Annotated in this window: 54 protein-coding genes and 1 riboswitch (1 of these 55 running past the window's edge); of the genes, 29 read left to right on the top strand and 25 right to left on the bottom strand. The window is 68.7% G+C overall.

The window, feature by feature from the left end; genetic code table 11:
- Both ACFVJ3_RS35385 and ACFVJ3_RS35380 read left to right on the top strand, forming a co-directional pair.
- On the top strand, positions 1-932 hold the 3' portion of the coding sequence (locus ACFVJ3_RS35385) for a zinc-binding dehydrogenase (protein ID WP_378456495.1). 112 nt of this gene lie to the left of the window's left edge; 932 of the gene's 1,044 nt are visible here — the last part of the coding sequence; its start codon lies beyond the left edge, outside the window; the stop codon is at positions 930-932.
- Between the two features lie 60 nt (positions 933-992).
- A complete protein-coding gene (locus ACFVJ3_RS35380; RefSeq protein ID WP_005255234.1) occupies positions 993-1,418 on the top strand; it encodes a VOC family protein in 426 nt (141 codons plus the stop codon).
- 7 nt (positions 1,419-1,425) lie between these two features.
- On the opposite strand, the gene ACFVJ3_RS35375 is transcribed toward ACFVJ3_RS35380, so the two are convergent.
- Positions 1,426-2,463 carry an AraC family transcriptional regulator gene (locus ACFVJ3_RS35375; RefSeq protein WP_378456494.1) on the bottom strand — a complete coding sequence of 346 codons (1,038 nt, stop codon included), beginning with the start codon at positions 2,461-2,463 and terminating at the stop codon, positions 1,426-1,428.
- Positions 2,460-3,647, bottom strand: coding sequence for a pyridoxal phosphate-dependent aminotransferase (locus ACFVJ3_RS35370; protein ID WP_378456493.1), 1,188 nt, complete (start codon positions 3,645-3,647; stop codon positions 2,460-2,462). Before ACFVJ3_RS35370 ends, ACFVJ3_RS35375 begins: the two co-directional genes overlap by 4 nt.
- 120 nt (positions 3,648-3,767) lie before the next feature.
- Between ACFVJ3_RS35370 and ACFVJ3_RS35365 the strand changes: the two genes are divergently transcribed.
- Entirely contained in the window at positions 3,768-4,367 is a 600-nt protein-coding gene (locus tag ACFVJ3_RS35365; RefSeq protein ID WP_378456492.1) for a carboxymuconolactone decarboxylase family protein, read from the top strand.
- On the opposite strand, the gene ACFVJ3_RS35360 is transcribed toward ACFVJ3_RS35365, so the two are convergent.
- Complete coding sequence (locus tag ACFVJ3_RS35360; RefSeq protein ID WP_378456491.1) at positions 4,342-5,262, bottom strand: sigma-70 family RNA polymerase sigma factor; 921 nt, start codon at positions 5,260-5,262, stop codon at positions 4,342-4,344. The genes ACFVJ3_RS35365 and ACFVJ3_RS35360 overlap by 26 nt on opposite strands.
- 278 nt (positions 5,263-5,540) lie before the next feature.
- Here ACFVJ3_RS35360 and ACFVJ3_RS35355 point away from each other — a divergent pair, with 278 nt between their 5' ends.
- The 8 genes from ACFVJ3_RS35355 (at position 5,541) to ACFVJ3_RS35320 (ending at position 13,666) form a co-directional block, all read left to right on the top strand.
- Positions 5,541-6,611 (top strand): ABC transporter substrate-binding protein, encoded by a 1,071-nt coding sequence (locus tag ACFVJ3_RS35355; RefSeq protein ID WP_378456490.1) that lies wholly within the window; start codon positions 5,541-5,543, stop codon positions 6,609-6,611.
- Between the two features lie 38 nt (positions 6,612-6,649).
- On the top strand, positions 6,650-7,738 hold the full coding sequence (locus tag ACFVJ3_RS35350) for an ABC transporter substrate-binding protein (protein ID WP_378456489.1): 1,089 nt from the start codon (positions 6,650-6,652) through the stop codon (positions 7,736-7,738).
- Positions 7,735-8,571, top strand: coding sequence for an ABC transporter ATP-binding protein (locus ACFVJ3_RS35345; protein WP_378456488.1), 837 nt, complete (start codon positions 7,735-7,737; stop codon positions 8,569-8,571). Before ACFVJ3_RS35350 ends, ACFVJ3_RS35345 begins: the two co-directional genes overlap by 4 nt.
- Complete coding sequence (locus ACFVJ3_RS35340; RefSeq protein ID WP_378456487.1) at positions 8,564-9,439, top strand: ABC transporter permease; 876 nt, start codon at positions 8,564-8,566, stop codon at positions 9,437-9,439. The genes ACFVJ3_RS35345 and ACFVJ3_RS35340 overlap by 8 nt, the downstream gene beginning before the upstream one ends.
- A 26-nt stretch (positions 9,440-9,465) precedes the next feature.
- On the top strand, positions 9,466-10,812 hold the full coding sequence (locus tag ACFVJ3_RS35335) for an LLM class flavin-dependent oxidoreductase (RefSeq protein ID WP_378456486.1): 1,347 nt from the start codon (positions 9,466-9,468) through the stop codon (positions 10,810-10,812).
- Positions 10,809-12,035, top strand: a complete 1,227-nt coding sequence (locus tag ACFVJ3_RS35330) for an MFS transporter (RefSeq protein WP_378456485.1) — start codon at positions 10,809-10,811, stop codon at positions 12,033-12,035. Before ACFVJ3_RS35335 ends, ACFVJ3_RS35330 begins: the two co-directional genes overlap by 4 nt.
- A gap of 13 nt (positions 12,036-12,048) precedes the next feature.
- Positions 12,049-13,038 carry an LLM class F420-dependent oxidoreductase gene (locus tag ACFVJ3_RS35325; RefSeq protein WP_378456484.1) on the top strand — a complete coding sequence of 330 codons (990 nt, stop codon included), beginning with the start codon at positions 12,049-12,051 and terminating at the stop codon, positions 13,036-13,038.
- Between the two features lie 64 nt (positions 13,039-13,102).
- The gene (locus tag ACFVJ3_RS35320) at positions 13,103-13,666 is read left to right on the top strand and encodes a GNAT family N-acetyltransferase (protein WP_378456483.1); all 564 of its coding nucleotides are present in this window, start codon (positions 13,103-13,105) and stop codon (positions 13,664-13,666) included.
- A 7-nt stretch (positions 13,667-13,673) separates the two neighbouring features.
- Here the strand turns inward: ACFVJ3_RS35320 and ACFVJ3_RS35315 are convergent, their stop codons facing one another.
- Together ACFVJ3_RS35315 and ACFVJ3_RS35310 are read right to left on the bottom strand one after the other, a co-directional pair.
- On the bottom strand, positions 13,674-14,342 hold the full coding sequence (locus ACFVJ3_RS35315; protein ID WP_378456482.1) for a DUF3239 domain-containing protein: 669 nt from the start codon (positions 14,340-14,342) through the stop codon (positions 13,674-13,676).
- A gap of 31 nt (positions 14,343-14,373) precedes the next feature.
- Positions 14,374-16,053 (bottom strand): DNA repair helicase XPB, encoded by a 1,680-nt coding sequence (locus ACFVJ3_RS35310; RefSeq protein WP_378456481.1) that lies wholly within the window; start codon positions 16,051-16,053, stop codon positions 14,374-14,376.
- 174 nt (positions 16,054-16,227) lie between these two features.
- Between ACFVJ3_RS35310 and ACFVJ3_RS35305 the strand changes: the two genes are divergently transcribed.
- The 7 genes from ACFVJ3_RS35305 (at position 16,228) to ACFVJ3_RS35275 (ending at position 26,407) form a co-directional block, all read left to right on the top strand.
- Positions 16,228-16,989: a hypothetical protein gene (locus ACFVJ3_RS35305; protein WP_378456480.1), complete on the top strand. Its 762-nt coding sequence runs from the start codon at positions 16,228-16,230 to the stop codon at positions 16,987-16,989.
- Positions 16,990-17,136: 147 nt separating this feature from the next.
- The gene (locus ACFVJ3_RS35300; RefSeq protein ID WP_378456479.1) at positions 17,137-18,348 is read left to right on the top strand and encodes an ROK family protein; all 1,212 of its coding nucleotides are present in this window, start codon (positions 17,137-17,139) and stop codon (positions 18,346-18,348) included.
- 292 nt (positions 18,349-18,640) lie between these two features.
- Positions 18,641-19,708: an ABC transporter substrate-binding protein gene (locus ACFVJ3_RS35295; RefSeq protein WP_378456478.1), complete on the top strand. Its 1,068-nt coding sequence runs from the start codon at positions 18,641-18,643 to the stop codon at positions 19,706-19,708.
- Positions 19,705-20,568, top strand: coding sequence for an ABC transporter permease (locus ACFVJ3_RS35290; RefSeq protein ID WP_378456477.1), 864 nt, complete (start codon positions 19,705-19,707; stop codon positions 20,566-20,568). The genes ACFVJ3_RS35295 and ACFVJ3_RS35290 overlap by 4 nt, the downstream gene beginning before the upstream one ends.
- Entirely contained in the window at positions 20,544-21,278 is a 735-nt protein-coding gene (locus ACFVJ3_RS35285) for an ABC transporter ATP-binding protein (protein ID WP_378456476.1), read from the top strand. The genes ACFVJ3_RS35290 and ACFVJ3_RS35285 overlap by 25 nt, the downstream gene beginning before the upstream one ends.
- A 12-nt stretch (positions 21,279-21,290) precedes the next feature.
- Positions 21,291-22,652, top strand: coding sequence for an LLM class flavin-dependent oxidoreductase (locus tag ACFVJ3_RS35280; RefSeq protein WP_378456475.1), 1,362 nt, complete (start codon positions 21,291-21,293; stop codon positions 22,650-22,652).
- Positions 22,649-26,407 (top strand): ABC transporter ATP-binding protein, encoded by a 3,759-nt coding sequence (locus tag ACFVJ3_RS35275; RefSeq protein WP_378456474.1) that lies wholly within the window; start codon positions 22,649-22,651, stop codon positions 26,405-26,407. Before ACFVJ3_RS35280 ends, ACFVJ3_RS35275 begins: the two co-directional genes overlap by 4 nt.
- 10 nt (positions 26,408-26,417) lie before the next feature.
- On the opposite strand, the gene ACFVJ3_RS35270 is transcribed toward ACFVJ3_RS35275, so the two are convergent.
- The 3 genes from ACFVJ3_RS35270 to ACFVJ3_RS35260 form a co-directional block, all read right to left on the bottom strand.
- Positions 26,418-26,819 (bottom strand): VOC family protein, encoded by a 402-nt coding sequence (locus ACFVJ3_RS35270; RefSeq protein WP_378456473.1) that lies wholly within the window; start codon positions 26,817-26,819, stop codon positions 26,418-26,420.
- A 34-nt stretch (positions 26,820-26,853) separates the two neighbouring features.
- A complete protein-coding gene (locus ACFVJ3_RS35265) occupies positions 26,854-27,837 on the bottom strand; it encodes an alpha/beta hydrolase (protein ID WP_378456472.1) in 984 nt (327 codons plus the stop codon).
- Positions 27,838-27,983: 146 nt separating this feature from the next.
- Positions 27,984-30,302: a helicase-associated domain-containing protein gene (locus ACFVJ3_RS35260; protein WP_378456471.1), complete on the bottom strand. Its 2,319-nt coding sequence runs from the start codon at positions 30,300-30,302 to the stop codon at positions 27,984-27,986.
- A 60-nt stretch (positions 30,303-30,362) separates the two neighbouring features.
- Here ACFVJ3_RS35260 and ACFVJ3_RS35255 point away from each other — a divergent pair, with 60 nt between their 5' ends.
- The gene (locus ACFVJ3_RS35255) at positions 30,363-30,551 is read left to right on the top strand and encodes a hypothetical protein (RefSeq protein ID WP_378456470.1); all 189 of its coding nucleotides are present in this window, start codon (positions 30,363-30,365) and stop codon (positions 30,549-30,551) included.
- A gap of 65 nt (positions 30,552-30,616) precedes the next feature.
- Here the strand turns inward: ACFVJ3_RS35255 and ACFVJ3_RS35250 are convergent, their stop codons facing one another.
- The 3 genes from ACFVJ3_RS35250 to ACFVJ3_RS35240 form a co-directional block, all read right to left on the bottom strand.
- Positions 30,617-31,198 carry a transglycosylase family protein gene (locus ACFVJ3_RS35250; RefSeq protein WP_378456469.1) on the bottom strand — a complete coding sequence of 194 codons (582 nt, stop codon included), beginning with the start codon at positions 31,196-31,198 and terminating at the stop codon, positions 30,617-30,619.
- An 8-nt stretch (positions 31,199-31,206) separates the two neighbouring features.
- Positions 31,207-31,420: riboswitch (cyclic di-AMP (ydaO/yuaA leader) on the bottom strand.
- Positions 31,421-31,654: 234 nt separating this feature from the next.
- A complete protein-coding gene (locus ACFVJ3_RS35245) occupies positions 31,655-32,032 on the bottom strand; it encodes a YccF domain-containing protein (RefSeq protein ID WP_378456468.1) in 378 nt (125 codons plus the stop codon).
- Between the two features lie 30 nt (positions 32,033-32,062).
- Entirely contained in the window at positions 32,063-32,302 is a 240-nt protein-coding gene (locus ACFVJ3_RS35240; protein ID WP_378456467.1) for a hypothetical protein, read from the bottom strand.
- Between the two features lie 153 nt (positions 32,303-32,455).
- On the opposite strand from ACFVJ3_RS35240, the gene ACFVJ3_RS35235 reads away from it, so the two are divergent.
- Positions 32,456-32,866 (top strand): cold-shock protein, encoded by a 411-nt coding sequence (locus ACFVJ3_RS35235; protein ID WP_005255275.1) that lies wholly within the window; start codon positions 32,456-32,458, stop codon positions 32,864-32,866.
- A gap of 60 nt (positions 32,867-32,926) precedes the next feature.
- On the opposite strand, the gene ACFVJ3_RS35230 is transcribed toward ACFVJ3_RS35235, so the two are convergent.
- The 3 genes from ACFVJ3_RS35230 to ACFVJ3_RS35220 all read right to left on the bottom strand — a co-directional run bounded on the left by ACFVJ3_RS35230 (position 32,927) and on the right by ACFVJ3_RS35220 (position 35,949).
- Positions 32,927-33,412, bottom strand: coding sequence for a DUF2771 domain-containing protein (locus ACFVJ3_RS35230; RefSeq protein WP_378456466.1), 486 nt, complete (start codon positions 33,410-33,412; stop codon positions 32,927-32,929).
- 6 nt (positions 33,413-33,418) lie between these two features.
- On the bottom strand, positions 33,419-35,083 hold the full coding sequence (locus ACFVJ3_RS35225) for an MFS transporter (RefSeq protein ID WP_378456465.1): 1,665 nt from the start codon (positions 35,081-35,083) through the stop codon (positions 33,419-33,421).
- Positions 35,084-35,154: 71 nt separating this feature from the next.
- Positions 35,155-35,949, bottom strand: a complete 795-nt coding sequence (locus ACFVJ3_RS35220; protein WP_378456464.1) for a glutaminyl-peptide cyclotransferase — start codon at positions 35,947-35,949, stop codon at positions 35,155-35,157.
- Between the two features lie 38 nt (positions 35,950-35,987).
- Here ACFVJ3_RS35220 and ACFVJ3_RS35215 point away from each other — a divergent pair, with 38 nt between their 5' ends.
- The 3 genes from ACFVJ3_RS35215 (at position 35,988) to ACFVJ3_RS35205 (ending at position 40,115) form a co-directional block, all read left to right on the top strand.
- Positions 35,988-36,833 (top strand): DUF3027 domain-containing protein, encoded by an 846-nt coding sequence (locus ACFVJ3_RS35215; protein WP_378456463.1) that lies wholly within the window; start codon positions 35,988-35,990, stop codon positions 36,831-36,833.
- A 176-nt stretch (positions 36,834-37,009) separates the two neighbouring features.
- Complete coding sequence (locus tag ACFVJ3_RS35210; protein WP_378456462.1) at positions 37,010-39,577, top strand: ATP-binding protein; 2,568 nt, start codon at positions 37,010-37,012, stop codon at positions 39,575-39,577.
- Positions 39,567-40,115 (top strand): phosphatase PAP2 family protein, encoded by a 549-nt coding sequence (locus ACFVJ3_RS35205; RefSeq protein ID WP_378456461.1) that lies wholly within the window; start codon positions 39,567-39,569, stop codon positions 40,113-40,115. The genes ACFVJ3_RS35210 and ACFVJ3_RS35205 overlap by 11 nt, the downstream gene beginning before the upstream one ends.
- A gap of 19 nt (positions 40,116-40,134) precedes the next feature.
- On the opposite strand, the gene ACFVJ3_RS35200 is transcribed toward ACFVJ3_RS35205, so the two are convergent.
- Positions 40,135-40,383 carry a DUF2530 domain-containing protein gene (locus tag ACFVJ3_RS35200; protein WP_009478020.1) on the bottom strand — a complete coding sequence of 83 codons (249 nt, stop codon included), beginning with the start codon at positions 40,381-40,383 and terminating at the stop codon, positions 40,135-40,137.
- Positions 40,384-40,459: 76 nt separating this feature from the next.
- On the opposite strand from ACFVJ3_RS35200, the gene ACFVJ3_RS35195 reads away from it, so the two are divergent.
- From ACFVJ3_RS35195 to ACFVJ3_RS35185, 3 genes are all read left to right on the top strand, one after another.
- Positions 40,460-41,914, top strand: coding sequence for an NCS2 family permease (locus tag ACFVJ3_RS35195; protein WP_378456460.1), 1,455 nt, complete (start codon positions 40,460-40,462; stop codon positions 41,912-41,914).
- Positions 41,915-41,947: 33 nt separating this feature from the next.
- Positions 41,948-42,379, top strand: coding sequence for a MarR family winged helix-turn-helix transcriptional regulator (locus ACFVJ3_RS35190; RefSeq protein ID WP_378456459.1), 432 nt, complete (start codon positions 41,948-41,950; stop codon positions 42,377-42,379).
- A 174-nt stretch (positions 42,380-42,553) separates the two neighbouring features.
- Positions 42,554-43,882: an MFS transporter gene (locus ACFVJ3_RS35185; protein WP_378456514.1), complete on the top strand. Its 1,329-nt coding sequence runs from the start codon at positions 42,554-42,556 to the stop codon at positions 43,880-43,882.
- Between the two features lie 16 nt (positions 43,883-43,898).
- Here ACFVJ3_RS35185 and ACFVJ3_RS35180 read toward each other — a convergent pair whose 3' ends face one another.
- The 6 genes from ACFVJ3_RS35180 to ACFVJ3_RS35155 form a co-directional block, all read right to left on the bottom strand.
- Complete coding sequence (locus ACFVJ3_RS35180; protein ID WP_378456458.1) at positions 43,899-44,753, bottom strand: FAD binding domain-containing protein; 855 nt, start codon at positions 44,751-44,753, stop codon at positions 43,899-43,901.
- A complete protein-coding gene (locus ACFVJ3_RS35175) occupies positions 44,750-47,125 on the bottom strand; it encodes a xanthine dehydrogenase family protein molybdopterin-binding subunit (RefSeq protein WP_378456457.1) in 2,376 nt (791 codons plus the stop codon). The genes ACFVJ3_RS35180 and ACFVJ3_RS35175 overlap by 4 nt, the downstream gene beginning before the upstream one ends.
- Positions 47,122-47,652, bottom strand: coding sequence for a (2Fe-2S)-binding protein (locus ACFVJ3_RS35170; RefSeq protein WP_378456456.1), 531 nt, complete (start codon positions 47,650-47,652; stop codon positions 47,122-47,124). Before ACFVJ3_RS35170 ends, ACFVJ3_RS35175 begins: the two co-directional genes overlap by 4 nt.
- A 96-nt stretch (positions 47,653-47,748) precedes the next feature.
- Positions 47,749-48,864: a VWA domain-containing protein gene (locus ACFVJ3_RS35165; protein ID WP_378456455.1), complete on the bottom strand. Its 1,116-nt coding sequence runs from the start codon at positions 48,862-48,864 to the stop codon at positions 47,749-47,751.
- 5 nt (positions 48,865-48,869) lie between these two features.
- Complete coding sequence (locus ACFVJ3_RS35160; RefSeq protein WP_378456454.1) at positions 48,870-49,763, bottom strand: AAA family ATPase; 894 nt, start codon at positions 49,761-49,763, stop codon at positions 48,870-48,872.
- A gap of 61 nt (positions 49,764-49,824) precedes the next feature.
- On the bottom strand, positions 49,825-50,664 hold the full coding sequence (locus ACFVJ3_RS35155; RefSeq protein WP_378456453.1) for an SDR family NAD(P)-dependent oxidoreductase: 840 nt from the start codon (positions 50,662-50,664) through the stop codon (positions 49,825-49,827).
- Between the two features lie 70 nt (positions 50,665-50,734).
- Between ACFVJ3_RS35155 and ACFVJ3_RS35150 the strand changes: the two genes are divergently transcribed.
- On the top strand, positions 50,735-51,541 hold the full coding sequence (locus ACFVJ3_RS35150) for a TrmH family RNA methyltransferase (protein WP_378456452.1): 807 nt from the start codon (positions 50,735-50,737) through the stop codon (positions 51,539-51,541).
- A 2-nt stretch (positions 51,542-51,543) separates the two neighbouring features.
- Positions 51,544-51,834, top strand: coding sequence for a DUF2537 domain-containing protein (locus ACFVJ3_RS35145; protein WP_378456451.1), 291 nt, complete (start codon positions 51,544-51,546; stop codon positions 51,832-51,834).
- Between the two features lie 15 nt (positions 51,835-51,849).
- Here ACFVJ3_RS35145 and ACFVJ3_RS35140 read toward each other — a convergent pair whose 3' ends face one another.
- The gene (locus ACFVJ3_RS35140) at positions 51,850-52,623 is read right to left on the bottom strand and encodes a DUF6928 family protein (protein ID WP_378456450.1); all 774 of its coding nucleotides are present in this window, start codon (positions 52,621-52,623) and stop codon (positions 51,850-51,852) included.
- A gap of 72 nt (positions 52,624-52,695) precedes the next feature.
- The gene (gene sepH, locus ACFVJ3_RS35135) at positions 52,696-53,553 is read right to left on the bottom strand and encodes a septation protein SepH (protein ID WP_378456449.1); all 858 of its coding nucleotides are present in this window, start codon (positions 53,551-53,553) and stop codon (positions 52,696-52,698) included.
- A 237-nt stretch (positions 53,554-53,790) separates the two neighbouring features.
- Here sepH and ACFVJ3_RS35130 point away from each other — a divergent pair, with 237 nt between their 5' ends.
- Entirely contained in the window at positions 53,791-54,276 is a 486-nt protein-coding gene (locus ACFVJ3_RS35130) for a nucleoside deaminase (protein ID WP_378456448.1), read from the top strand.
- Between the two features lie 63 nt (positions 54,277-54,339).
- On the opposite strand, the gene serC is transcribed toward ACFVJ3_RS35130, so the two are convergent.
- Both serC and ACFVJ3_RS35120 read right to left on the bottom strand, forming a co-directional pair.
- Positions 54,340-55,461 carry a phosphoserine transaminase gene (serC, locus tag ACFVJ3_RS35125; RefSeq protein WP_378456447.1) on the bottom strand — a complete coding sequence of 374 codons (1,122 nt, stop codon included), beginning with the start codon at positions 55,459-55,461 and terminating at the stop codon, positions 54,340-54,342.
- Between the two features lie 41 nt (positions 55,462-55,502).
- Positions 55,503-55,991: citrate/2-methylcitrate synthase (locus tag ACFVJ3_RS35120; protein ID WP_378456446.1), on the bottom strand; the 489-nt coding region annotated here is incomplete at its 5' end.

Below are 55,991 nucleotides of genomic sequence, written 5' to 3'. Positions count from 1 at the left end.
TCTGCGGCATCTGCCATTCCGACCTGAGTCTGATCGACGGCACGTTCCCCGCACTGCTGCCCGAGGTGACCCAGGGGCACGAGGCGTCGGGCACCATCGCGAAACTCGGTGCCGGAGTGACCGGCTGGTCCGAGGGCGACCGCGTCGTTCCGTCCGCGGGCAGGCCCTGCTTCGCGTGCCGCAACTGCCGCCGCGGGGATCTCACGAACTGCCTGAACATCCAGCTGATGGCATTCGCCTACGACGGCGCGTGGGCCGAGTACACGGTGGCCCAGGCCGGGGGACTGACCCGCATCCCGGACAACGTTCCGTTCGAGCAGGCAGCCATCCTCGCCGACGCGGTGTCGACGCCGTTCGGTGCGGTCGTGCGCACCGGCAAGGTGGTGGTCGGGGAGACCGTCGGGGTGTGGGGCGTGGGCGGAGTCGGCACCCACATCGTGCAGCTGGCCCGTCTGGTCGGCGCCGTCCCGGTGATCGCGTTCGACATCAATCCTGCTGTGCGGGAACGCGCCCTGGAACTCGGTGCGGATTACGCGTTCGACTCCCGGGACGAGAACCTGAAGGAGAAGGTCGCCGAGGCGACGGGCGGACGGATGCTGGACGTCGCGTTCGACGCGGCCGGACTGAAGGTGACGTTCGAGCAGGCACTCGACTGCCTGACGGTCGGTGGCCGACTCGTCGCGGTCGGGCTGAGCGCGCAAGAGGCGTCGGTGGGCACCACCGCACAGTTCGGTCTGTCGCAGAAGCAGGTGCTCGGGCATCTCGGCTACAAGAACGTCGACATCGAAACCCTCGCCGAACTGGTGTCGCGTGGCCGCCTCGACCTGTCGCGGTCGATCAGCGAGATCATCCCGCTCGAGGACGTCGCGAAGGGTATCGAGAAGCTCGCGAACCACGAGGGAGATCCCATCCGGATCCTCGTCAAACCCTGACACCGGTGTCCCGGGATCGGCTCGCCGGGACCTGTCGGTGCCCCGCTGTACCGTCGGGCCATGGGATATGAATTTCAAGTCACGGTGGACTCGGAGAACCCGCATACCCTGGCCAAATGGTGGGCGCAGACACTCGGCTGGGAGGTGGAGCCGAGCAACGAGGAGTTCATCCGCGGGCTCGTCCAGGCCGGCCATGCGCAGGAGTCCGACACCATGGAGTTCGAGGGTGTCCTGGTCTGGCGGGAGGGCCAGGCCATCCGCGATCCGGAACACCCGGAGCGCCCGCGCGTGCTGTTCCAGTTGGTTCCCGAACGGAAGACGGTGAAGAACCGGCTCCATCTGGACATCAGGGTCGGGGACGCCCGCTACGAGGTGGCCGAGAAGCTGGAGCAGTCCGGCGCCACCGTGCTCCACCGAGGCCGCCAGGGACCGAGCGAATGGGTCACGATGGCAGACCCCGAGGGCAACGAGTTCTGCGTCAGCTGACGCACTGTCACGCTCCGCGGTAGGAGCTCGGGGTGCTGCCGGTCCAGCGTTTGAAGGCGCGACGGAACGCGCTGGGCTCGGAGAAGCCGAGCCGCGCCGACAGGTCCTCGACGGTCTCGCCGCGCCGGAGCCCGGCGACGGCGGCGTCGCGGAGCACTTCCTCCCGCAGCTGATTCAGCGACGTCCCCTCCTGCCGGAGCAGGCGGCGCAGGTGGGGGACGCTGATCGACAGCATCTCCGCGATGTCCTCGGCCGTCGACGTACGTCCTTTCATGCCGTGCTCGAGGACCCGGCGCACCTGTGACGACGCCGTGCTGTCGTAGTCACGCTCCGACATCAGCAGCGTCGGTGACTCCCGGAGATAGTCCTCGAGCGTCTCCTCGGTCTGGATGATGGGCGCCCGCATCACGGAGTTGTCGAATTCGATTGCGGGAATATCGGAATCGAATGTCACGGGGACACCGAAGATGTGATCGTAGTTCTCGGCGAGCTGCGGCAGCGGCGCCGGATACGGCAGTTCCACCGCCAGCAACCGGACTCTCTTGCCCACGAGCCACGCTGCGAAACGATGAAGCAGGATCAGCAGGAAGTCCGTGACGACCCGCGTCACCTCGACGGATACCTGCACTTTCTCGGTGGACCGTTCGGCCGCGGCCGAACGGATGTCGATGGTCATCCGGGTTCCGCCGTTGACACCGGGACCGATGTGCAGGGCGGGCAGTGACGGCAGGGCGCGCAGGATGTCGGCCATCCGCTCGAGGGCGGCGGACAGATCCGCGGTGTGGATCAGGGCGAGGCAGACGAGCCGAAACGTGCCGCGAGGGACCGGGGCCGGCCCGAGTCCGAACAATTCGTCGCCCGTGATCTGCCAGACCGTCTGGGTGAACGCGGTGACCTGGGTCGGCGTCAACCGGGCCAGCGGATCCGCGAGCGACGCCGTCGTGATTCCCGCCGCCGACAGCGCGGGGGAGAGGTCGACCCCACTGCGCGACGACAGTTCGAGCGCCCGCCGCACGAAGTCGGCGGGAATGGTGCGGGCAGTCACGATCCGGGCTCCGCGAGGGTCCGGAGCCGCCGCGCAGCCTCCTCGAGCACGTGATCCTGTTTGCAGAACGCGAACCGCACCAGCGGGTTCCACGGCTGCGGATGGTCGGTGAACACGCTGACCGGCACCGCGGCCACGCCGATGCGCTCCGGGAGCCTGCGGCAGAAGTCGATGCCGTCGCGTTCGCCGATCGCGGTGATGTCGGCGCACAGGTAGTACGTGCCGCCGCCCGAATGGACCTCCAGACCGGACGCGACGAGCGCGTCGTACAGCACGTCCCGCTTGGCCTGGAGACTGTCCCGCAGTTCCTTCACCCACTGCTGCTCGTGGCTCAGCGCATGCGCCACCGCGGGCTGGAACGGTCCGCCGCCGACGAAGGACATGTATTGCTTCGCGGTCCGGACGGCGTCGATCAGTTCCGCCGGACCACACGCCCACCCGATCTTCCACCCGGTGACGTTGAACGTCTTGGCGGCGCTCGACACCGAGACGGTCCGTTCGTACATTCCCGGCAGAGTGGCCAGGGCGGTGTGCGTCCGGCCGTCGAAGACCAGATGCTCGTACACCTCGTCGCTGAGAACCAGCAGGTCGTGCTCGCAGGCCAGCTCCGCGACGGCGGCGATCTCCTCCGGGGTGAAGACGGTGCCGGTCGGATTGTGCGGGGTGTTGATCACCAGCATCCGGGTCTTCGGTGTGATCGCGGCCCGCAGAGCGTCGAGGTCGACGACGAAGTCCTGGCCGGAGCGGGCGAGCGGCACGCTGCGTCGCACCGCCCCCGCCAGCGCGACCGACGCCGCGTAGGAGTCGTAGTACGGCTCGATCAGCACCACTTCCTCACCCGGTTCGACCAGCCCCAGAATGGCGGCGCTGATGGCCTCGGTAGCGCCGACGGTGACCAGGACCTCCGAGTCGGGGTCGTGGTCGAGCCCGTACCGGGCCAGCCGGTCGGCCGCGACAGCATGTCGGAGCACCGGCATGCCGGGGCCGGGTGGGTACTGGTTGAGCCCGTCCGCGATGGCTCGGCGCGCGGTGTCGAGCATGGACGCGGGACCGTCGGTGTCGGGGAAACCCTGACCGAGGTTGATGGCGTCGTGGCTCACGGCGAGCGCCGTCATCTCGGCAAAGATGGTGGACGCGAACGGCTGCAAGCGCTGGACGGTGCGGTTGCGCGGCGTTGCGGGCATTACTGCAGCGTAGTCGGTGTGACGGCGAGGGTTGCACACGGCCGCGTCACGTTCTGCAGGGCTGTCTCGTCTTCTCTGTAGACGGCGCGCGACGGGCGCCCGGTGACGATGGAGGACGCAATGCCCCGCATTCCCGCAGTGGCCCCGGCGGACGCGAGCCCGCTGGTGAAGGTCGCCTACAAATATGCTGCCCACAAGTTCGACGAGGTGCCCGAGCCGTTCACCGTGCTCGCCCATCACCGCAAGCTGTTCGTCGCCTCGGCCCGGCACGAGATGGCGGTGCAGAAGGCGTCGACCGTGCTTCCCGCGAATGTGCGGGAGATCGCCGTCTACCGCGTGGCGTGGACGATCGGCTGCTCGTGGTGCGTGGACTTCGGCACGATGCTGCAACGCCTCGACGGCCTCGACGTGGAGCGGCTCGCGCACATCGCCGATTACGCCGACTCGCCCGCCTACAGCGAGGACGAGCGCGCGGCCATCGCATACGCCGACGCGATGACGGCGACGCCCACCACGGTCACCGACGAACAGGTGGCAGACCTCGAGCGCCGGTTCGGCCGGGCCGGTGTCGTCGAACTGTCCTATCAGATCGGCATCGAGAACATGCGCGCCCGGATGTACTCGGCGCTGGGCATCACCGAGCAGGGTTTCGGCACCGATTCGTGCCGGGTGCCGTGGGCCGACGACGCCGCGGTCACGAAGGAAGGTCCGGCAGTCTGATCCCGCCGAACTTCTCCGGATTGGCGATGTCGTACGCCGCGTAGACGAGTCCGTCCCGGACGGTGAACCCACCCACTCGCGGCGGCGAGCTGCGGTGGGCGTCGTCGCCGGTGAGTCCGGTGCTGAAGAAGCCCAGCTGGCCGTTGACCAGGACCGGCTGCATGACGGTGAACACCTCCGGCCCGTACCGCTTTATGAGGCCGAGGAAGAAGCGGGCGAACTTGTCCGCGCCGTGGATGACGTTGACGGCGGTGCTCGTGGTGCCGTTGGCGTCGCCGATGACGAGGGCGTCCGGGTGCAGCGCCGCGATCACCGCGTCGAGGTCGCCGGCGGCGAGTGCCTCGAGCAGTCGCTGTACGGCGAGCGCATGCTCCTCGTCGGGAACGGCGGGTGTGGTTGCGGCAGCGGCCTTGCGGGCCCGCGACGCGAGCTGACGCGCCGCGGGCGTCTCGATTCCGAGAATCCCGGCCACCTCGTCGAACGGCACCCCGAAACCGTCGTGCAGCACGAACGCGACCCGTTGCGCAGGGGTGAGCGTGTCGAGCACGATCAGCGCGGCGAGGCGGTTGTCCTCGTCCCGGACGACCGCTTCCAGCGGGTCCGGCTCGGCCGACGGCGACAGTGCGGTGACGACGGGCTCCGGAAGCCATTGGCCGACATACTGTTCCCTCCGCACCGCCGCCGACCGCAACCGGTCGAGGCAGATCCGCCCGACGACCGTGGTCAGCCAGGGCCCGAGGTCGCGGATGGTCGCGGCGTTCGCGTCGTCGAGTCGAAGCCACGACTCCTGCACGGCGTCCTCCGCGTCGCTGACGCTTCCCGTCAGCCGATACGCGACGGAGAGCAGATGCGGCCGGTGGGACTCGAATTCGTCTACCAGCGTCGCAGTGGGCATGCCGATATCCTACGTGCGGTCCAGACATAAAATCCGCGGTGCGCGTAACCGTTGACCCTGGTGGCGGGTCCGGACGTATGGTGTGGCGACCACACCACGTCCAGGGAGTCTGCCATGTTCCAGTGTTTCGGCTGTCGTAGCTGACCTGGCTTTTTCGCACCCCTTTTCTTCTGCACGTCCTGCTCACCTGCCCTGCGACTGCCGGGCGGGTTCGGGAGTGCGCTCGCACGACCCGCCGCTTCGTCGTGTGCGGGCATCACACACTAGGAAGACCTTCGATGATTCGTCCACGTTTCGCGCGGACTCTGGCCGCCGCGGCCGCCCTTCTCACGTTCACCAGCCTTGCTGTCGCGTGCTCCAGTTCGGAGACGACCACGACGGCCGACGGGAAGACGGTACTTCGCTACGAGGGGAGCACGGGCCAGGTCTCGTTCTCGGAACTCGCGGCCGACCTGGGCTACTACCAGAAGGTCGAACTGAACTGGATCGGCGACACCACCAGTGGCCCGCAGAGCATTCAGAACGCGGCCACGGGCCAGACCGACTTCGGTGGGGCGTTCAACGGTGCGGTGCTGAAGCTGGCGGCGGCCGACTCGCCGATCACGTCCGTCATCGGCTACTACGGCTCCGACAAGGAGACGTTCAACGGGTACTACGTGCTCGACGGAAGCCCGATCACGTCGGCACGTGACCTGATCGGCAAGAAGGTCGGCATGAACACGCTCGGCGCACACCACGAGTTCCTCGTGCGTGAGTGGCTGGCGCGGGAAGGCCTGACCCCGGACGAGATCAAGCAGGTTGAGCTGACCGTCGTGCCGCCGGTGAACACCGAACAGGCGCTGCGGCAGGGGCAGATCGACGTCGGCACGCTCGGAAGCGTGTTCCGCGACAAGGCGGTCGAACGCGGCGGCATCCGCCCGCTCTTCACCGACGAGTCCATCTTCGGTTCCTTCACCTACGGTTCGCTGATCTTCCGCGACGACTTCATCGCGAAGAACAAGGATGCCGTCGCAGACTTCGTGCAGGGCACGGCTCGCGCCATCCGCTGGACCCAGACCACGCCCCGCGCCGACGTGATCGCGAAGTTCAAGGACATCATCACCAAGCGCGGCCGCAACGAGACGACCGATCTCGTCGACTACTGGAAGACGCCGGGTGTCGCCGGCCCCGGCGGCGTGATCACCGACAAGGAGATCCAGACCTGGATCGACTGGCTCGTGCGCAACGGGGAACTCGAGGACGGCAAGCTCACGCCGGCCGATGTCTACACCAACGAATACAACCCGTATGCCAACGGCACGTACCCCGCCGACAGCGGCCCCGACGGACAAGCGCTGGCCGCCAAGTGAACTCCACCCCAGGTCCCCACGAGAAGAAAGTGATGTCGATGTCCCACTCCCGGTTCCGACGCGGCGCCGTGCGCGCACTCGCGGCGACCGCAGCACTGTTCACGTTGGCCTCGGGAGTGGCGGGGTGTGCCGGCTCGTCGGATACCGCCACCACCGAGGACGGGAAGACGGTCCTGCGCTACCAGGGGTGGGCCGGTGACGTGGGATTCCACGAACTCGCCGAGGACCTGGGGTATTACGACAAGATCAAGCTCGAATGGGTCGGCGACACCACCAGCGGCCCGCAGGACATCCAGTCGGCGGCCACCGGTGACATCGAGTTCGGCTCGGCATTCAACGGAGCCGTCGTCAAGCTCAATGCTGCCGGAGCACCGATCACGTCGGTGCTGAGTTCCTACGGTGCGGATGCCGGCGAGTACACGGGATACTTCGTGCTGGACGGCAGCCCCATCCGCTCGGCGCGCGACCTGATCGGCAAGAAGGTCGGGATGAACACGCTCGGCGCGCACCACGAGTTCCTGGTCCGGGAGTGGCTCGCCGAGCAGGGGCTGACCCAGGACGAGATCAAGCAGGTGGAGCTGACCGTGGTTCCGCCGGTCAACAACGAAACGGCTCTCCGCGAAGGCCAGATCGACGTGGCCGCCATCAACGGCATCTTCCGCGAAACAGCCCAGGAGCGCGGAGGTATCCGGCCACTGTTCACCGACCGGGACCTGTTCGGCGCGTTCAGCTACGGCACCTACGTGGTGCATGACGACTTCCTGGCTAAGAACAAGGACGCCGTCGCGGACTTCGTGCAGGGCACGGCCAGGGCCATCCGATGGACCCAGGTGACACCGCGCGAGGAGGTCGTCGCACGGTTCAAAACCATCATCGACAAGCGTGGTCGCAACGAGAGCGACGAGGCGATCGACTACTGGCGCAGCTCCGGAATTCCCGTCGCCGGGGCCGTGATCCAGGAAAAGGAGCTGCAGACCTGGATCGACTGGCTCGTCCGCAACGGTGAGCTCGACGAGGGAAAGTTGACCGCAACCGACCTCTACACCAACGAATTCAACCCGTACGCCAACGGCACGTTCCAGCCCGAGAGCGGGCCCGACGGAGAAGTACTGGAAGGACAGAAATGAGCACCACCGCCTCGAACCCCGATCGGGTTCAGACGCCCAAGCTCCGCCTCGAACACGTCACCAAACAGTTCGACGTGCGAGGGTCCAAGGACAAGTTCACCGCGATCGAGGACATCGACATCGATCTCGCGGACGGTGAATTCCTCGTCCTCGTCGGGCCGAGTGGTTGCGGGAAGTCCACGCTGCTCGACCTGCTCGGCGGACTCAGCACCCCCACGTCGGGCCGGATCCTGCTCGACGGCAAGCCGGTGACCGGGCCCGGTCTCGACCGCGGAATCGTCTTCCAGCAGTACGCACTCCTGCCGTGGCGGACGGCCCGGCACAACATCGAGTTCGGGCTCGAGGCCAAGGGACTGCCCAAGAAGGAACGGCGCGAACTCTCCGAGCACTACCTCGAGCTCGTCGGCCTGACGGGCTTCGGTGACCGGTACCCGCACGAGTTGTCGGGCGGCATGAAGCAGCGCGTCGCGATCGCCCGCAGCCTCGCGTTCGATCCCGAGGTCCTGCTGATGGACGAGCCGTTCGCGGCGCTCGACGCGCAGACCCGTGAGTCCCTGCAGGACGAACTGCTGCGCATCTGGAAGGCCACCGGCAAGACCATCCTGTTCATCACGCACGGCATCGACGAGGCCATCTACCTCGGGCAGCGGGTCGCCGTCCTGACGTCACGGCCCGGCCGGGTGAAGACGTTCGTGGACATCGACATCGACCGCAGCGGCGAGGACGTCCGGTCCAACGAGCAGTTCCGGCACTACCGCCACCGCATCTGGACGCTGCTGCACGGCGAAGTGGAGCGTGCACAGGTAATCGAGAAGGAGGAAGCACATGTCTAGCGCACTCGCGTCACCGGAAGCTCCCGTCGCAATCGATCCACCCGGGACCTCGGCTCCGTCGCCCGCTTCCACCCCGCCGGAGCCGGGTGCCCTCCAGCGGGCCGGCGCGGTGCTGCGTCCGATCGCCTGGCGGATCCTCAAACCGTCCGTCGCGATCGTCGCCTTCCTGGCACTGTGGGAGATCGCTCCCCGGGTCGGTCTCGTCGACGAGGTGTTCCTGCCCCCGTTCAGCACGGTGGTCGAGGCGTTCTTCGATCTGGTCAAGAGCGGTGAGCTGTGGCAGCACGTGTCCGCCAGCCTCTCCCGCGCCCTGATCGGCTTCTTCGTGGCGGTCGTGATCGCGATTCCGCTGGGTATCGCGATCGCCTGGTACCGCCCGGTGTCGGATTTCCTGAACCCGATCCTGGAGCTGTTCCGCAACACGGCGGCGCTGGCGTTGCTCCCCGTGTTCATCCTGATCCTCGGCATCGGTGAGGAGTCCAAGATCGCCCTGGTGATCTACGCGTGCACCTTCCCGATCCTGCTGAACACGATCTCCGGTGTGCGCACCGTCGACCCGTTGCTGATCAAGTCGGCGTCCTCTCTGGGACTGTCACCCGTGCGCCTGTTCCAGAAGGTCGTGCTGCCCGCCGCCGTTCCCACCATCTTCACCGGCATCCGCATGGCGGCGGCGTCGTCGATCCTCGTGCTGATCGCCGCCGAGATGGTCGGAGCGAAGGCCGGGCTCGGCTACCTGATCACCGCGTCCCAGTTCAACTTCCAGATCCCCAACATGTATGCGGGCATCGTCGCCATCTCGGTTCTCGGGCTGTCGCTCAACGCCGTCCTCGTACTGATCGAACGCAGGCTGTCCCGCTGGCGGGTCTAGTCACTTACCGGGAAAGAAAATTCCACATGTCACAGGATTCCCAGCAGTTCCACCTCAACGCGTTCCTCATGGGCGTGGGACATCACGAGGCGGCGTGGCGGCATCCCCGCACCGAGGCGCACCGCGTACTGGACGTCGCGCACTTCCAGGAACTCGGCCGGATCGCGGAGCGGGGCAAGCTCGATTCGGTGTTCTTCGCCGACGGCCTCGCCGTCGGACCGCGGATCGCGCACAACACCCAGGCGATCTTCGAACCCGTCACGCTGCTGTCGGCGATCGCCGTCGCCACCGAACGCGTCGGCCTGATCGCCACGGCGTCGACGAGCTACTCCGACCCGTACAACCTGGCGCGCAAGTTCACCTCGCTCGATCACATCAGTAGTGGCCGGGCGGGGTGGAACATCGTGACCTCGGCCGGCGCGGACGAGGCGGCGAACTTCGGCGTCGACGGCATCCCCGCGCACAGCGGACGGTACGAACGCGCAGAGGAATTCGTCGACGTCACACTCGCCCTGTGGGACAGCTGGGAAGACGGGGCGGTAGTGCTCGACCCGGAGACCGGCGCGTTCGCCGACCCCGGAAAGGTCCACACGATCGACCACGACGGACCGCGGTTCCGGGTCAAGGGTCCGCTCAACTCGCCGCGGTCCGCCCAGGGGCGGCCGCTGCTGGTGCAGGCCGGGTCGTCCGAGAGCGGCAAGGAGTTCGCGGCGCGGTACGCCGAGGCCGTGTTCACCGCACAACGCACCCTGGAGCAGGGGCAGGAATTCTACCGCGACATCAAGGCGCGTGTGGTCAAGCACGGCCGGAATGCCGGCGACCTGAAGGTGCTGCCCGGCATCGTGCCGTTCATCGCGGACACCGAGGAGGAGGCGAAGGCTCTCGAGCAGTCGTTCACCGACCTGATCTCGCCCGAGTACTCGCTGCGGCAGCTGTCCAACATGCTCGGTGTCGACCTCACGAAGCATTCCCTCGACGCCCCGCTTCCGCCGCTTCCGCCGCTGGACGAGATCCAGGGCAACAAGAGCCGCTACCAGCTGGTGAAGGATCTCGCGGCGGACGGTTCGCTCACCGTCCGGCAACTGATCGGGTTGCTCGGCGGCGGACGCGGGCACCGCACGTTCGCCGGAACCCCGGCACAGGTGGCCGACGAGCTGCAGACGTGGTTCGAGCAGGGCGCGGCCGACGGTTTCAACATCATGCCGCCGTACCTGCCCGGCGGACTCGACGACTTCGTCGACCGTGTCGTCCCGATCCTGCAGCAGCGCGGGCTGTTCCGCACGGAGTACACGGCGACCACGCTGCGCGGTCACTACGGCCTCGCGGACGTCGGTAACCGGTTCGCGGGCGCGGTCGACGAAGCGAGCGCATGAGCGGCGAGACCGGTCTGAAACCTCTCGTCACCACCGTCTTCGTCCCCGCCGCGATCTTCGGCATCGGCCAGGGGGCTGCCGCCCCGGTCATGGCACTGACGGCCCGCGAACTGGGCGCGTCCGTGGCCGTGTCCGGGCTGATCGTCGCGGTCGTCGGGCTCGGCGCCGTCCTGGGAGACCTGCCCGCAGGCCGGATCGTCGCCAGGTTCGGGGAGCGGCGGTCGATCATCGGCGGTAGTACCGTCGGCGCCGCCGGAGTGCTGGTCTGTCTGCTCGCGCAGACACCCTGGATGCTGGGTGTGGGGGCATTGCTGACCGGGCTCGCCAACGCCGTGTGGGGGCTGGCCCGTCAGAGCTACCTGGCCGACGCCGTGCCGATCGGGCTGCGGGCCCGGGCGATGTCGTCGTTCGCGGCGATGTGGCGGCTCGGCTTCTTCGTGGGGCCGCTGCTCGGCGCCGCCGTGATCCTGGTGGTCGGCGCCCGGGGCGGGTTCATGGTGCAGTTCGTCGGCGTCGTGCTGTCCGGGTGGCTGATGTCGAGGGTCCCCGACCCGCCGCGGCGTCACGCAGGCACCGCCGGTACCCATGCGACGCTGCCGTCGATTCTGCGCCGGCACCGGAAAATGCTGGCCACGCTCGGCGCCGGATCGCTCCTGATGGGTGCGGCCCGCGCCTCGCGGGAGGCGGTGCTGCCGCTGTGGGCCGCCCATCTCGGACTCGATGCCGCCCAGGTCAGCCTCGTCTTCGGAGTCGGCGCGGCCGTGGATCTGCTGTGCTCGTATCCGGCCGGACACTTCATGGACCGGTACGGCCGGAGGTTCATCGCGGTGCCGTCGCTTCTGGTGATCGGGGCGTCGTACCTGGCGTTGCCGTTCTCGCACGACCTCCTGTCGATCGGGGTCGTCGCCGTCGTGATGGGAATCGGCAACGGGCTCGGCAACGGCGTCATCATGACGCTCGGCGCCGACATCGCCCCACCGGCGACGCGCGCCGAATTCCTCGCCGCCTGGCGGCTCACCCACGACACCGGCATGTTCGCCGGACCCTTCGGCGTCGGCGCACTCGCCGCGGTGGTCCCGCTCGGGGCTGCCGTCGCCGCGATCGGGGGAGCGGCGCTGGTCGGCGCCGCAATCCTGTTCCGGTTCATCCCGATCTATTCCCCGTGGCCACCGCCGGGCGCGTCGGAGCCCGATCCCTCACCGCTCGAAAAACAGGAAGCATAGGTACATTCGTTTCATGCGCTTCGGATTGTTCGTTCCTCAAGGTTGGCGTCTGGATCTCGTCGGAATCGATCCCGCGGAACAGTGGTCGGTGATGCGCGACTTCGCGCTGCGCGCCGATCAGGGTTCGTCCTGGGATTCACTGTGGGTCTACGACCACTTCCATACCGTCCCGGCACCGACGGAGGAGGCCACGCACGAGGCGTGGACCCTGATGTCCGCGTTCGCTGCGGTCACCTCCCGGGTGCGTCTCGGCCAGATGTGTACGGCGATGAGCTACCGCAACCCGGCCTACCTCGCGAAGGTCGCCGCCACCACCGACCTCATCTCGGGCGGACGCGTCGAGATGGGTATCGGCGGCGGCTGGTACGAGCACGAGTGGCAGGCGTACGGGTACGGGTTCCCGTCTGCCGGTGTGCGTCTCGGCCGCCTCGACGAGGGCGTGCAGATCATGCGTCAGGCCTGGACCAACGGCATCGCGACCCTCGAAGGCAAGCACTACCAGGTCGACGGAGCCATCGTCCGCCCACTTCCGTTACAGGAAGGCGGCATTCCACTGTGGATCGCCGGTGGCGGCGAGAAGGTGACGTTGAAGATCGCGGCAAAGTACGCGCAGTACACCAACTTCGACGGCACGCCCGAGGGATTCGCGCAGAAATCCGAGATCCTGCGGAAGCACTGCGACACCGTCGGCACCGACTTCGACGCCATCACCCGCTCGGCCAACTACAACGTTGCGATCGGCACCACCGAGGCCGAGGTCGAGCAGCGGTTGCTCACCCTGAAGGACCGGCTCACGCCCCACGTCGGCGCCGACGCCGCGGAGGGTGCGCTGGGGGCCTTCCGCGGAATGCCCGGTGTGGGAACGCCGGAGCAGATCGTCGAGCAATTGTCGGCGCTCAAGGAGCAGGGCATGTCCTACGGCATCTTCTACTTCCCCGAAGCCGCGTACGACACGTCGGGCATCGAACTCTTCGAGAAGGAGGTTCTGCCCGCGCTGCGTTGACGGGCCGACCCGTTCGCCGGACGTGCTGACGGGCAGGGCGGTTCGCCGGGCATAGAGTGGCGGCATGTTCGTCGTCACCCTCGCCGCCGACAACGTGTGGCTGAGCCCGCCGGTGGTCACCGACGTCGACGTGATCTGCGCGGCGTGCAGCGACGCGTCGATCGCCGAGTGGACGACGATGCCCGCGCCGTATGCACGCTCGGACGCCGAGCAGTTCGTGCGGCAGACGGTGCCGTCCGGGTGGGCCGATCGCAGTCCCACCTGGGCGCTGCGCGAACGCGAGGACGGTCCCGTGCTGGGGATGATCGGCCTGATGGCGCGGGACATGACGGCTGCGGAGATCGGATACTGGCTGTCGCCGGCCGCACGATCGCGGGGCCTCATGACGACCGCGGTGAACCTGGTGTGCGATTTCGCGTTTCGGCCGGACGGAATGGGGCTCGAACGCATCGAATGGCGCGCGTTCGTCGGCAACGCCGACTCGGCGGCGGTCGCCCGCCGGGTCGGCTTCCGATTCGAGGGCGTCCAGCGCGCAGGGCTCGTGCAGCGCGGCGTCCGGCGCGATTCGTGGCTGGCCGCCCTGCTCGCCGGCGACCCGCGGCAACCGGCCGAAGGCTGGCCCGGCTAGCGGCCGATCAGCGCAGGTCCTCCGGAAGGTCGTGCTCCGACACCGCGACTCGCTGGTCGGGGCTGGTCCGGATCTGCTCGGACTCGGGGATCAGGCTCTGCAGGAAGTCCCATTCGACCTGATCGATTGCGTCCTCCGCGCGGGAACGCACCGCCGCGTCGCGGGTGCCCCACGCGATCGGCATCGGGCTGACCATCTCCCACGTGTCGGCGTCGCTGCGGGTGCTGCGGTCGTTCAGCAGTGCGACGGACGGCACCCTGTCACCCACCCTCTGCTTCTGACCGGTCCGGATCGGAACGTTGCGGGTGACGAGGGCGTACGACGCCCGGCCCGCGGAGGGCTTCGCGACGTCGATCAGCGACAGCAGGGTGACCGCGCGGGGATGGACCTCCGAGACGACGGCAGGCACCAGCGGGCTCTTCGCGTACAGCTCCTCGATGCTGCCGACCTTCTTCGGCACCCAGAAAGCCACCCACACGGACGTCAGCGCGGCGATCGCCACGACGACACCGAGGATGATCGACCAGGGGTGCGCGAGCAGGATCAGACCGACAGCGGCGGCCGCGAACAGCAGCGCCACCACGAACGCCGACACCTGCAGGCGTCGCATGTCGGCGAACGTCTGGTTGACAGACTTCGCGTAGGGCCGGTCGACGGTGAACTCGAAATGTCGCACGGCCCCAGCTTAGAGGCCCCGGGTCCGGCGACTACCCGATGGCCGGGCCCAGCAGGTCGTCGGCGTCGGTGATCCGGTACGCGTACCCCTGCTCGGCGAGGAAGCGCTGCCGGTGGGCGGCGTACTCGGCGTCGAGCGTGTCGCGTGCCACCACCGAGTAGAAGTGGGCCTGGCCGCCGTCGTGCTTCGGTCGCAGCAGGCGGCCCAGCCGCTGAGCCTCCTCCTGGCGGGAACCGAACGTACCCGAAACCTGGACGGCGACAGACGCTTCCGGCAGGTCGATCGAGAAGTTCGCGACCTTGCTGACGACCAGCCTCTGGATCTCGCCCGCCCGGAAACGGTCGAACAGTTCCTCGCGCTCCTTGTTCTTGGTCGACCCCTTGATGACCGGGGCGTTCAACGCCTCACCCAGTTCGTCGAGCTGGTCGAGGTACGCGCCGATGATCAACGTCGGTGCGTCGGTGTGCCGCTCCAGGATCGACTTCACCACCGCGATCTTGGTGTGCGCGGTGGAACACAGCTTGTACCGCTCGTCCGGTTCGGCGACGGCGTAGGACATCCGTTCGGCGTCCGTCAGCGTCACCCGCACCTCGACGCAGTCGGCGGGAGCGATCCACCCCTGCGCCTCGATGTCCTTCCACGGCGCGTCGTACCGCTTGGGTCCGATCAGCGAGAAGACGTCACCCTCGCGGCCGTCCTCGCGCACCAGGGTGGCGGTGAGGCCGAGGCGTCGGCGGGACTGCAGGTCTGCGGTCATGCGGAACACCGGGGCGGGCAGGAGGTGCACCTCGTCGTAGATCACGAGACCCCAGTCGCGGGAATCGAAGAGTTCCAGATGCTTGTATTCGCCCTTGGTGCGCCGGGTGATCACCTGGTACGTGGCGATCGTGACCGGGCGGATCTCCTTGCGCTCGCCCGAGTACTCGCCGATCTCCTCCTCGGTGAGCGACGTGCGCGCGATCAGCTCACGCTTCCACTGCCGTCCGGCGACCGTGTTCGTCACCAGGATCAACGTGGTGGCCTTCGCCTTGGCCATCGCCGCCGCACCGACCATCGTCTTACCCGCCCCACAGGGCAGGACGACGACGCCGGACCCGCCCGCCCAGAACGAGTCGGCGGCCATCTCCTGATAGTCGCGCAGGTGCCACTGGCCGTCCGCGGACCCGGGGGACGTGCCGTCGAAGTCCAGGTCGATGGCGTGCGCCTCGCCGTCCACGTACCCGGCGAGGTCCTCCGCCGGCCAGCCGACCTTGAGCAGCAACTGCTTGAGACGGCCGCGCTCGCTCGGGTGGACGACGACCGTGTCGTCGTCGACGCGGGCACCGAGCATCGGGGCGATCTTCTTGTGCCGGGTCACCTCGGTGAGGACCGCGCGGTCCAGGCTGACCAGCGTCAGACCGTGGGCCGGGTTCTTCACCAGCTGCAGGCGCCCGTACCGGGCCATCGTGTCGACGATGTCGACCAGCAGGGGCTGGGGCACCGCGTACCGGGAGAAGTTGACCAGCGCATCGACCACCTGCTCGGCGTCGTGTCCGGCGGCGCGCGCGTTCCACAGGGCCAGCGGGGTGATGCGGTAGGTGTGGACGTGTTCGGGCGCGCGCTCGAGTTCCGCGAACGGCGCGATCGCCTGGCGGGCGTCGTTCGCGCGTTCGTGATCGACCTCCAACAGCAGGGTCTTGTCGGATTGGACGATCAACGGTCCGTCGGTCACGGAAGCCTCCTCGAAAATGCGGTGCCGGATGTAGCCAGCCTGTCCATTGTCCTGATCCGAGCGGCACCGCGCCACGTCGCGGCCCCCGCCGCGGCCCGATACCTGCACATCCGGGGCGGTCGGGGCCTAAATTGAGGGACAGCCGGATGGATCGACCCAGAGACGAGGCTCGCGATGACACAGCCCCCCGACGACCCCAACCGTCCCGATCCGAACGTCCCCGGCGAACCGCCGAACAACCCGCAGCAACCGTACCCCCAGGGTGGGCCGCAGCAGCCGTACCAGCAGGGCCAGTACCCGCAGCAGCCGTACCCGCAGGGGCAGTACGCCCAGCAGCCCGGTCAGTATCCGCCGGGACAATACGGGCAGCAGCCCGGTCAGTACCCGCCCGGCCAGTACCCACCGCAGCCGAAGAAATCGCGCAAAGGGCTGTTCATCGCCCTCGGCGTCGCGGTCCTGGTGATCATCGCCGCCATCGCAGCGTTCGGTGTGTTCGCCCTCGAGAGCACCGACAAGAACGCCCTCGACGTCGGCGACTGCCTGTTCTTCGAGTCCGCGTCCACGACCGCGGCCGACACCTCACACGAGAAGCGGGACTGCTCCGACAGCGAGGCCACGTACGAGGTGGCGCAGAAGAACGACGGCGACGTCCAGTGCGCGGAGGACTACTTCTCCTACACCCTCGTAGGCGAGGACAAGGATGTGCAGACCACGCTCTGCCTCGTTCCGAACATGATCGAGGATTCCTGCTACCTGCTCGAGGACGACGGCCGGATCGTGCCGTCCGACTGCACCGACATGCAGACTGTCAAGGTCGTCAGACGCGCGGACGGCCAGAACGACGAAACCCTGTGCAACGAGTTCGACAACGCATTCCCCATCGCGTTCTCCGAACCCGAGCGCACGTACTGCATCGAGGTCAACCTCGGCGGCTAGCCCCCGTGAGTACTTATTAACCGCGGGACGTTGATAAGTACTCACGGGGAGTTAAATTCACGGGTATCGAGTCCGTTGAACTGCACGTTCCCCTTCGATAGCGTTCGAGATCAAGCAAAATCACTGCGCGCGGGGAAGGTGGGAACGATGGCGCGAACCCAGCCCGACACCCGGCGTGGTGCCGGCCGTTCCGGCGCCAGTGCGGGCACGGTGCTGCGTACCGTCCTCGACCGCGGGCCGATCGCGCGCAGCACGATCGCACGGGTCACCGGGCTCTCACCCGCGACGGTGACGACCGCCAGTGCACAGCTCGTCGAACGGGGTCTGCTGCGGGAACTGCCGGAGATCGCGGGCCCCACCGGTCTGGGACGGCCACACGTACCGGTGGACCTCGACGACACCCGCTACGTCGTCTACGGCATTCACCTGGCGATGACCCACGTGACCACAGCATTGGTCGACCTGCGCGGGCAGGTGCTGGCGCGATCCCGGGATCCGCACTTCGGGCTCGGACCGGCCGAGATCCTGCGGAACGCCGTGACGACCCTCGAGGCGTTGGCCTCCCCACACGGTGACGTATCCGTCCCGATCGGCGTCGGTTTCGCAGCCGGCGGCTGGATCGACTCGGAGTCGGGTGTGGTGCGTGAGCATCCGATCCCGGGGTGGAACGGGTACCCGGTCCGGGCGGATCTCGAGCACCGCACGGGTTTGGACGTCCGGATGGATTCACACGCGCGCGCCCTCATCGACGCGGAGGTGCTGTTCGGGGAGCCGAGGGCGCGGGACAGTGTGGTGCAGCTCTTCGTCGGGAACGTGGTGGACGCTGCGTTCGCGACCGGAGGCGTGGTCCACCACGGCCCTCGCGCGGCGGCAGGCGCGGTGGCGCACGTGCCCGTCGAGAACAGTGTCGAGGAATGCACCTGCGGGCGTACCGGATGCGTGCAGGCCACCCTGTCGGATCGGGTGCTGGTGCGCAGGGCGATGCAGCTCGGCATCATCGAGCGGCCCATCTTCCGGGACCTTCTCGACGCGGGCCGACGTCGGCAGCCGGCGGCACTGGCACTGTTCGAGGAACGGGCGCACGGCGTGGGGGTGGTGGCGGCCCGTCTCCTCGATCTGTTCAACCCGGAGGTCCTGATCGTCTGCGACCAAGGCGTGAGCCAGATTCCGGGTTCTCTCGACACGGTTCGGCGAGCAGTCGGGGAGTCGTCGGCGACGTGTGACGACCCCTCGCGGTCGGTGTTGTCCACCAGTTTTCCCGGGCGGGCACTGCCGGTGTCCGCCGGTTCCGTGATCCTCGCGGAGCTCTACCGGGCACCGCTCACCAGCTTCGTGCGGCCGCTGGCCGGAATATCGTGACATGTATCACAGGGCCGGAGTTAATTCGGTGGGAAGCAATGTTGACGTCGATTGCACTGGATCGCAAGGATATTGGTGTGAACACCACCATGGCGGACAGCGTGCGTACACCCTCGTGTCGCTCCGAGTCCTGTTGTCGCCGCACGCGACCGGGTCGCATCTGACGCCTCCGCGCTGACCTCGGCGGGCGCTCGAAACACCCTTCCGTTCTTCCTTTCTCGCTCCTCTGTGGCACTCGACCGACCGCGTCCGGTGTGCCCGACCGGAGACCACATCCTTCGAAGGATCAATCATGTCCAGTTCACTCGTGTCTTCCGCCGGGTATCGTCGGCTCACGCGCGCCGCCTTCGCCGGCGTCGTGGCGCTCGGGCTCGCGTCCTGCTCTTCCGGTTCCTCCGGCGGGCTTGCTCTCGAAGACGCTGTGCCCGATCAGGTTCCGGACGGAACCTCGCTCAGCGTGTCCATCAAGACCACCCGACTTCAACTCGAGGCGACCGGCCAGCTCGCGGACCTCCCGTTCACCGTGTCGGACTGGCCGGACGTCAGTGCCGGTCCCGACGTGATCCAGGCCTTCCGGGGTAACGCAGTCGATCTGGCCACCAACGCCGCGATCCCGCCGATCCAGGCGCACGCCACCGGGCTCGACGCGAAGATCGTCGCGGTCCGGGAGAAGGAGCAGCCGCAGTACCTGCTGGCCACCGCTCCCGGCTCGGACATCACGGAACTGCCGGACCTGCGGGGCAAGAAGATCGCGTTCTCACCCGGGCAGGCCCAAGGTGTGGTGATCCTGCGAACGCTGAAGGCGCAGGGCCTGACGCCGGACGACGTCCAGCTCGTCGAGCTCCCCAGCCCGCAGTTCCTCACGGCGCTGCAGTCGAAGCAGGTGGACGTCGCGCCGCTGTCGGAGCCTACGGTGACGAAGTACCTGAACCAGTACGGGCCGGACGGAGCCAAGGCGTTGGCCACCGACGCCGTGGACGCGCTCACGGTGCTCTGGGCCCCCGTGGAGGTCCTCCAGGACCCGGCCAAGGCCGCGGCGATCAAGGCGTTCATTCCGTTCTGGGCCCGCGGGGAGATCTGGGCGTGGGAGAACCAGGACGCCTGGATCCAGAAGTACTACGTGGAGAGTGAACAGGTATCGGCCGAGGACGGGAAGCGCATCGTCGCCTCCGTCGGGCAGCGTCCGGTCTACCCGGCCAACTGGGACGCCGCCATCGAGTGGACGCAGGGCACCGTCCAATTGCTCGCCGATGCAGGCTACTTCAGTGAGTTCGATGCCAACGAGTTGTTCGACCGCCGATTCGAAACACTCGCCGCTGACGCTGTTCCGGCAGAATACCGGGGCGGTGTGCAGCGATGACAAGCATTCTCTCCGCGCCCACAGCCGCACCGGCACGTACTGTCGCCCCCGGTGTCGAGAGGCTCGGCGCCGCCGATCGGCAGATCCGCCGACTCGGGTTGCGTAAGGCGTTCCCGTTCTCCCGGCTGGCCGGTGTCCTGCTCCTCCTCGCGGTGTGGGCGGTGGGAAGCCTGACCGGCGTCATCGACGCACGAAAGCTGTCCGCGCCCTGGACCGTGGTCACCACGGCCGTCGACCTGATCTCCACCGGCATCCTGCAGGAGCACGTCCTCGCGTCGTTGAGCCGTGCCGCCGTCGGTTTCGCGTTCGGCGTGGTGATCGGGACGGTCCTGGCCGTCGTCGCCGGTCTGACGCGTTCCGGTGACGCCCTGATCGACGGACCGATTCAGCTCAAACGCGCCATCCCGACGCTCGGCCTGATCCCGCTGCTGATCCTCCGGCTCGGCATCGGCGAGACGTTCAAGATTGTGATCATCGCGCTCGGTGTCGTCGTCCACATGTACATCCAGACCCACAACTCGTTGACGTCGATCGACAACCGCTACGTCGAACTCGCCGACGTCCTCGGATTGTCCCGGGCCACGTTCATCCGCAAGGTCGTACTGCCGGGTGCGATGCCGGGATTCTTTCTGGGACTGCGCCTCTCGGTGACCGGTGCCTGGCTCACCCTCATCGTCGTCGAGGGAATCAACGCGGTGACCGGTTTGGGAAAGATGATGTACAACGCGCAGAACTACGGGCAGTCCGACGTGATTCTCGTGGGGCTCGCGGTCTACGGAATCTTCGGTCTCCTGTCCGACTCTGTCCTCCGCTACGTCGAAAGGCGGTCGCTGTCATGGCGCAAGACGCTCGCCGGCTAGAACCCGCCGCCGTGCAGGTGAGGTCCCTCGTCCGCGGATTCGGCGACAAGACCGTCCTCGACCGCCTGGACCTCGATATTCCCGAAGGGCAGTTCGTGGCCCTGCTCGGAAAGAGCGGGTCCGGCAAGAGCACGCTGCTCCGCGCGCTCGCCGGCCTCGACTACGACGTCGAGGGCCGCGGCGGAACCCTCATCGTGCCCGAGGAAGTGTCGGTGGCGTTCCAGGACTCACGGTTGCTCCCGTGGCTGAGGGTGCTGGACAACGTGACGCTCGGACTGGGCCGCACCGGCACGAGCAAGGGCGCCTCGGCCCTCGCGGAGGTCGGGCTCGCCGGTCGGGAGAAGGCGTGGCCCAGCGAATTGTCCGGCGGTGAACAACAGCGGGTGGCGCTGGCCCGAGCGCTGGTCCGCGAGCCCCAACTGTTCCTGGCCGACGAGCCCTTCGGGGCCCTCGATGCACTGACCCGGATCAAGATGCACGCCCTCCTGCAGGAGTTGATCCGTCTCCACCGCCCGACCGTCCTGCTCGTCACGCACGACGTCGACGAAGCGATCGCGCTCGCCGACCGGGTGCTCGTTCTCGACCGCGGGCAGATCGTCGTCGACGAGATCATCGACATCCCGAAGCCGAGAGTGCTCGGCGACAGCAAGTTCCACGAGTTTCGCAACACGCTGCTCGGCGCCCTCGGCGTCGAGGTAGCGGCACAGTAAGGGAGTTACACCATGAGTTCGTCACCACAGCGCCGGCTGCATCTCAACGCATTCCTGATGGCGATCGGACACCACGAGGCCGCCTGGCGCCTACCTGAGAGCGACCCGAACGCCAATCTCGATATCAAGCACTACATTTCGTTGGCGCAGACCGCCGAACGCGGAAAGTTCGACTCGGTGTTCCTCGCCGACAGTCCGGTGCTGTTCAGCAATCCGGAACGCAGGCCGAGCGGCAAGCTGGAGCCGACGATCATCCTCACGGCGATCTCCGCGGCCACCGAGAAGATCGGCCTGATCGCGACCGCGTCGACCAGTTACAACGAGCCGTACAACCTGGCGCGGCGGTTCGCGTCCCTCGACTTCGTCAGCGGCGGACGCGCCGGCTGGAACATCGTCACCACGGCCGGCGCCGATGCGGCACAGAACTTCGGTCTCGACGACACCCCCGCCCACCGGAGCCGGTACGAGCGGGCGGCGGAGTTCGTGGAGGTGTCCACCAAGCTGTGGGACAGCTGGGAGGACGACGCCATCGTCGCGGACAAGGAGGTCGCGATCCATGCCGACTCCGCCAAGGTGCACGTCATCGAACACGAGGGCCGATTCTTCAAGGTACGGGGACCACTCAATGTGCCGCGGTCGCCGCAGGGATACCCGCTGCTCGTGCAGGCGGGGTCGTCCGAGGACGGAAAGGATTTCGCCGCACGGTACTCGGAGGCCATCTTCACCGCCCAGCCCACCCTGGACGAGGGGAAGGCGTTCTACGCGGACGTCAAGGACCGTGTCGTGAAACTGGGCCGGGACCCCGAGCAGGTGCTGATCCTGCCCGGCATCGTGCCGGTCATCGGGGACACCGAAGAGGAGGCGCGTGAACTCGAGGCCGAGCTGGAGCGATTGATCTCGCCGGAATACGCCCGCAAGCAACTGGCACAGCGGTTCAATCTCGAACCGGAGCAGCTCCCGCTCGACGAGGAACTTCCCGAGGACTTGCCGTCCGAGGACGAGATCGAGGGTGCGAAGAGCCGATACACCCTGATCGTGGACCTCGCCCGCCGCGAGAAGCTCACCGTCCGGCAGCTGATCGGGCGACTCGGTGGTGGTCGCGGACACCGCACATTCGCGGGCACCCCGCTCCAGGTGGCCGACACGATCGAGTACTGGTTCCGGAACGGCGCCGCCGACGGTTTCAACATCATGCCCGCGGTCCTTCCGTCCGGGCTGGAGAAGTTCGTCGACTCCGTGGTCCCGATTCTGCAGGACCGCGGACTCTTCCGCACCGACTACACCGAGACCACCCTGCGCGGGCACTACGGATTGCCGCGGCCCGCCAATCAGTTTGCGGTCGAGAAGGATTCCACGCTGGTGTCTGCGCAGTGACGACAGAAGCTTCGGGGGAGAACGCCGGCTGGCTGCGGTACCTGTTCGGGTACTGTCTGCGCCAACGCCGCAATCTCGTTCTCGCGTACGGGGCGGCGGCGGTGGCGGCCGCGGCCACCGCCACCCTTCCGCTGGCCGTCCGGCACGTGATCGACAACGCCGCGGTCGACACGAATCATGCACTGGCGCCGTGGATCGCGGTGCTCATCGCCCTCGCATCGATCCGTTTCGCCGCCGCCTACACGCGACGGTACCGCTCCGGTCAGCTGTCCCTCGGAGTGCAGTACGACCTGCGCGGCGACGCCTTCCGGTCCCTGCTGCGGCTGGACGGCGTCAAGCAGGACGGACTGCAGACCGGGCAGGTGGTCAGCCGGTCGATCTCGGACATCACGCTGATCCAGATGCTCCTGCAGTTACTGCCGCACATGGCGGGGAACCTGCTCATGTTCACGATCTCCCTGGCCGTGATGGCCGTACTGTCGCCCACGCTCACTTTGGTCGCCCTCGCCGTGCTGCCTGCGCTGTGGTTCATCTCCATGCGCAGCCGCGTCGACCTGTTTCCCGCCAACTGGCATGCCCAGGAACAGGCAGCGATCGTGGCCGGGGGAGTGGAAGCCGCCGTCACGGGGGTGCGCGTCGTCAAGGGGTTCGGCCAGGAAGACCGCGAACTCGAAGACCTCGAGAAGCGGGCAGGAGACCTCTTCCGTTCCCGGCTGCGCGTCGCACGTCTGACCAGCCGGTACAACCCTGCACTGCAGGCGGTCCCGATGCTCGGGCAGGCGCTGGTTCTCGCTCTCGGAGGATGGCTGGCGCTGCACGGCGCGCTGTCGCTCGGAACGTTCGTCGCCTTCACCACGTACCTGGCGTCGTTCGCCTCGCCCGTGCGTCAGCTCGCCACGCTGCTGACCGTGAGCCAACAGGGCCGGGCGAGCGTCGAGCGCGTCCGCGAGGTGATCGACAACGCCTCGGCCGTCACGACCCCACCCGACGCCGTGGACTTGCCGGGTGGGCCCCTCGAGGTGGTGTTCGACGACGTGGCCTTCGGATACGACCCGTCGAACCGCCTGCTCGATGGACTGTCGCTGCGGATCGCACCCGGGGAGACGGTGGCGGTGGTCGGTGCCGCCGGGTCGGGGAAATCGACTCTGGCCATGCTCGTTCCGCGTTTGTACGACGTCGACGCGGGTGCGGTCACCGTCGGGGGGATCGACACCCGCCGGCTGTCGCTCGAATCGCTGCGCTCCGCGCTCGGCGTCGTCTTCGAGGACAGCTACCTGATGTCCGAGACCATCCGCGCCAACGTGTCCTACGGCCGGCCGGATGCCGACGAGGCACTGGTGCGTGAGGCGCTCCGGGTGGTGCAGGCGGAGGAATTCGTCGACGCGCTGCCCGAAGGCCTCGACACCGTCGTGGGGGAGCAGGGGGTGACGTTGTCGGGTGGGCAGCGGCAGCGGATTGCCCTCGCCCGGGCATTGGTGACCGATCCGCGGATCCTGGTGCTCGACGACGCGACGTCGGCGGTCGACGCCCGTGTCGAGGCCGCCATCCACCACGAACTGTGCGTCGCGACCAGCGAACGGACCACGCTGATCATTGCGCATCGCCGGTCGACGCTCGCGTTGGCCGACCGCATCGCGGTGCTGGCGCACGGGCGCATCGTCGACGTGGGCACGAGCGCCGAACTCGACGAGCGGTGCCCTCTGTTCCGCGCGCTGCTGTCGAGCGCGGACGACGTGACCGCTCCGGACACGTCACCCGAGCCGCCGGACGTCGACGGTGTCACCGCCGAACTGTGGCGCCGGGAGGACGGCGACGAGGTATCCGGGGTGTTCGATGCCAGAGCCGCAGCGGCTTTCGCGACCGCGGCCGCGGGTGTCAGTGGACCGTCCCGCGGAGGCGCGTCGGGCGGGATCCTCTCTTCGGCGCCGCCCAGCCCCGGCGTGATCGCTCGGCTCGACGACCTGCCGCCACTCACGGGGAACCCGGACGTCGCCGCGGACGAGGCGCGGGCCGCCGACCCGGCGTTCGGGCTCGGCTCGCTGCTGCGGCCGCTTATCCTGCCGCTGGTCGCGGGCTTGGCGCTCGTCGGGCTCGACGCCGTCGCGCAGATCGCGGTACCGGTCCTCGTCCGTACCGGGGTGGATCGGGGAGTGCTGCAAGGCGCCCGCGACCTACTGCTGCTCGCGGCGGCCGCGACCATTCTGGTGGTGCTGCTGGACTGGGCCGTCAACATCGCCCAGGCGCGGGTGACCGGGCGGACGGGCGAACGGTTGCTGTACACGTTGCGGGTCAAGACGTTCGCGCAGCTGCAGCGGCTCGGTCTGCAGTACTACGAACGAGAACTGGCCGGCCGGATCATGACTCGCATGACCACCGATGTCGACAGCCTGTCCAACTTCCTGCAGACGGGTCTGGCCACGGCGGTGGTGAGTGGGCTGACGATCTCCGGTGTTCTGGTGGCACTCCTGGTGATCGATGCGGAACTGGCCCTCGTGCTGGTCCTCGTGGTGCCCGTCCTCGTCGCGGCCACGGTCGTGTTCCGCCGAAAGTCCGTGCCCGCCTACGCGGAGGCCCGCGATCGCGTCGGGATCGTCAACGCCTACCTGCAGGAGAATGTGACGAATATTCGCGTCACGCAGGCATTTCGGCGCGAGGACTACAACGCCGCCCAGTTCGCCCGGCGAGCCTGGGACTTCCGGGAGTCGCGGCTACGCGCCCAGCGATACATGGCGCTGTACTTTCCGTTCGTCGAGTTCCTGTCGGTGGTGGCGACCGGGCTGGTGCTCGCGGCCGGGACGGCGCGGATCCACGCAGGGTCCCTCACCGTCGGCACCTTGATTGCCTTCGTGCTCTACGTCGAACTGTTCTTCGCTCCCGTGCAACAGCTTTCGCAGGTGTTCGACGGCTATCAACAGGCGGTGATCGGACTCGGTCGACTGCGGGGTCTGATGAGGACACCGACCACAACGCCGCAGGCGGGCGATCCGATCGTCCTCGACCGCATCCAGGGCGGCATCATGTTCGACGACGTCCACTTCGCGTACGAATCCGGCAGGGGAGAGGCGCTGCGAGGGGTGGCGCTTCGCATCGAACCGGGCGAGACGGTCGCCCTCGTCGGTCAGACCGGCGCCGGCAAGTCGACGGTGCTCAAGCTGCTCGCCCGGTTCTACGACCCCACGGAGGGCGCGGTGCGGGTGGACGGCATCGACACCCGGTCACTCGACCTCGCGTCGTTCCGGCAGCGACTCGGTGTCGTTCCGCAGGAGCCGCACCTGTTCGGCGCCACCGTCCGCGACGCCGTCGCCTACGGGCGCCCGGACGCGACAGACGCGGAGGTGGAGGCCGCCAGCAGGGCGGTCGGGGCGCACGAGATGGTGTCCGGGCTCGCCCTCGGATACCTGCAGCCGATCGGGGAGCACGGACGCAACCTGTCGGCTGGGCAACGTCAGTTGCTGGCACTCGCCCGCGCCGAATTGGTGGACCCCGACATCCTGCTGCTGGACGAGGCCACGGCGTCACTGGACCTGGCCACCGAGGACCGCGTCCGGCTCGCGACCGAGAACCTGTCCCGGCGGCGCACCACCGTCGTCGTGGCGCACCGGCTGAGCACCGCGGCGCGAGCCGACCGGGTGGTGGTCCTCGACGGCGGACGGGTCGCGGAAGTCGGAACGCACGAGGAGCTACTCGACCGGGGCGGCGTCTACCGGGAACTCTGGGACGCCTATGCGGCTTCGCCACCCGTGAGTACTTATTAACCGCCGGACGTTAATAAGTACTCACGGGGCCGGAGGCCACGGTGGGGGGATGCTCCGCCACGCAGAATAGATTGCCCTCCGGGTCGGCCAGCGTTGTCCATTGCACATGGGGGTGCTCGTCGAGGACGTCCCATCGATGCGTTGCACCGAGCGTGAGTAGCCGCTCGACCTCGGGTTGCCGTGAACCCCACGGAACGGTGAGGTCCGGGTGGATGGCTTGGCGCTCGGGACGGGGGCCGGTGAGCGGCTGGAAGAACATCGCGAACCCGTTCGGGCCGGCCGGTGGCAGATAGACGCTGTCACCGCCCGGCAGCGGCGCGGCACCGGTGACGCCGGCCCAGAACGCGGCGAGCGCGGCGGGGTCCGCGGCCTCGAGATTGATTGCTCCCAGGCTGATCTGATGTTTCTCCACGTCGGCGATACTAGGCGGTACCTGTGGGGCTCGCTCAGGCGCCGATCGACGCCTTCATCATCGGCAGCATGGCCCACAGCTGGTCCTGCCAGTAGCCCCAGCTGTGGGTTCCCGTCGCCGGGAAGTCGTAGTGCGCGCCGATGCCGAGGGTGTCGAGTCGCACCTGGAAGGCACGGTTCTGGGCCAGGGCGATGGCCTCGAGGCCCATGCCGGTGCCGACGTTGAACACGTCGATGGCGGATTGCGGCTGATCGTGCGGGCCGGGGAGGCCGGCGCCCGCCGAGATCCACATCGGCAACCCGCGCATGAGGGGCGCCGCGACGAACGGGTCGTTCCGCAACCAGGCAGGATCCCACGGCGGACCCCACATGCAGTCGGAGTTGTAGCCGCCGGAGTCGAGCATCGCCAGTCGGATCGCCTCACGCATGCCCGGCGCCGACAGGTTCAGGTACCCCGACATCGAGCCGGCGAACGTGAACTGGTTGCGGTGGTAGGCGGCGAGGATCAACGACGCGTTGCCGCCCATCGACAGTCCGGCGATGGCGTTGCTGGTGCGGCTGATGCCGTAATTGTTCGCCAGGAAGTCGGGCAGGTTCTGGGTGAGGAACGATTCCCATTTGTATGTGTACGGCTGACCGTTGGTGTTGCTGGGTGCGTACCAGTCCGTATAGAAGCTGGACTGTCCGCCGACCGGTTCGACGACGGTGATGCCGTGATCGGACAGCCACGCGGCATTGGTCTCGTGTTCCCACCCGCTGACGTCGTTGGTCGCGCGGAGGCCGTCGAGCAGGTAGAGGGCCTTGTTGCTGCCGTTGTTCGCGAGCCACATCCGCACCTTGATCTGCCCGACCCCGCCGGGTGCGTCGACCCAGTGCTCGCGCAGACGGCTGTACGGGTCCGCGGAGGCCGTTCCGCCGCCGACGAGGACGAACGCCAGCGGCAGGATCACCACGGCAATCATGAGCCGGACGACGCCTCGGAACCAACCATGTGACGGCTTCGTTGCTGTGACAATCACGGTTCTGCCTCCTGGTAGTCGTCCCCGGCCAGGTACATACCAGCATCACGGTATTGCGCGCCCCGGAATTCCTCGGCGTTTGCGCAGAATCGTTATCTGACCCGTGAGTACTTGTTAACCGCCCGTGGTTAACAAGTACTCACGGGTCAGTCGACGCGGGCGACAGACGTGATGCGGTGGAGGGTGAACCGCCGGACCGCGCCGCTCGCCGGGTCGAACGCGTCGAGCTGACCGCCGCCGACGCTTACGGGATCGACGATGCGGTGCGTCGCCACGCCCTGCGCGTCGACGTAACCGATCGTCACGCTGGTGCGTTCCCGCGCTGCCGCGTTGAGCAGGGCGATGGTCGCGGCGCTGCTGGCCCGCGATCCGTCGGACCGGATGCTGCCGGATCCCCGGGCCGATGCGGCCAGGTCGCCCGCGCGGAGGGTTCGGACGACCGCGTCGAGCTGGGCGTCCGTGGCGACGGCCGGGGTGCGGCCGGCGGGAGCCTTGCGCCGGGTCAGGACCCGGGCCCCGCGCGGGCGCAGGTCGACCAGGGCGCCGGACGAGTCCTCGCCTGCGGGCGCGAAACCGGCCACCCGCAGCTCGCCCAGTACGTCCCGCAGCGGTGCCTGCGACACCGCCACCGTCGGAGCCAATGCGCGCAGGGCCAGGGAGGCGGCGACCGGTGACGCCAGGACCTCCGCGAGCAGGGTGGGGTCCTCGCAGCGGACGAACGACGCCGCGACACCGGCCCGGAGCCGGCCGTGCCGCCGCGCGACGTCGTCGATCAGATACGACAACGACTGCGGGACCGGTGTGCGCGACCGGGTGGCGAAGAGGCTGTGCAATTCGGCTGCCGTCATCCCGACGTCGAGGGCGCGCCGGACGCTGTCTTCGCTGATTCGATACATCGACGCCGCACCGGCGGACTCGATGTCCGCGACCAGGGTGATCTGCTCCAGCAGGTCGGGGGTCAGCGGTCCGGGGGCGACGACGGTGAGGTCGGCCTGGACGAGGACGTGGTCGACGGGTTGGGGCAGCGACGCGTGCATTTCGGCCTCGGCGTCGCCGCCGTGGAGCAGTGCGCGTCCGGGTGAGCTGAGGGCTCCGCGGGCGACGAGTCCGAGCGTCGCGGCCTCGTCGAGGGTGCGTGCGACCGCGTGGACACGCAGCCGGGCACCCCAGCGGGGGCGACGCCACGCCAGCAGTCGGCCGACCTCCGCGGGATCCGCCGAGTGTCCGCTGCCCAGCTCCGCCAGCAGTCCGAGGATCGCCTGCCGGTCGCGCGGCGCGGACGGCGCGCGCACTTCCTCGGACAGGGCGGCGACCGGTTTGTCGTTGGCGTCGCGCATGCCGATGAACCATGACATGCGGGGCAGTTCCAGCCACGCCGCGGCCAGAGCGTGCCACCGCCGGGCGACCGGCGCTGTGAGCCAGGGGTCGACCGCGGTGGTCGGTGCCCAGTAGCTCTCCCCGCTGTCGGACGTCGGGGCCGGGTCCGGGGTGCCACTCGCGATCAGTCCCGCAGCGGAGAGCAGCTCGACGAGCAGGCTCAGCCGGTTCTCGTCGATGCCGGACGTCTTGGCGATCCGCCGCAGTTCGCGGACACCGAGACCACCCGCCCGCAGAGCGGGCGCCGGGACCTCGCCGAGAGCCTTGACGACGTCCTCGCAGTGGCGAACCAGTTCGAGCGCCTCACCTGCCGCGGCGGCATTGATGTCGGCCGGCTTGTGTTTGCGGCCGGTCACGGTGGGAGCGGCCAGCGAGGTGGGGTCGAAGACGGCCTCTCCGCGCAGGACCTGCCGCACCTGATAGGGCAGTTCGACGGTTTCGTCGTCGATCCACCGCAGCAGCCCGGCAGCGAGGAGTCGCTGCACCGGACGGTCGGGGGGTGTTCCGGGGGCCGCGTCCCGGGTCCGTCCGATCGAACTCGATTTCGACAGGGTCTCGAGAATGTCGCGCTCGACGGTCTGCAGTCCGGCCAGCGCAGCCGTGATCCCGGGTTCGTCGAGCGTCTCGACGGGCTCGGCGCTGCGTCCGACCCGCCACGGGATGGTGGCCACGACAGCGGGAACGATGCGCAGCGACGTCTTGTCACCCCAGACGATCCCCACGGACCGCAGGCCGTCCAGCGTGGCGTCGACGGTCTTCTTCGTCGCCCGCGACCCCACCGCGTCCTGCAGGGTGGCCCGTGGCACGGCGACCTCGTCGGCTCTCTCGAGCGCCAGGAGTTCGAGGATGCCGAAGTCCAGCGACGTCAGGTTGTCGGCCGCGCGGGCGACCGACGCCCGCTGTTCGGCGCGACCGGCGAGAACGACGATCGTGGCAGGCGGTGGGACCGCCAGGTCGGGGCGCTTGCGGAGCAGATCCGTCAGTTCGGCGTCGCTGCGCGCGGCCAGCCAGTCCGCGAGAGTCGCGGCGCCGCGGGACGAGGCTGCGGTGCCGTTGGTGCTCGCGGTGGTGTCGTCGGTGTCGGTCATCGACTATCAGATTAGAGACCTGGGCTGTACGTCGCCGAATGCTCCTGTCAAAATGGCACCGTGGCTAACAATTCGAAGAAGCAGTACGTAGATCCCGGGTGGCCCGAAACCGCCGATGGAGATAACGCCGTGACCGAACTGTCGTCGAGCCGTGCGGGCGGATTGTCCCCGTTCGGCGAGGACACCGAGTTCCCGCTGCCGGCGGAGTCGCTGCCGTACGCGCATCCGCACACCGTGATCAACCGCTGACCCGACGACACAAGAGGGGCCCTGCACCGGATCGGTGCAGGGCCCCTCTTGTATGAGCTACCGGGTTACTGCGGGAGCAGTCCCTTGTTCGCGTCGATGAGCTGCAGGATCTGGGGATCGATCTCGATGCCCTGAGCCTTGACGGCCTCGATCGCGTTGTCGACGGCGCCGGCGTACTGCGAGGTGCCGTTGGTGCTGGGGACGCCGCCCGTGAGGTCGGGGAGTGCCGGCGCCACGGGGGCCTCGGGCACGGTTGCGGGGGCGTTGCGCTGGGTGGGTGCGCTGCTCAGGCCGAGGCTCGAGGAGCAGGACGGCCATGCGCCCCAGCCCTGGGAGTCGAGGACCTTCTCGGCGACGACGATCTGCTGTTCGCGCGAGGCCTGGTTGGCGGTGGCGGCGTACTGGGTTCCACCGTGTGCGTTCCAGGTGCTCGGGGAGAACTGGAGTCCGCCCTGGAAGCCGTTTCCGGTGTTGATGCCCCAGTTGCCGCCGGACTCGCACTGCGCGAGGCGGTCCCAGTCGGAGTCGGGTGCCGCGTTCGCGGTGCCCGAGAAGGCTGCGCCGGCGACGCCCATGATGGCGCCGGTGACGGCGACCTTGGCGACGGTGCGGCCGGTGGTGGTGGGCTTGCGATGGCGTCCGCTCATAGTGGTCGAGATCCTCTCCACACGCGCCTGCGAGGTCAGCTGTCGGGTTCGGGCTGAGAGGTCGCCCGGCCTCGCCTCTCCTGGCTGGAGAGGGTCTGGCTTCACCCCAAGATCCGAGTGTGCGAGGCACATTCGGACCGGTGTCCGTCTGAGAACTTGCGTTCCCTGGAGGACTTTGGGTCCCCCGTCCTCGTCCCTGGAATGCTTCGTCGGGACTCCGGTACCCGCGGGACGAGGTTTGGCGCGGCGGGCCGGACGTGGCCGATGTTTCCTCGGCCGGTGACGACGGTAACGGGCCGAGGCCTCAGTGTCACCATTTGATAACGCGGAGTGTCTTCGCCTGTTGCGGGGCCTCATTGGGCGCGCAGAGACTCTTCCCAGCTAGTGGCGACGAGACGTGTCCATCGCCGAGCTGTTGCCCTTCCGTTACCGGGTCGTTATGTGAGGAAGCTCACATCACTGGGGCGCGTCGACGATGTCCTTGCCGAGCGGCATGAGCGAGATGGGAATCATCTTGAGATTCGCGACCGCCAGCGGGATCCCGATGATCGTGATCGCCATGGCGATTGCCGTGACGACGTGCCCGATCGCGAGCCACAGACCAGCGATGATGAACCAGATGACATTGCCGATCAGCGAGGCCACACCGGCCGTCGGCTTGTCGACCACGGTCTTCCCGAACGGCCACAGCGCGTAGACGCCCACCCGGAACGACGCGATGCCGAACGGGATCGTGATGATCAGGATGCAGCAGAGGATTCCGGCGACGAAATACCCCAGCGCCAGCCACAGACCGCCGAAGATCAGCCAGATGATGTTGAGCAGAATTCTCATGATCGTCCCATCGGTCGGTGGTCGGGTGTGTCAGCGCGCGCGTCTGCCCTGCCTCAGTGCCGCGACGATTCCGAGGAGGAATCCGATCGGGCACGCGAGGGCGATGAGATAGAGAACGAGACCCGGGTCGGAATCGGAGAGCACCGGGGTCAGGAAAATCGCCACGATCGCCACGAAGCCGATCGCGAAGAGGGCGAGTGCGACACGCAGCAGTCCGTCGCCCCTCCGGGGTGTGTGAGGAGTGCTCGAAGGAGTCGATTCGTGGGCCACACCAGCAACGATAGTGCCTGGAAACCCGGATGCCGGAGGGGGTGCGCCCAAGGTAGACTGTGGGCACTGCGCGTCCCGCACCAGAGGTGGGGCGCGCTGTTTTGCATACCAAGTGCAACCAACTGCACTCCAAGTGATGAGCGGGTGAACGCGGTGCCGACCGGCAAGGTGAAGTGGTACGACGTCGAAAAGGGCTTCGGCTTTCTGTCGCAGGAGGAGGGGGAGGACGTCTATGTGCGTTCGTCCGCTCTTCCCGAGGGCGTCGAGGGCCTCAAGGCCGGCCAGCGTGTCGAGTTCGGTATGGCCGCCGGTCGACGTGGACCCCAGGCGCTGAGCCTGAAGGTGCTCGACCCGGCGCCGTCGCTGCGTCAGAACGCCGCGCGCAAGGAGCCATCCGCCAAGAAGCACACGCCGGACGAACTCCACGGCATGGTCGAGGACATGATCACGCTGCTCGAGGCGAAGGTTCAGCCCGACCTGCGTAAGGGTAAGTACCCGGACCGCAAGACCGCCCAGCGCATCTCCGAGGTGGTCCGGGCCGTCGCGCGCGAGCTCGACAGCTGATCCGACGAACGACGAGAAGGCCCCTGCGCTTCGGCGCAGGGGCCTTCTTCGTGTGTCGTTCTAGGCGGTCTTGATCGACCAGGCCGCCCGGGCCTGCGTGAGCCCCTGCTCGTCGACGACGGCGGAGGGTAGCTGGATCTCGACGCCGGCCAGCTGCAGGTCCTCCGAGGAGGGCACGGTCACGGCGCGGGTCTCACCGGCACGGTGGGCCTGTTGCTGGACGACGACCTGACCCGACGCGTCCTGGTACACGACGAGCATGCGCCACGGTGCATCGACGATCTCCTGCGGCAGCGACAGCTGCAGCGAGGAGCCGGGTGGCACGTCGAGTTCGGCGAGGTCGCCGGTTGTGCAGTCCTCGAGATACAGGTTGCAGTACGCCAGCGGGGGGACCTGCTCGGCCCGGTTGTGCGCGAAGGCGGTGATCTCGGGCAGGCGGGGCGAGGAGTTGCGGACGAGTGCGTACAGGACTCCGACGAAGGCCACCAGGACCACCATCAGGCCCACAGCAATCAGTGCCAGGATCTTCTTGGTTCGCGCCTGCATTCTCACTTACTTCACATTTCCTGTCGATCGGTCGGCCCGGTGGGTCGAGTGAGGCTCGGACACTTCTTGTTCGGCCAGGTCGGGGCGTTTTCCGCCGAGCCCGGGCAGGAGGGTGCTCCCGCGGTACGTGAGGACGGTCTGGACGAGCCCGATGGTCATGACGGCAGAGACCACCGAGAACCCGATCCAGTATTCGGTGGGCAGGAGGACGCCCAGCGCGCCGCCGACGACCCAGCTCAGCTGCAGGACCGTCTCCGATCTTCCGAATCCGGAGGCAATCGATTCCTCGGGCAGGTCGTGCTGCAGCGACGCGTCCAGCGACACCTTGGCCAGGGCGCTGGCCGCCGACGCGACGAGGGTGGCCAGGGCGGCGGTCAGCAGGTTGTCGGTGATCGCGGCGAGGACGGCGATGATCCACACGGCACCCGTGCAGCGCAGCACGATGAGGGCGGGGCGGCCGAGCTTGATCCGGGCGCCCGCGGCGTTGCCGGCGAAGTTGCCGATGCCGGCGGCGGCGCCGACCAGGCCGAGCATCGCGGCCTGCACCAGCGGCTCGTGGTCGGTCCTCGACTTCGCGACGAACGCGATGTACAGCGTGAGGAATCCGGTCAGCACGCGGATGGTGCTGTTTCCCCACAACCCGGTGATGACCGCGCGGCCCAGCGGTTGTCTGCGTTTACCGGATTTCGCGGGGGCCTCGGGCTGCAGCACGCGGGTGCGTCCCATGACCTCGGTCGGGTGTTCGTCGCCGTGGTACGTGAGGGTGGCGGGGACCTCGCCTTCGGTGACCTCGACCCACGACGGGATCCGCATGCTGAGGTACGCGCCGAGGGCGGTGATGACGGCCGCCAGCCACAGTGCGCCGACGGACCCGGTGGCCATGGCGAGACCACCCGCGAGGGCGCCGGCGCCGATGGTTCCGCCGAGAAGTCCGAACACGGTGAGCCGGGAGTTGACCCGCACGAGGTCGATCTCCGGTGGCAGCACACGTGGTGTGACCGCACTCTTGAGCACCGAGAAGGACTTGCTGAGCACCATCATTCCGAGCGCGGCCGGATACAGCACCCAGCTGTCGAAGTTGAAGACGAGAACGATCGCCAGGATCGTCCGTAGGCCGAACGACGTGGCCAGTGCGACGCGACGGCCGTGCTGAAGCCGATCGAGCATCGGACCGATCAGCGGAGCGATGACGGCGAACGGGGCGATGGTGATCAGCAGATACAGCGCGACCTTCGTCTTGTCCTCGCCCGTCGCGGCCGAGAAGAACAGTGTGTTCGCCAGGGCGACGGCGATGGCCGCGTCGGTCGCGTTGTTGGCCATCACCGCGTACGTGAGCGCGGTGAGCCCCGACTTGTCGGCACCGTCCGCCTTGGCCGCGCGATGGAACGTCGCGATGCCCTTGTTGGTGAGTTCCCGGCTGCGCATCGCCGCGACCCGGGTGACGGTGAGTTTGCGAGGCATCGGCGGCGCCTTGGGGGCGTCCGCCCGCTCCTCGTCGGAACGGGGACGCTGCCCGCCGCCGACCGGATGAAGGGGTGGGAGCGGTGTCCGTCGACCTCCCGAGCGTGCGGCCGGCGGGTATTTGTCGAAGCCGGGATGAACGGGGGGCCCGGAATTCTCGTCAGGAGCCCGACCGCCGTCAGGCTCGTGGGGTTCGCGCGGTCCGGTCACTCCCTAATTCTGTCCTAGTCGGGAGACATGCGACCACAGCAACCCCGGCCAATGCTGGTCAGATCGGCCTGTCAGGGAACGAACCGCACCTCGAACATGCGCGGCCAGTACTTTCCGGTGACGAGGAAGCGGTCCGTTCCCGGGATCTGGGCGATGCCGTTGAGGACGTCGACGTCCCGCGGGCCGGGTGGGAGCGCGTCGCGGAGGGCCGAGGCGTCGACCTCCGCGGTGACCCGCCCGTCCGTGGGATCGATGCGGACGAGGGTGTCGGTGGTCCAGACGTTCGCGTAGATCGCGCCGTCGTCCGCGCATTCGAGTTCGTTGAGGCGGCCCAGCGGGCTTCCGTTCTGCACCGCCTGCACGGTGCGCCGGGGTTCGAAAGTGACCGGGTCGCGGAACGTGAGTGTGGGTGATCCGTCGCTCGTGACCAGCGCGTCGGGCAGCGCGCAGATGCCCCACCCTTCGCCGTCGAACGGGACCCGCCGCTGTTCGGCGAGTGTCGCGCGATCCCGGGCAACGGCGACCCCGTCTCGCCACGTCAGCTGCCAGACCGTGTCGCCGCTCACCGTGATGCCCTCGCCGAACAGGGGCGACGGCAGTTCCGCGCGAACCCGGACGGTGCCGCCGTCGAGGTCGGTGGCCTGCACCCAGGATTCGCCGGGGCGGCCGGTGCCCTCGAGCAACTGCGTGCCGTCGATCTCGAGTCCCTGGGTGAACGCATTCGGGTCGTGGTCGAGGGTGCGGAGGATCTCCGCGCGAAGGTCCGCGTCGGACGCGCCCGCCGCCACGGGGCTCTGCGGGGAGCACGCGGTGACCATCCACGCCACCGCAAGCAGGGCTGGGACGAGGTGCCTCCGGCCTGTCATCGGACCAGCATGACAGCCCAGGTGGGCACGCACTTGCGGTGGTGCGGCAAACTGGTGGTGTGAGTGTTGCTTCTTCCGACGAGCGCGCAGTGGCGCGTCCCGTACTGACCGACGCCGTCGAGCTCGCCCGAACCGCTGTGGTCGAACTGCAGGAAGGGGGAGTCGGCGACTACCTGGGCGTCACGTCCGACGACGCGTGCGCCGCGACTCACCGTTTCGTTGCGGACCTTCCGGGCTACCGGGGCTGGCAATGGGCGGTGGTGGTGGCTGCCGATCCCGAAGCGGACCATGCCACCGTCAGTGAACTGGCCCTCCTCCCCGGACCCGATGCGCTGGTCGCACCCGAGTGGATTCCGTGGGACCAGCGCATTCGCCCCGGCGACCTGTCCGCGGGCGATCTGCTGGCACCGCCGGCCGGTGACCCCCGCCTCGTCCCCGGCTATGTCGCGACGGGTGACCCCGAGATCGACGAGGCCGCCCTCGAACTCGGCCTGGGCCGCAAGCAGGTGATGAGCCTCGAAGGTCGCATCGACGCCGCCGAGCGCTGGCACGACGGCGACTTCGGACCCGATTCCGAGATGGCCAGGGCCGCGCCGTCGACGTGTGGGCTGTGCGGCTTCTACCTCCCGCTCGCCGGCTCGCTGCACGCGTCGTTCGGGGTGTGCGGCAACGAGATGGCCGCCGACGGGCACGTGGTCGACGCCACCTACGGATGCGGCGCCCACTCCGACACCCTGCTGCCTACGGGTGCCGGTTCGCCGCAATACGACGCGTACGACGACGGTGCCGTCGAGGTCGTCGAGCGGGCCGTCGCCGAGACGGAGACCGGGCCCGAAGCTGCTGCCGAGGTCACCGAGGCCGAGGAATCCGCATCGACCAGCTGACCGATCCTTTCGGCACCGCCGCCCTGAGGGATTCGACGCTCCTGGCGTGGCGCACGTCCCCGACCCGTCTGCGGGAGGACGCGGCGGCCGAATCCGATCTGGCCCGCGCCGGCTACCGCGACCGGCTCCTCACCGAGCTGGCGCAGAACGCGGCCGACGCCGCCGCCCGCGCCGAAGTGCCCGGTGAGCTGTCCGTGCAACTCGACGGACGCGTCCTGAGCGTGTCCAACACGGGCACGCCGCTGGACGAGCCGGGAGTCCAGGCGCTGGTCGCGTTGCGGGCGTCGAACAAATCCGGGACGACCGTCGGCCGCTACGGTGTCGGTTTCACGGCGGTGCTGTCGGTGAGCGACGAGATCGAACTGCGGTCGACGTCCGGTTCGGTGCTGTTCTCCGCGGAACGGACGAGGTCGGAGCTCCGGGAACTCGACGGTGCGGACCCGGGAGCGGACGTGCCCGCCCTGCGGTTGGCGTGGCCGACGGAGAACCGCCCGGCCGCAGGCGCGGCGTCGGAAGTCGTGTTGACGCTGCGCGAGGACGTGGACGGCGAGTCGCTGCTCGCCTACATGGCCCGCGAAGCACCCGACCTTCTGCTCGAACTGCCGGCGCTCGTCTCGATCTCCGTGGGCGACAAGCAGTTCCGCCGCCGCGAACGACCACTCGATTCCGGGTTGACCGAGGTCGCGATCGGCGACGACCGCTGGTGGCAGTACGAGTCCGGGCGCGCACGCTGGCTCGTCCCGGTCCGCGACGGCGTCGTCTCACCCGTGACGGAGGACGTCCTGCGCGCCCCCACACGGTCGGACGAGGAACTGTCGATACCCGCGATCCTCGTCGCGGACATCGCCATGCAACCCGACCGCAGGCGCATCCTGCCCGGCGCATCGACCGGCGACTTGGCGTCCGGATACGCCGAGTTCGTGGCCGCGGTGCCGCCCGAGCAGCGACTGTCGCTGGTTCCCGTTCCCGCGTTCGCACGCAGCGAGGTGGACTCGGCGTTGCGCGACCATCTCGTCGCCGAACTCCGGGAGCAGCCCTGGCTGCCGACCGTCGACGGCACGAACAAGGCCCCCGCTCGGGCGTCCGTGGTCCCCGGTCTCACCGACGAACTCGCCGAACTCCTCGCCGAAATCGTCGACGGCCTGGTCGTCCCGGATCTGTCCGGGCCGCGCTGGGCGCCCGCGCTGGCCGCCGTCGACGCCCACCGCCTCGGCCTGGCCCGCCTCACCGAACTTCTCAGTGGCATCGAACGGACACCGTCCTGGTGGCAGCGCCTGTATGCGGCGCTCGAACCGCTGGCCGTCGACGCCCTCGCGGCGGAGGAACTGGCGTCGATCCCGGTTCCGCTGTCCGACGGCCGCACGGTGACCGGTCCGCGAACGGTGTTGCTGGGTCACGACATCAACGGTGTCCTGGGGGTCGACTGGACGCGCCTCGTCCACCCGGATGCCGCGCACCCGCTGCTGTCGAGGCTCGGCGCGAAGACCGCCACGGCCGTCGACCTGCTCTCGGATCCGGCGTTGCGGGCCGAGATCGAGGATCTCGACCCCGACGACGCGGCGGCGGCAGAAGAACTGTCGTCCGCGGTGCTCGCACTCGCCGGGCGGGTCGACCCCGGCACATTGCCGTCGTGGCTCGGCCAGCTGCCTCTCCCGGATGTCGACGGGGAGTTGCGCGGTGCGGACGAATTGCTGTTGCCCGGTGCGCCTCTCGCCGACGTCCTGGTGGACGACTCACCGTTCGCGTGCGTGGACGCCGCGTTCGCCGAGCGGGTGGGGGAGGGCGCCCTCCGCGCCGTGGGCGTCGGCTGGGGCTTCACCGTGCTGCGCGCCGAACTCCCCACCGGCCCCGATCACGACCTCGACGACGAGGACCGCTGGTGGGACACGCTCGACGACGATCCCGACGAGATCGGGGCCGTGCGCGACCTGGACCTGGTGGACGAGGACCGCTGGCCGCAGGCGCTGACGATGCTCGCCCGTGATCCGTCGACGCGTCCGCTGCTCGCCGACCGCGCCGGGTACACGGCCTGGTGGCTGCGTCACAACGCAGAGTTGGACGGTCAGGTGCTCGGCCTGCTCCGCGATCCCACGGACGAGACGTTCGCGGGACTGCTCGACCCCGTCGAGCACGCGGAGTCCGCCGTGTTCGCGGCGGCCCTGGCGCCTTCGACGGTCGACTCTCCCGAACTCGCGCAGCTACTCCTGGACCGACTGGCCGATCCGGACCGCGAACCGAGCCCGGCGGTGATCGCGCGGGCACACAGCCTGCTCGCGGCGGCCGCGGCCGCACATCGCCTCGACCTCGAGGAACTCCACCTGCCCGAACACGTGCGCGGCCTGACGGGTGCACTCGTCGACCCCGGCGACGCCCTGGTGCTGGACGCACCGTGGCTGGCCGCCGCGGTGCCGCGCGAGCGCCTGGTGGTCGGGAGCCTGGACACCGCCGAGGCTCTCGCCGACCTGCTGGACCTTCCCCTCGCGTCCGCGGCGATCCGCGGCACCGTCACCGGCTCCGGCCGTGAATCCGCGTGGGAACGCGAACCGGCCGCGGTGCTCGCCTTCGCCGCACTCGGCCGCGACCTGCCGCACGGGCCCGTCGTCGTCCATCCCCGGCTCACGGTGAAGCTCACCGGCGCGGTCGACACCGAGATCGCGGTCCCGTGGTGGGTGGACGAGCAGGGGACCACCCATTGCTCCGAGTCGTGGGCCGAAGGCACGTGGGGCGCCGCCGGTGTCGTTTGACCAGAGCGTTCTCGACAGTGCCGTCGGAGATCGCACACCGTGGTTGATCGATGTCGTCACCGTCGTCACCAACAGCGGAGGAACGGTCGCGGCCTGGATCGTGTCCACCGTCCTGACGACGGCCCTCCTGCTGCAGGACCGTCGCCGCGAAGCCGTACTCGTGGCCGGCGCGATGCTGTCGGGTCTGGCCGTGATGACCACGCTCAAGAATCTGTTCGAACGGCAGCGCCCGCCACTGCCGGATCGCCTGGTGGAGATCTCGTCGTTCTCGTTCCCGTCCGGTCACGCGATGATGACTGCAATCCTCGCGAGCGTTCTCGTCGCCGTGACCCTCCGGGTCGTGCTGGTGGGGCACGTCCGGATCGCGCTGGTCTTCCTGCTGGTGCTGTACACGCTGGCGGTGGGGCTGTCGCGCGTCTACCTTGCCGCACACTGGATGACCGACGTCCTCGCCGGGTGGGCGTTCGGCGCGTTGTGGGCGGCGTTCTGGATCCTGCTGACCCGCACCCGGCCCCGCCGCGCCCGGACCTCGAGCTAGAGCAGTCCCTGCTGCATCACTAGAGCAGTCCCTGCTGCGCCCCGCGGCTTCCGCGCCGGGCCGCCCGCCGCTGCAACGCGAACAGTCCGTAGCCGAGGAATCCGACGACGACCCCCGCTATACACGTCGGAAGCGCATCCGACCACCGGTCGCCCGTGACGATCACCACGACGATCGCGACCGCCCACGCCAGCGTTCCCAGTATCAGCGCAGGTCGCGGGTCGGCGAGGCGCTGAGTGAGGGGTGGGCGATCTGCGGATTCGTTCACCGAATGAACGCTACCCTCGCGGTGGTGCCCTAATCTCCAAGGGCGACGCGCGACTTCTGGCGATGGGGACTGAACAATGGGTGCTGCTCCGAAACTGCTCGACAACTACTTCAAGATCACCGAGCGTGGTTCGACGGTAGGCGCGGAAATCCGCGGCGGAGTGGTGACGTTCGTAGCGATGGCATACATCGTGGTGCTGAACCCGCTCATCCTCGGCAGCTTCTCACCCGACGACGCCGTCGCGAAGACCGACGTCCTCGGCAACATCCTCCCCGTCAACCAGGTGGCCGCGGTCACGGCCCTGGTGGCGGGGCTGATGAGCATCGTGTTCGGCGTCGTCGCGAACTATCCGTTCGCGATCGCGGCGGGCCTTGGCATCAACAGTCTTCTCGCCGTCACCATCGCACCGCAGGTCACCTGGCCCGAGGCGATGGGCCTCGTGGTGATCGACGGTGTCATCATCGTCGTGTTGGCGCTCACCGGATTCCGGACCGCCGTCTTCAATGCCATTCCGGCCGAGCTCAAATCCGCCATCGCCGCCGGTATCGGCATGTTCATCGCGTTCATCGGTCTCGTCGACGCCGGGTTCGTCCGGCGCATCCCGGACGTCGCGGGCACCACCGTCCCCGTCGGCCTGGGCATCAACGGATCGATCTCCTCCTGGCCGACCGTGACGTTCGTGTTCGGTGTGCTGCTGATGGGTGTCCTGGTGGTGCGCAAGGTGCGCGGCGGTCTGCTCATCGGCATCGTCGTCACCACCGTGCTGGCCGCGATCATCGAGGCCGTCGCCGGCGTCGGACCGTCGCTGGGCGTGAACCCCCAGGGCTGGAACCTCAGCGTCCCGGCCGCTCCCGAAGTGCTGGCGGAACTTCCGGACCTCAGCCTCGTCGGCGACGTCAGCATCTTCGGCGCGTTCACCCGCATCGGCGTACTTGCGGCCAGCCTCCTGGTGTTCACGCTCGTGCTCGCCAACTTCTTCGACGCCATGGGCACGATGACCGGGCTCGGCAAGGAGGCCGGTCTCACCGACGAGGACGGCAATCTGCCCAACATCGGACGGGCCCTGGTCGTCGAGGGCACCGGCGCCATCGTCGGCGGCGGCGCGTCGGCGTCGTCCAACACCGTGTTCGTCGAATCCGCTTCGGGTATCGCCGAGGGCGCCCGCACCGGACTCGCGAATGTGGTGACGGGACTGCTGTTTCTGGCCGCGATGTTCCTGACCCCGCTGTATTCGGTGGTGCCGATCGAGGCGGCCGCGCCGGCGCTGGTCGTGGTGGGCGCGATGATGATCGGTCAGGTCCGCGACATCGATTTCACCCAGTTCTCGATCGCGTTGCCCGCGTTCCTCACCATCGCCGTCATGCCGTTCACGTACTCGATCGCCAACGGCATCGGCGTCGGATTCGTGTCGTGGGTCGTCCTCAATGCTGGGAGCGGTGGTATCAAGAAGATTCACCCGTTGATGTGGGTGGTGGCGCTTCTCTTCGTGGCCTACTTCGCGGTCGGTCCGATCACCGACGCAGTAACGTAAACGGCGGCGGATCGGTCCCGTATTGTCATTCCCGTGACCACGGATACGCGAGCACTCGCCAGTGACCTGTCCCTGGCTGTCGTGCGCCTCACGCGTCACCTGCGTGGGCGCCGCGTCGACGCCCAGGTATCGCTGACCCAGCTGTCTGCTCTGGCCACCCTCGCCCGCGACGGCGCCATGACGCCGGGCAATCTCGCGGCTCGTGAGAAGGTGCAGCCGCCGTCGATGACCCGGGTCATCGCTTCGCTGGTCGAACTGGGGCTGGTCGAGCGGGCACCGCATCCCACCGACGGACGGCAGATCATCGTCACGCTGTCGGATGCCGGTCACGCGCTGATCGCCGACGAGACCCACGCCCGCGAGGCGTGGATGAACGAGCGGCTCTCCGGGCTCGACGAGGCTCAACTGAAGACCCTCCGCGACGCGGTCGGCATCATCACGTCCATCGTCGCCGAGTCGGAGTAGTCCCCGCGGCGAATGGTGCTGTGTCACTGAGTTTTCTGCGCGAGCCGATCGCGTCGACGACGGATGCCGCGATGTTCCGCGCGGGGCTGGTCGTTCCGATTCCGGGGCCGGGAGCAAGATGGATGTGTGCCGCCCGAATCCGAGACCACCGCCTCAGCCCAGCCGAAGACCGGCATGTTCGCCGCTCTCCGCACCCGGAACTACCGGTTGTGGGCCTCGGGGCAGATCGTCTCCCTCGTCGGAACCTGGATGCAGCGGGTGGCGCAGGACTGGCTCGTCCTGACGCTGTCGAACGGTAATGCGCTCGCCGTCGGCATCGTGATGGCACTGCAGTTCGGTCCGACCCTGTTCCTGTCCGTGTGGGGCGGCGTGCTCGCCGACCGATACGACAAGCGGCGCATCCTGATCGCGACGCAGGTGTCGATGGCGTTGTGCGCACTGGTGCTCGGGGTGCTGGACGTCGGCGGGCTGGTGGTCCTGTGGCACGTCTACCTCATCGCGTTTCTGCTCGGCTGCGCGTCGGCGATCGACGCGCCGGCGCGGCAGTCGTTCACGATCGAGATGGTCGGCAAGGAGTCGCTGCCCAATGCCATCGCCCTGAACTCGATGACATTCAACACGGCTCGCATCATCGGCCCGGCGATCTCCGGTGTGCTGATCACCCTCATCGGCACGGGGTGGGTGTTCCTGCTCAACGTGGGCACGTTCACCGGTGTGCTGATCGCGCTGCTGATGATGAACACCCGCGACCTGTTCACGGCACCCCAGGCGCAGCGCGGGAAAGGGCAGGTCCGCGAGGGTTTCCGTTACGTGTGGGGCCGCACCGACCTGCGGGTGCTGATGGTGGCGGTGTTCATGGTGTCGACGTTCGGGCTGAACTTCCCGATCAGTCTCGCCGTTCTCGCCCGCAACACGTTCGATCGCGGCGCGGACGCCTACGGACTCTTGTCGACGACTCTCGCTGTGGGCACGCTGGCCGGTGCCACGATCGCCGCGAAACGCAAGACCCCGCCGCGGCTGCGCACATTCCTCGGGGCGGCGGCCGCCTTCGGAGCCTTCGAGATCCTGGTGGGACTCATGCCCACCTACGTGCTGGTCGCGATCATGCTCGTCCCGACCGGCGCGCTCACGCTGACGTTCACGACGGCGGCGATGAACATCCTGCAGATGTCCGTGCCGTCGGAGATGCGCGGCCGGGTGATGGGCATCTACATGCTCTGTTTCCTCGGCGGCACCCCGCTGGGCAGTCCCGTTCTGGGATGGCTGGCCGACGTCCTCGACCCCCGCGCCCCGCTCGTGATCGGAGGCGCGATCTCCCTGGTGAGCGGGATCGGCGCGGCCCTGTACCTGATGCGGCACCAGCGGGTGCGGGTGACGGTGCGCAGACCGGACACCGGCAGCTATCTCCCGGTGATCGAACTGCACAACGTTCTCGAACCGCACCCCGTGGTCTGCGACGCCACCGAGCAGGCCGTGGAAGCGAGCCGCGACCCGCGGCGATGACGGCCGCCGCAACCGTTCAGACGCCGACCGCCGTCGCCACGGCCCGCCGGGTCAGCACTCTCGCGAGGTGGCTGCGGTACTCGGCGTCGGCGTTGCCGTCGGTGACCGGGTCGGTGCCCTCGGCGGCGTGTTCGGCCGCCGCCCGGATCAGCTCGGGATCGGCGGCATTGCCTACGAGCGCATCCTCGACGCCGCGAGCCCGAACCGGTACGGACCCCATGTTGGTCAGCGCCACCCGGGCCTGCCGGATGGTGCCGCCGTCGACCTGGATCGTCGCGGCCACTCCTACGATCGACCACGCCTCCGCGACCGTGTTGAATTTCTCGTACCGCGCCTCCCAGCCGGTGTGCTTGGGAACCCGCACGTCCACGAGGATCTCGTCCGGTCGCAGCGTGGTGGTGTAGTAGCCCTCGAAGAAGTCCGCGACCGGGATGCTCCGCCTGCCCGCGGTACCCACGGCGGTCAGGGTGGCGTCGAGTGCCAGTGCGGGGGCGCACAGGTCACCGGCCGGATCGGCATGCGCCAGAGCACCACCCAGTGTGCCGCGGTGCCGGATCTGCGGATCGGCGACGGTGCGGGTGGCCTCGACGAGCAGCAGCGCGTGCTCGTGGACGAGCGGGTCGCGGATCACGTCGTAGTACGTGGTCATCGCACCGATCACGATGCTGTCCCCGTCGTCGCGGACGCCGCGCAACTCACCGATCCGGCCCAGGTCGACGAGGGTGCTCGGCGAAGACAACCGCAGCCGCAGCACCGGCAGCAGGCTCTGGCCGCCCGCGAGTATCTTGGCGTCCTCCCCGGCCTCGGCGAGCGCGGCCACCGCCTGTTCGACGGAGGTCGGGGACACGTAGTCGAAGCGCGGCGGAATCATCGGGCACCTCCCTGAGCGGCGCGGATGGCGTGCCAGACCCGCATCGGTGTACACGGCATCTCGACGTCACGTACCCCGAACTGGCGGACGGCGTCGAGGACGGCATTGACGACGGCGGGGGTGGACGCGATCGTCCCCGCCTCACCGACCCCCTTGACGCCGAGCGGATTACCGGTGGCGGGAGTCTCGGTGCGGCCCGTGGTGAACGACGGCAGATCCGCCGCCGACGGCACCAGGTACTCGGCGAAGGAACCCGACAGCAGGGTGCCCGACTCGTCGTACACCGCCTCCTCGTACAGGGCCTGCGCGATGCCCTGGGCGAGTCCGCCATGCACCTGACCCTCCACGATCAGCGGGTTGACCACGTGCCCGATGTCGTCGACGCACACGTAGGAGCGGATGCCGACCTTCCCGGTCTCGGTGTCCACCTCCACCGCGCACAGGTGCGTGCCGTGCGGGAACGAGAAGTTCTCCGGGTCGTACGTGGCCTCGGAGTCCAGATTCGGCTCCACACCCTCGGGCAGGTCGTGCGCGGCGAACACGGCGAGCGCGACATCGGCGATGCCGACCGCCTTCTCGGTGCCCTTCACCCGGAACCGGCCCTCGGTGAACTCGAGATCGTCCTCGGCGCACTCCATCAGGTGCGCCGCGATGGGCCTGGCCTTCGCGATCACCTTCTCGGCGGCCTTCACCACCGCGATCGCCCCGACCGCCAAAGACCGAGAACCGTACGTGTCCATGCCTCGCGGCGACGTCTGGGTGTCACCGTGCAGCACCTCGATGTCCTCGAACGGAACCCCGAGCTGATCCGCGACCACCTGGCTCCACGCGGTCTCGTGCCCCTGGCCGTGCGCAGAGGAACCAGTGACCACCTCGACCTTGCCGGTGGGCAGCATCCGGATCGCCGCGTGTTCCCACCCGCCGGCCCCGTAGGCCAGCGCGCCGAGGGTGCGCGACGGCGCCAGACCGCACATCTCGGTGAACGTGGACACTCCGATGCCGAGTTGCACCGGGTCCTTCCGCTCGCGGCGCTCCGCCTGTTCGCGCCGGAGCCCGTCGTAGTCGAACAACTCCCGCGCGCGTGCGGTGGCGGCCTCGTAGTTGCCGGAGTCGTACGTCAGGCCCGCGACGGTGTCGAACGGGAACTCCTCGTGGGTGATCCAGTTCTTCGCCCGCAACTCCAGCGGATCCAGCGACAGCTCGGTCGCGAGTTCGTCGATCATCCGCTCGATCGCGAATGTCGCCTCCGGGCGCCCCGCCCCGCGGTACGCGTCGGTGGGCACCTTGTTGGTGAACACGTTGGTGCACGTGAAGTGATACGCCGGGAACTTGTAGATGCCGTTGAACATGAACGCGCCCAGGATCGGAACCCCCGGCGTGACCAGCCGCAGGTACGCGCCCATGTCGGCGAGCAGTTCCACCTTCATCCCGGTTACGGTGCCGTCGCGGCGGGCGGCGAGTGTCAGTTTCTGGATCTGGTCGCGTCCGTGATGTGCCGCGACCATCGATTCGCTGCGGGACTCGGTGTACTTCACGGGCTTGCCGAGTCGCCGCGCGACGAGCAGCGCGATCACTTCCTCCGGCGTCACCTGAAGCTTGCCACCGAAACCGCCGCCGACATCCGGGGCGACGACGCGCAGTTTGTGCTCCGGGATGCCGAGTGTCATCGCCAGCATCAGCCGCAGGATGTGGGGGATCTGCGTGGCCGACCACATCGTGATCTGGGCGCCGGTCGGGTCGACCACCACCGAGCGGGGTTCCATGAACGCCGGGATCAGCCGCTGCTGCCGGAAGGTGCGCTCGACGAGTACCTCGGCGTCGCGGATGGCCTGCTCGACGTCGCCGCCGGTACCGGCCTCCGCCGAGTCGAAGGTCCAGGTGGCGCTGACGTTCGTCCCGAGATCCGGGTGCACGAGGTCGGCGCCATCGGCGGCCGCGGCCGCGAGATCGAGGACGACCGGCAGTTCGTCGTACTCGACGTCGATCGCCTCGAGTGCGTCGTGCGCCTCGTAGGCGCTGCGCGCCACCACGACCGCGACGGCCTCGCCGGCGAAGTTGACGCCGTCGACCGCGAGGGACGGGGCCGGCGGCGACTTCATGTCCGGCGTGATCGGCCAGGCACATGGCAGGCTGCCCTGCTCGTCGGCGAGATCGGCGCCGGTCAGGACCGCGACGACACCGGGCATCTCGCGGGCGGCTGAGGCGTCGACACCGGTGATGCGGGCGTGCGCGAACGGGCTGCGCAGGATCGCCAGGTGCTGCATGCCGGGGAGGACGAGGTTGTCGGTCCAGCGGGTGCGGCCCGTGATCAGATGCTCGTCTTCCTTGCGTTTCCGGGCCTTGCCGATTTCCGGTTCGGCGGTGGCGGTCATCGCACACCTCCCTGCGCGGTGTCGGTCTTCGGTGCATCCGCCGTCGGTGTTTCTGCCGTGCCGCCGCCGCGCAACCGCTGCGCCGCATCCTGCACCGCGCTGACGATGTTCTGGTATCCGGTGCAGCGGCACAGGTTGCCTTCCAACCCCAACCGCACCGTCCGCTCGTCCGGGTCGGGTTCCTCGGCGAGCAGGTCGAGGGTCTGCATGATCATGCCGGGGGTGCAGTAGCCGCACTGCAGGGCGTGGTTGTCGCGGAACGCCTGTTGCACGGGGTGCAACGTCCCGTTCCGGGACAGGCCCTCGACGGTGAGGACGTCGCCGCCGTCGGCCTGCACGGCGAGCACCGAGCAGGACTTGACGCTGTGACCGTTCAGATGAACGGTGCAGGCCCCGCAGTTTCCGGTGTCGCAGCCGATGACGGTGCCGACCTTGCCGAGCCGGTCCCGAAGATAGTGGACGAGGAGCAGTCGCGGTTCCACCTCGTCCGTGTATGCCGTTCCGTCGACGGTGACAGTGATGCGCATCGCGCCTCCAAAGCCGGGAGCCTCAGGTGATACGTCCTACTCTGCGCCGACGGAGCGCGAACAACACCCGAAATCGTGGAACCGGTTCCGGATCGGTCACGTTCGGCGCGCGACCTCGAGCAGTTCCTGCAGTGTCGCGAGACTGTGGCCGGCGAGCAGACGATCGACGTACGGCAGGGCGGCCGCGATCCCGGACTGCACCGGCTCGTACCCGTCCGCGCCGGCGTGCGGATTCACCCACAGCACGGTGCGCGCGAGCCGGCGCAGCTGAGCCATCTGTTCCGCGAGCAGGGCCGGGTCACCGCGCTCCCAGCCGTCGGAGAAGATCACCACGACGGCGCCGCGGGCCACGCCCCGCCTGCCCCAGCGGTCCAGGAACGCGCGCAGCGTCTCGCCGAGGCGGGTGCCGCCCGCCCAGTCGGGCACGGCCCGGCCCGCGGCGGCGAGCGCCACTTCCGCGTCGCGGACCCGCAGCGCCCGGGAGAGCCGCGTCAGCCGGGTGCCCAGCGAGAACACCTCGGTGCCTGCGGGGTTGCCGCGGGCGACGACGTGCGCGAAGCGCAGCAGCGCATCGGCGTACGGGCTCATCGATCCGGACACGTCGATCAGCAGAACCATCCGGCGTGGCCGGGTGGCCTTGCGGTGGTGGCTCGGTCGCACCGGTTCGCCGCCCGCCGCGAGCATGCCCCGCACCGTGCGCCGCGGGTCCACGGCGCCCCGGCGGGCCGGCCGCATCCGGATGGCCGGGCGGGTCGGGGGCCGCGGGCGCAGCGAGGCGATCAGCTCGGCGAGGTGCGCCCGCTCGGCCGCGGTGAGGTCGGCGATGTCGCGGTGGCGCAACACCTCGGTGTCGTCCGCGGCGACCCGCAGATGCGGCGCGTCGCCACCGGTGTCGCCGCCGTCCGTCCTGGTCAGCGCTGCCGTTCCGGCGCGGCGCGGCTGCTCCCCGGACCGCGGCGTGCGCGCCGGGACGGTACCGCCGAACCAGCCCGCGAACGCCGAGTCGTACCGCGGGATGTCGTCGGGACCGCGGCACAGCGTCGCACGACCCGCCCAGTACACCTGAGTCGGATCGCCCACATCCACCTGGCGGAGGGCCCGCGTGAACGCGGCGACGGCGTCCGACGCGACCGACAGTCCCGCCGCCGCGAGGGCGTGGGCGAACCCGGCGATGCCCACGAGCGGGTCGCCGACGTCCGGGGTCGTGGACATACCTCTCACCCCGCCAGGAGACGGTCCAGTCCGGCACGGGCCACCCGTTCGAGGTCCTCGCGGTACTTGAGGACCGCCCCGAGCGTCGCGGCGGCAGTCTCCGCGTCCAGCACGTCCCGATCGAGTTCCCGCAATGCGCGGGCCCAGTCCAGCGACTCGGCCACTCCCGGCGGCTTGAGTAGTTCCATCTCGCGCAGGGCGTGGACGGCCCGGGCGACCTGGCCGGCGAGTTCGGCCCCGATGCCGGGGATGCGGCGGCGCAGGATCGCGACTTCCCGCGCCAGATCGGGGTGTTCGAGCCAGTGATACAGGCAGCGGCGTTTGAGGGCGTCGTGCACCTCGCGGGTGCGGTTGGAGGTGAGTACCACCAGCGGCGGTGTCGCCGCCCGCACCTCGCCGAGTTCGGGGATGGTGACGGCATTCTCGTCGAGTACCTGCAGCAGGAATGCCTCGAACTCGTCGTCGGCGCGGTCGATCTCGTCGACGAGCAGCACGCACGGCGCCTCGGTGAGGGCCCGCAGCAAGGGGCGCGCCAGCAGGAACCGCTCGGTGTACAGCGAGCGTTCGACCGTGTCGGCCTCGAGCATGCCGTCGCTCGCCGCCTCCAGCGTCCGCAGGTGCAGCAACTGCCGAGGGAAGTCCCAGTCGTAGAGCGCCTGCGCCGCGTCGATGCCCTCATGGCATTGCAGGCGGATCAGCGGCAGACCGAACGCTTCCGACAACGCGGTCGCGAGCGACGTCTTGCCGGTGCCGGGTTCGCCCTCGCAGAACAGCGGACGTCCCATACGTATGGCGAGAAACGCGGCCATCGCGACGCCGTCGTCGGCGAGGTAGCCGGTGGCGTCGAGCGCCCGCGCCAGTTCCGCAGGCGAACCGACCGTCGGCGTGGAATGACTCACGCCCGCGAGCCTAGGTGAGTGCCCGGCCCCGGATACGCGACTCGGACAACCCCGCCGGCGGTCAACCGCCCGGCTCCACCCTGCCGCGGTCCTCGCTCAGCCGCCGGAACATCGCGGTGGCGCCGAATCTCGCGGCCGCCCGTTCGACGAGTCGCGGCGCGATCTGCGCCAGGGCGAGCAGCGGGCGGATCGGTGCTCCGCTCTCGACGATCTCGGGCCGGTCACGCTGGATTGCCCGGATCACGGCGGCGGCGACCTTGTCGGTGCTGGTCTCGCCCGTGATCCGGCCGGCCCTGATTCCGCGTTCCGTCATCCGCTGGTACATGCCGTCGCCCGCGATGAATCCGGGGCACACCACGGAGAAACCGACAGGCGAGCCTGCGTACTCCGCCCGCAGCGACTGGGTGAGACCGATCAGCCCGGCCTTCGTCGCGGCGTACGGCGCGCAGTACGCCGGACCGATCTTCGCTGCCAGCGACGAGATGAACACCACGTGACCGCGACCGCGGCCCAGCATCCCGGGCACCACTCGGCGCGTGAGAAGTAGTGGCGCGGTGAGATTCACATCGACCATCGCGGTGAGCTCACCGGGGTCGAGTCGGGTGAAGGCCGAGACGTTCTCCACGCCGGCGTTGTTCACGAGGAGGTCGAGGGGACCGACTGCCGCCTCGGCGCGTTCGATCAGCGAATCGAGCTGGCCGAGTCGGTTCAGGTCCGCGGGCACGGCCTCGGCGCGCACACCGAGCGCACGCAGTTCTCCGACGACTTCCGCGAGTCGGTCCTCACGTCGGCCGGACACGGCGACGGCGACGCCCTCGCGCGCCAGGGCCAGGGCGACGATGCGGCCGAGACCGCCGGAGGCGCCGGTCACCAGAGCCGTGCGTCCGTGCAGTTGCTTCATTCCTTCGAGCTTTCGCGTTCGGTGGAGGGGAGTCAACGCTGTGACGCCCCGCATACGGCACGATGGACCGGTGGTTCACGTCATCGACATAACAGATCCGGCCGACACCAGGCTGGACGATTTCCGCGATCTCAATTCCTCGGACCGCCGTCCCGACCTCCCCGAGGGCAAGGGCCTGGTGATCGCGGAGGGTGTGCTGGTGGCGCAGCGCCTGCTCGCGTCCCGGTTCGACCCGATCGCGCTGCTCGGCGTCGATCGGCGTCTGGAGGAACTCAGAGGCGACCTCGCGGACGTGGACGTGCCGTTCTACCGGACGACGTCGGACGTCATGGCCGAGGTCGTCGGGTTCCATCTCAACCGGGGTGTGCTCGCGGCGGCGCGCCGCCCCGCGCCCCTCGAAGTGTCGGACGTGCTCGAGCACGCCCGGACGGTCGCGGTGCTTGAGGGCGTCAACGATCACGAGAACCTGGGCTCGATGTTCCGCAACGCGGCGGGGCTCGGCGTCGACGCCGTGGTGTTCGGCAAGGGCTGCGCCGACCCGCTGTACCGCCGGGCGGTCCGGGTGTCGATGGGGCACGTTCTCCGGGTCCCGTTCGCGCACGTGACGAAGTGGCCGCACGACCTGGACGCGTTGCGGGAGAGGGGTTTCCAGCTGATCTCGTTGACCCCGAATCCCGAGGCGGTGACACTGGCCGAGGCGATGACGGGGGAGAAGGTGGCGTTGCTGCTGGGCGCGGAAGGCCCCGGCCTCACCGAACACGCCATGCGGGCCACGGACATTCGTGCCCGCATCCCGATGGCACCCGGAACGGACTCACTCAACGTCGCGACGGCGGCGGCGATGGCGTTCTACGAGCGCGTCCGCACGGGTCGGTGAGAATGCTGCACCCTCATTCCCCGTATCCGCCGCAGACGGGAACGCCGTGGTTCACCGGACTTCTCGTGGCGGGGTTCGCCGCCGTCGTGGTGGCGGTCGCAATCATGGCCTTCGGCTCGCAGCTCGCCCGGATCAACCCTGCCCTGGCGGTGTTCCTCGAACTCGTCGCGGTGGCCGGGGTGGCGCCGTCGGCGTGGCGACTACGCCGAACACCGGTGTGGCGGTGGCTGGTGTACGGCGCCGCGGCCGGGGTGCTCGCCGGTTGGATCGCGATGCTCGTCGGCGCCGCGTAGTCCGGGATCGACCACTCAGAAGCCGAAATAGCGGCGGAGCAGTCCACCCTTCCGGGCGGCCGGTGGCGGAGCGGCTAAAGGCGTGGGGTGGGTGGCCGCGGCGGGTTGTTCCACCTCGGCGGGAGGCTCGACCTCGGGACCCTCACCGGGCGGGTGAACGGTGAAGCCGAGCACGGTGAGCGACTTCGGGTCGATCTCGGTGCCCTCGGGGGCGCCCGTGTACCGGAACCCCAGCCATTCCCGGTTGGCGCCCTCGGCGAACTGCTGCGGGTGGAACGGCAACGACTGCGGGTCGGGCAGGACACCCGCCGGATGCTTCAGCGGAAAGTCGCCCGCCCAGAACGGCCTCTCCCACACCAACGGGATGCCGAGGTCCTCGTGGATGTGGACCGGCGTCGCGCTGAATGACCGCGTCAGGTGCCCGTCCTCCCACATCGCGAACGAGCCCCACGCGATGTCCGGCCTTGACGCCACGTAGTACGTCTTCGCGAATTCGGTGGGCCGGACGCGTGTTTCGGGCAGAGTCGACGGTCGGGGGACGGCCAGATCGGGCCCGCACACGACGGTGATGCCGGGGTAGGAACCGATGTGCACGGTCCCGGCGGCATCGAGCCGCGTGGCCTCGGCCAGCGGAACCGGGCCGGTGGGGGTGGCCGTCAGATCGGGATAGAGGCGGGAGGCGAGCCGCTGCGCCGCGTCGAGATCAGGCTCCGGGTGGCCGCGCAGCACAGCCGCAGGGTCGGGGACGTCGACGTACCAGATCGTTGATACCTTCGCCCCCACGGTCATCCCTCTCTTCCGGTGTCTTCCTGAAAGAGTACGACCCCGACCGTGTTTCCGGCCTGCTCACCGCGCAGACGGTCAGCGTCCGCTGCTGCGGACACCGAGCAGGACGTCGTCCCAGGACGGGAGGGCGGGTTTGCCGCGCTTGTCCTTGTTGTTCGTCTGGTGCGGAGCGATCTTGGGTGCGGCGGGCTCTTCGGACGGGGCGGGCTCGTCCTCGGGTTCCTCGGTGACGTCGGCCTCGATGATCTCCTCGGGCTCGATCGTCGGCACCTCCACCTCGATGGGGAACTCGGCGAGTTCGAGTTGCTCCGGCTCGTCGGACGCCACCGGCGCCAATCCGCGAAGCGGACGGCCGAAGTCGGGATCGATCAGGTCGAACGCGGTGTCGTCGAGCGCGACGATGGTGCCACCGTGCGCGTCCGGCTGATACCGCCAGTGCGCCGCGTTGGTGGTCCGCCCGGCCTGCCACTGCAGCTGGGCGACCCAGTGATTGTCCTCGTCGCGCCACGCGTCCCATGCGGCGTCGTCGATGTTGTGCCCCCGCGCGCGGAACGCCTGCGTGACGATCTCGGCGAGAGTGGGAACGGCGGGGCCGTTGTCGCGGACCGGGTGTCCACCCTGCGCCATCTCGGCCGCACGGGAACGTTCGAGCAGAACCGGATAGGCGAAACGCTCCACCTTCGCCAGGGGGATACCGGCCTCGTCGGCCACCTGTTCGACGGAGGCGCCGGCACGGATGCGGGCCTGGATTTCGCGGGGCCTGAGCTGACTGTCCATTTCGATCTCAATCTGGCCGAGTCGAGCGATGTCCCCGCGGGATGCGGCGCGGAGTTTGTCATCGGCGGGAAGCCGGAATTTTTCGCCGGTACTGGCATCTGCGCACACGACGTGCGATCCATCGGGCTCGAGACCGATCACTCGAAGCTCTCGCACGTTTGACCTCCTTATCGCGCCGGCTCGCGACTTTGCACCTGGGCAACTGTAATTCATTCGTGACAGCCCGCGCGGCAGGACACGCGCGGGTAAATCCCGTCCCGGCGTCGTGGCCGCGCTAGGCTTCCTCGTTTCGAGGCGGTCCCTCGGGATCGGCCTCCAGGACCTCGCCGCCGCGCGCATACTGATCGACAGAGCCCGGGAACGGGGCGTCGGAACAGAAGTGGATCTGAGTCGATGAGCCAGAGCGATGTCGACGGCGTGGACCTTGCGCACCTGCGGCGAGCCATCGAACTCGCCGACGAGACGGGCGACGCGGGCAACAGACCGTTCGGTGCGGTGGCGGTCGGGGCCGACGGTCACGTGATCAGCGAGGGCGCCAACTCCGTCGCGACGTCCGCCGACGTCACCGAGCACGCGGAACTCGACGCAATCACCACCGCCTGCGGTGAGGGACGAACCGGCGACCTCGTCGGCGCCACCATGTATGCCAGCGGTGAGCCGTGCCCGATGTGCAGTGCGGCGATGGTGTGGGCCGGCATCACGCGGGTGGTCTACGCGGCGTCGTCCGCGGACTTCTCCCGGATTCTCCCGGACGGCCCACGGTTCGCGCTGGGCTGCGCCGACGTGCTCGAGTCCGCGAGCGTCGAGATCGAGGTCAGCGGACCGCATCTCGGCGACGAGGCGCTCGCACCGTTCCACCGTTTCCTCGACACGGACTGACCAGGAACGCCGTCAGCCCCCGGCACCGCAGTGCCGGGGGCTGACGGACGTGTGTGCCGGGACTCAGCCGAGCTGCGAGACGACCCAGTCGATGCTCTTCGTGAGCTGCGAGACGTCCTCGGGGTCGATCGCCGGGAACATGCCGACACGCAGCTGGTTGCGGCCCAGCTTGCGGTACGGCTCCGTGTCGACGACGCCGTTGGCGCGCAGGATCTTCGCCACCTGGGCCGCGTCGATCTTGTCGTCGAAGTCGATGGTGCCGACCACCTGCGAGCGGTGAGCGGGATCGGTGACGAACGGGGTGGCGTATTCGCTGGCCTCGGCCCACTGGTACAGGCGCGACGACGAATCGGCGGTACGCGAGGTGGCCCAGTCGAGGCCGCCGTTGCCGTTCAGCCATTCGATCTGGTTGGCGAGCAGCAGCAGCGTCGCGACCGCCGGGGTGTTGTACGTCTGATCCTTGGAGCTGTTGTCCACGGCGATGGGCAGCGACAGGAAGTCAGGGGTCCAGCGACCCGAATCCTTGATCTCCGCGACGCGCTCGAGCGCCTTCGGGCTCATCAGTGCGATCCACAGTCCGCCGTCGGCCGCGAAGCACTTCTGCGGCGCGAAGTAGTACACGTCGGAGTCGGCGACGTTCACCGGCAGACCGCCGGCGCCGGACGTGGCGTCGATGGCGATGAGCGCATTCTCCGAGCCCGCGGGACGCGAGACGGGGATCGCGACACCGGTGGACGTCTCGTTGTGCGCCCAGCCGATGAGGTCGACGGACGGATCCGAGACCGGCTCGGGAGCACTGCCCGGGTCGGCGGACACGACGATCGGGTCGCCGATGAACGGGTTGTTCTTCGCGACCGACGCGAACTTGGAGCTGAACTCACCGTTCGTGAGGTGCAGCGACTTCTCCCGGATCAGGCCGAACGCGGCCGCATCCCAGAACGCGGTGGTGCCACCGTTGCCGAGCACCACCTCGTAACCCTCGGGCAGGGAGAACAGATCGGCGAGGCCGGACCGCACGCTGGCGACGACGTCCTTGACAGGCTTCTGGCGGTGGCTGGTGCCGAACACCGAGGAGCCCACCTCGACCAGCGACTGCAGCTGTTCGGGCCGAACCTTGGAGGGTCCGCAGCCGAAACGTCCATCGGCGGGCAGGAGGTCTGCGGGGATGATCGGTGTGGAGGTCATCGCTACTTTCTGTTCCTTACTGGTTCTGGCGGGGGAGGCGGTCAGCTGGTGTGGGCGATCTGGTCCCAGCCCTCGACGGACTCGGGGGTGCGGGGCGCGGGTCCGGTGTAGATGGCGGCCGGGCGGACGAGTTTGCCGAGGCGCTTCTGTTCGAGGATGTGGGCGCACCAGCCGGCGGTGCGGCCGCAGGTGAACATCGCGGGCATCATGTGCGCCGGGACCTCGGCGAAGTCGAGGATGACCGCGGCCCAGAATTCGACGTTGGTTTCGATGGCCCGGTCGGGGCGGCGTTCGCGCAGTTCGGCGAGCGCGGCCTGCTCGAGGGCGGCGGCCGCCTCGTAGCGGGGGGCGTTCAGCCGTTGGGCGGTGGCGCGCAGCACCCGGGCGCGGGGGTCTTCGGCGCGGTAGACGCGGTGCCCGAAGCCCATCAGCTTTTCCTTGCGGTCGAGGACGCCCTTGACCAGGGCGCGGGCGTCGCCGGTCTTCTCGGTGTCCTCGATCATCGGCAGGACGCGGGCGGGGGCGCCGCC

Origin of the sequence: Rhodococcus sp. NPDC127593 (assembly GCF_042671975.1) — a bacterium.
GTDB lineage: Bacteria > Actinomycetota > Actinomycetes > Mycobacteriales > Mycobacteriaceae > Rhodococcus_F.
This window is presented reverse-complemented; position numbering and strand designations above follow the sequence as displayed.

What these genes read in the sequence shown, in the direction of transcription:
- ACFVJ3_RS35140 (WP_378456450.1), bottom strand. Translation starts at nt 52,623, where the DNA reads ATGACCGTGGGGGCGAAGGTATCAACGATCTGGTACGTCGACGTCCCC.
- ACFVJ3_RS35245 (WP_378456468.1), bottom strand. Translation starts at nt 32,032, where the DNA reads ATGAGAATTCTGCTCAACATCATCTGGCTGATCTTCGGCGGTCTGTGG.
- ACFVJ3_RS35345 (WP_378456488.1), top strand. Translation starts at nt 7,735, where the DNA reads ATGAGCACCACCGCCTCGAACCCCGATCGGGTTCAGACGCCCAAGCTC.
- ACFVJ3_RS35330 (WP_378456485.1), top strand. Translation starts at nt 10,809, where the DNA reads ATGAGCGGCGAGACCGGTCTGAAACCTCTCGTCACCACCGTCTTCGTC.
- ACFVJ3_RS35350 (WP_378456489.1), top strand. Translation starts at nt 6,650, where the DNA reads ATGTCCCACTCCCGGTTCCGACGCGGCGCCGTGCGCGCACTCGCGGCG.
- ACFVJ3_RS35130 (WP_378456448.1), top strand. Translation starts at nt 53,791, where the DNA reads ATGAGCCAGAGCGATGTCGACGGCGTGGACCTTGCGCACCTGCGGCGA.
- ACFVJ3_RS35290 (WP_378456477.1), top strand. Translation starts at nt 19,705, where the DNA reads ATGACAAGCATTCTCTCCGCGCCCACAGCCGCACCGGCACGTACTGTC.
- ACFVJ3_RS35170 (WP_378456456.1), bottom strand. Translation starts at nt 47,652, where the DNA reads ATGCGCATCACTGTCACCGTCGACGGAACGGCATACACGGACGAGGTG.
- ACFVJ3_RS35365 (WP_378456492.1), top strand. Translation starts at nt 3,768, where the DNA reads ATGCCCCGCATTCCCGCAGTGGCCCCGGCGGACGCGAGCCCGCTGGTG.
- ACFVJ3_RS35305 (WP_378456480.1), top strand. Translation starts at nt 16,228, where the DNA reads ATGACACAGCCCCCCGACGACCCCAACCGTCCCGATCCGAACGTCCCC.
- ACFVJ3_RS35230 (WP_378456466.1), bottom strand. Translation starts at nt 33,412, where the DNA reads ATGCAGGCGCGAACCAAGAAGATCCTGGCACTGATTGCTGTGGGCCTG.
- ACFVJ3_RS35185 (WP_378456514.1), top strand. Translation starts at nt 42,554, where the DNA reads ATGTTCGCCGCTCTCCGCACCCGGAACTACCGGTTGTGGGCCTCGGGG.
- ACFVJ3_RS35295 (WP_378456478.1), top strand. Translation starts at nt 18,641, where the DNA reads ATGTCCAGTTCACTCGTGTCTTCCGCCGGGTATCGTCGGCTCACGCGC.
- ACFVJ3_RS35355 (WP_378456490.1), top strand. Translation starts at nt 5,541, where the DNA reads ATGATTCGTCCACGTTTCGCGCGGACTCTGGCCGCCGCGGCCGCCCTT.
- ACFVJ3_RS35250 (WP_378456469.1), bottom strand. Translation starts at nt 31,198, where the DNA reads ATGAGCGGACGCCATCGCAAGCCCACCACCACCGGCCGCACCGTCGCC.
- ACFVJ3_RS35320 (WP_378456483.1), top strand. Translation starts at nt 13,103, where the DNA reads ATGTTCGTCGTCACCCTCGCCGCCGACAACGTGTGGCTGAGCCCGCCG.
- ACFVJ3_RS35370 (WP_378456493.1), bottom strand. Translation starts at nt 3,647, where the DNA reads ATGCCCGCAACGCCGCGCAACCGCACCGTCCAGCGCTTGCAGCCGTTC.
- ACFVJ3_RS35280 (WP_378456475.1), top strand. Translation starts at nt 21,291, where the DNA reads ATGAGTTCGTCACCACAGCGCCGGCTGCATCTCAACGCATTCCTGATG.
- ACFVJ3_RS35340 (WP_378456487.1), top strand. Translation starts at nt 8,564, where the DNA reads ATGTCTAGCGCACTCGCGTCACCGGAAGCTCCCGTCGCAATCGATCCA.
- ACFVJ3_RS35325 (WP_378456484.1), top strand. Translation starts at nt 12,049, where the DNA reads ATGCGCTTCGGATTGTTCGTTCCTCAAGGTTGGCGTCTGGATCTCGTC.
- ACFVJ3_RS35195 (WP_378456460.1), top strand. Translation starts at nt 40,460, where the DNA reads ATGGGTGCTGCTCCGAAACTGCTCGACAACTACTTCAAGATCACCGAG.
- ACFVJ3_RS35380 (WP_005255234.1), top strand. Translation starts at nt 993, where the DNA reads ATGGGATATGAATTTCAAGTCACGGTGGACTCGGAGAACCCGCATACC.
- ACFVJ3_RS35260 (WP_378456471.1), bottom strand. Translation starts at nt 30,302, where the DNA reads ATGACCGACACCGACGACACCACCGCGAGCACCAACGGCACCGCAGCC.
- ACFVJ3_RS35360 (WP_378456491.1), bottom strand. Translation starts at nt 5,262, where the DNA reads ATGCCCACTGCGACGCTGGTAGACGAATTCGAGTCCCACCGGCCGCAT.
- ACFVJ3_RS35300 (WP_378456479.1), top strand. Translation starts at nt 17,137, where the DNA reads ATGGCGCGAACCCAGCCCGACACCCGGCGTGGTGCCGGCCGTTCCGGC.
- ACFVJ3_RS35175 (WP_378456457.1), bottom strand. Translation starts at nt 47,125, where the DNA reads ATGACCGCCACCGCCGAACCGGAAATCGGCAAGGCCCGGAAACGCAAG.
- serC (WP_378456447.1), bottom strand. Translation starts at nt 55,461, where the DNA reads ATGACCTCCACACCGATCATCCCCGCAGACCTCCTGCCCGCCGATGGA.
- ACFVJ3_RS35335 (WP_378456486.1), top strand. Translation starts at nt 9,466, where the DNA reads ATGTCACAGGATTCCCAGCAGTTCCACCTCAACGCGTTCCTCATGGGC.
- ACFVJ3_RS35165 (WP_378456455.1), bottom strand. Translation starts at nt 48,864, where the DNA reads ATGTCCACGACCCCGGACGTCGGCGACCCGCTCGTGGGCATCGCCGGG.
- ACFVJ3_RS35145 (WP_378456451.1), top strand. Translation starts at nt 51,544, where the DNA reads ATGCTGCACCCTCATTCCCCGTATCCGCCGCAGACGGGAACGCCGTGG.
- ACFVJ3_RS35180 (WP_378456458.1), bottom strand. Translation starts at nt 44,753, where the DNA reads ATGATTCCGCCGCGCTTCGACTACGTGTCCCCGACCTCCGTCGAACAG.
- ACFVJ3_RS35155 (WP_378456453.1), bottom strand. Translation starts at nt 50,664, where the DNA reads ATGAAGCAACTGCACGGACGCACGGCTCTGGTGACCGGCGCCTCCGGC.
- ACFVJ3_RS35220 (WP_378456464.1), bottom strand. Translation starts at nt 35,949, where the DNA reads ATGACAGGCCGGAGGCACCTCGTCCCAGCCCTGCTTGCGGTGGCGTGG.
- ACFVJ3_RS35285 (WP_378456476.1), top strand. Translation starts at nt 20,544, where the DNA reads ATGGCGCAAGACGCTCGCCGGCTAGAACCCGCCGCCGTGCAGGTGAGG.